The sequence below is a fragment of the Achromobacter sp. SIMBA_011 genome (assembly GCF_046535435.1).
In the GTDB taxonomy this organism is placed as follows: domain Bacteria; phylum Pseudomonadota; class Gammaproteobacteria; order Burkholderiales; family Burkholderiaceae_B; genus Achromobacter; species Achromobacter dolens.
In genome coordinates this window covers 509,194-564,465 of the sequence record NZ_JAWRWN010000003.1, presented here as the reverse complement: position 1 = coordinate 564,465, position 55,272 = coordinate 509,194, and the positions used below count along the sequence as shown (strand labels likewise).

51 protein-coding genes (1 of these 51 only partly in view) are annotated in these 55,272 nt (G+C 69.9%); 24 read left to right on the top strand and 27 right to left on the bottom strand.

Annotated features, from left to right (window positions below):
- Positions 1-7: 7 nt before the first annotated feature.
- Complete coding sequence (locus SB816_RS15665; protein WP_064527985.1) at positions 8-817, bottom strand: aminoglycoside phosphotransferase family protein; 810 nt, start codon at positions 815-817, stop codon at positions 8-10.
- 50 nt (positions 818-867) lie between these two features.
- Positions 868-1,314, bottom strand: coding sequence for an NUDIX hydrolase (locus SB816_RS15660; RefSeq protein ID WP_343719308.1), 447 nt, complete (start codon positions 1,312-1,314; stop codon positions 868-870).
- Between the two features lie 287 nt (positions 1,315-1,601).
- Here SB816_RS15660 and SB816_RS15655 point away from each other — a divergent pair, with 287 nt between their 5' ends.
- The 4 genes from SB816_RS15655 (at position 1,602) to SB816_RS15640 (ending at position 5,422) form a co-directional block, all read left to right on the top strand.
- A complete protein-coding gene (locus SB816_RS15655; protein ID WP_054504057.1) occupies positions 1,602-2,477 on the top strand; it encodes a LysR family transcriptional regulator in 876 nt (291 codons plus the stop codon).
- 186 nt (positions 2,478-2,663) lie between these two features.
- Entirely contained in the window at positions 2,664-3,443 is a 780-nt protein-coding gene (locus SB816_RS15650) for an aldolase (RefSeq protein WP_049074652.1), read from the top strand.
- 43 nt (positions 3,444-3,486) lie between these two features.
- The gene (locus SB816_RS15645) at positions 3,487-4,815 is read left to right on the top strand and encodes an MFS transporter (protein ID WP_410547257.1); all 1,329 of its coding nucleotides are present in this window, start codon (positions 3,487-3,489) and stop codon (positions 4,813-4,815) included.
- Between the two features lie 7 nt (positions 4,816-4,822).
- The gene (locus SB816_RS15640) at positions 4,823-5,422 is read left to right on the top strand and encodes a 2-hydroxychromene-2-carboxylate isomerase (protein WP_410547256.1); all 600 of its coding nucleotides are present in this window, start codon (positions 4,823-4,825) and stop codon (positions 5,420-5,422) included.
- 23 nt (positions 5,423-5,445) lie between these two features.
- Here the strand turns inward: SB816_RS15640 and SB816_RS15635 are convergent, their stop codons facing one another.
- From SB816_RS15635 to SB816_RS15620, 4 genes are all read right to left on the bottom strand, one after another.
- Positions 5,446-6,732, bottom strand: a complete 1,287-nt coding sequence (locus tag SB816_RS15635) for an ABC transporter substrate-binding protein (RefSeq protein WP_410547268.1) — start codon at positions 6,730-6,732, stop codon at positions 5,446-5,448.
- Positions 6,733-6,906: 174 nt separating this feature from the next.
- Positions 6,907-7,650 carry a GntR family transcriptional regulator gene (locus SB816_RS15630; RefSeq protein WP_064527991.1) on the bottom strand — a complete coding sequence of 248 codons (744 nt, stop codon included), beginning with the start codon at positions 7,648-7,650 and terminating at the stop codon, positions 6,907-6,909.
- An 11-nt stretch (positions 7,651-7,661) separates the two neighbouring features.
- Entirely contained in the window at positions 7,662-9,269 is a 1,608-nt protein-coding gene (locus tag SB816_RS15625) for an AMP-binding protein (protein WP_410547255.1), read from the bottom strand.
- Between the two features lie 4 nt (positions 9,270-9,273).
- On the bottom strand, positions 9,274-10,308 hold the full coding sequence (locus SB816_RS15620) for a cyclase family protein (protein ID WP_054504061.1): 1,035 nt from the start codon (positions 10,306-10,308) through the stop codon (positions 9,274-9,276).
- A 158-nt stretch (positions 10,309-10,466) separates the two neighbouring features.
- Between SB816_RS15620 and SB816_RS15615 the strand changes: the two genes are divergently transcribed.
- Both SB816_RS15615 and SB816_RS15610 read left to right on the top strand, forming a co-directional pair.
- Positions 10,467-11,471: a Bug family tripartite tricarboxylate transporter substrate binding protein gene (locus SB816_RS15615; RefSeq protein WP_144655116.1), complete on the top strand. Its 1,005-nt coding sequence runs from the start codon at positions 10,467-10,469 to the stop codon at positions 11,469-11,471.
- Positions 11,468-12,190: an SDR family NAD(P)-dependent oxidoreductase gene (locus SB816_RS15610; protein ID WP_116522412.1), complete on the top strand. Its 723-nt coding sequence runs from the start codon at positions 11,468-11,470 to the stop codon at positions 12,188-12,190. The genes SB816_RS15615 and SB816_RS15610 overlap by 4 nt, the downstream gene beginning before the upstream one ends.
- Before the next feature lie 45 nt (positions 12,191-12,235).
- On the opposite strand, the gene SB816_RS15605 is transcribed toward SB816_RS15610, so the two are convergent.
- Together SB816_RS15605 and SB816_RS15600 are read right to left on the bottom strand one after the other, a co-directional pair.
- Positions 12,236-12,616: a hypothetical protein gene (locus SB816_RS15605; RefSeq protein WP_054504064.1), complete on the bottom strand. Its 381-nt coding sequence runs from the start codon at positions 12,614-12,616 to the stop codon at positions 12,236-12,238.
- Positions 12,613-13,587 carry a GlxA family transcriptional regulator gene (locus SB816_RS15600; protein WP_144655115.1) on the bottom strand — a complete coding sequence of 325 codons (975 nt, stop codon included), beginning with the start codon at positions 13,585-13,587 and terminating at the stop codon, positions 12,613-12,615. The genes SB816_RS15605 and SB816_RS15600 overlap by 4 nt, the downstream gene beginning before the upstream one ends.
- Between SB816_RS15600 and SB816_RS15595 the strand changes: the two genes are divergently transcribed.
- Entirely contained in the window at positions 13,582-14,286 is a 705-nt protein-coding gene (locus SB816_RS15595) for a DJ-1/PfpI family protein (protein ID WP_144655114.1), read from the top strand. The two genes, SB816_RS15600 and SB816_RS15595, sit on opposite strands and share 6 nt — an antisense overlap.
- Here SB816_RS15595 and SB816_RS15590 read toward each other — a convergent pair.
- On the bottom strand, positions 14,243-14,725 hold the full coding sequence (locus tag SB816_RS15590; RefSeq protein ID WP_054504066.1) for an Lrp/AsnC family transcriptional regulator: 483 nt from the start codon (positions 14,723-14,725) through the stop codon (positions 14,243-14,245). The two genes, SB816_RS15595 and SB816_RS15590, sit on opposite strands and share 44 nt — an antisense overlap.
- A 135-nt stretch (positions 14,726-14,860) precedes the next feature.
- Between SB816_RS15590 and SB816_RS15585 the strand changes: the two genes are divergently transcribed.
- Positions 14,861-15,490: a LysE family translocator gene (locus SB816_RS15585; protein WP_054504067.1), complete on the top strand. Its 630-nt coding sequence runs from the start codon at positions 14,861-14,863 to the stop codon at positions 15,488-15,490.
- Between the two features lie 38 nt (positions 15,491-15,528).
- On the opposite strand, the gene SB816_RS15580 is transcribed toward SB816_RS15585, so the two are convergent.
- The 3 genes from SB816_RS15580 to SB816_RS15570 all read right to left on the bottom strand — a co-directional run bounded on the left by SB816_RS15580 (position 15,529) and on the right by SB816_RS15570 (position 20,746).
- The gene (locus SB816_RS15580) at positions 15,529-17,427 is read right to left on the bottom strand and encodes an ABC transporter ATP-binding protein (RefSeq protein WP_410547254.1); all 1,899 of its coding nucleotides are present in this window, start codon (positions 17,425-17,427) and stop codon (positions 15,529-15,531) included.
- Positions 17,428-17,843: 416 nt separating this feature from the next.
- The gene (locus SB816_RS15575; protein WP_116793345.1) at positions 17,844-19,736 is read right to left on the bottom strand and encodes a TRAP transporter large permease subunit; all 1,893 of its coding nucleotides are present in this window, start codon (positions 19,734-19,736) and stop codon (positions 17,844-17,846) included.
- Entirely contained in the window at positions 19,733-20,746 is a 1,014-nt protein-coding gene (locus SB816_RS15570; RefSeq protein WP_064522872.1) for a TRAP transporter substrate-binding protein, read from the bottom strand. The genes SB816_RS15575 and SB816_RS15570 overlap by 4 nt, the downstream gene beginning before the upstream one ends.
- 235 nt (positions 20,747-20,981) lie before the next feature.
- On the opposite strand from SB816_RS15570, the gene SB816_RS15565 reads away from it, so the two are divergent.
- The 6 genes from SB816_RS15565 (at position 20,982) to SB816_RS15540 (ending at position 26,517) form a co-directional block, all read left to right on the top strand.
- Positions 20,982-21,809, top strand: a complete 828-nt coding sequence (locus tag SB816_RS15565; protein ID WP_240317412.1) for an IclR family transcriptional regulator — start codon at positions 20,982-20,984, stop codon at positions 21,807-21,809.
- Between the two features lie 44 nt (positions 21,810-21,853).
- Complete coding sequence (locus SB816_RS15560) at positions 21,854-23,026, top strand: acetyl-CoA acetyltransferase (RefSeq protein ID WP_054504072.1); 1,173 nt, start codon at positions 21,854-21,856, stop codon at positions 23,024-23,026.
- The gene (locus SB816_RS15555) at positions 23,023-24,654 is read left to right on the top strand and encodes an acyl-CoA synthetase (RefSeq protein WP_410547253.1); all 1,632 of its coding nucleotides are present in this window, start codon (positions 23,023-23,025) and stop codon (positions 24,652-24,654) included. The genes SB816_RS15560 and SB816_RS15555 overlap by 4 nt, the downstream gene beginning before the upstream one ends.
- A gap of 84 nt (positions 24,655-24,738) precedes the next feature.
- The gene (locus tag SB816_RS15550) at positions 24,739-25,503 is read left to right on the top strand and encodes an SDR family NAD(P)-dependent oxidoreductase (protein ID WP_410547252.1); all 765 of its coding nucleotides are present in this window, start codon (positions 24,739-24,741) and stop codon (positions 25,501-25,503) included.
- A gap of 58 nt (positions 25,504-25,561) precedes the next feature.
- Positions 25,562-26,125, top strand: a complete 564-nt coding sequence (locus tag SB816_RS15545) for a PCC domain-containing protein (protein ID WP_049054485.1) — start codon at positions 25,562-25,564, stop codon at positions 26,123-26,125.
- Positions 26,126-26,127: 2 nt separating this feature from the next.
- Positions 26,128-26,517 (top strand): PPC domain-containing DNA-binding protein, encoded by a 390-nt coding sequence (locus SB816_RS15540; RefSeq protein ID WP_049074612.1) that lies wholly within the window; start codon positions 26,128-26,130, stop codon positions 26,515-26,517.
- 41 nt (positions 26,518-26,558) lie between these two features.
- Here SB816_RS15540 and chrA read toward each other — a convergent pair whose 3' ends face one another.
- The 3 genes from chrA to SB816_RS15525 form a co-directional block, all read right to left on the bottom strand.
- Positions 26,559-27,995 carry a chromate efflux transporter gene (chrA, locus tag SB816_RS15535; RefSeq protein ID WP_410547251.1) on the bottom strand — a complete coding sequence of 479 codons (1,437 nt, stop codon included), beginning with the start codon at positions 27,993-27,995 and terminating at the stop codon, positions 26,559-26,561.
- A 120-nt stretch (positions 27,996-28,115) separates the two neighbouring features.
- Positions 28,116-29,084 (bottom strand): chromate resistance protein ChrB domain-containing protein, encoded by a 969-nt coding sequence (locus SB816_RS15530; RefSeq protein WP_144655108.1) that lies wholly within the window; start codon positions 29,082-29,084, stop codon positions 28,116-28,118.
- A 113-nt stretch (positions 29,085-29,197) separates the two neighbouring features.
- A complete protein-coding gene (locus tag SB816_RS15525) occupies positions 29,198-30,166 on the bottom strand; it encodes a LysR family transcriptional regulator (RefSeq protein WP_410547250.1) in 969 nt (322 codons plus the stop codon).
- A 150-nt stretch (positions 30,167-30,316) separates the two neighbouring features.
- Between SB816_RS15525 and SB816_RS15520 the strand changes: the two genes are divergently transcribed.
- Positions 30,317-32,920 carry a penicillin G acylase gene (locus SB816_RS15520; RefSeq protein WP_064523634.1) on the top strand — a complete coding sequence of 868 codons (2,604 nt, stop codon included), beginning with the start codon at positions 30,317-30,319 and terminating at the stop codon, positions 32,918-32,920.
- Here the strand turns inward: SB816_RS15520 and cydC are convergent.
- The gene (gene cydC, locus SB816_RS15515; RefSeq protein ID WP_175168124.1) at positions 32,886-36,497 is read right to left on the bottom strand and encodes a thiol reductant ABC exporter subunit CydC; all 3,612 of its coding nucleotides are present in this window, start codon (positions 36,495-36,497) and stop codon (positions 32,886-32,888) included. The genes SB816_RS15520 and cydC overlap by 35 nt on opposite strands.
- A 93-nt stretch (positions 36,498-36,590) precedes the next feature.
- Between cydC and SB816_RS15510 the strand changes: the two genes are divergently transcribed.
- A complete protein-coding gene (locus SB816_RS15510) occupies positions 36,591-37,562 on the top strand; it encodes a LysR substrate-binding domain-containing protein (RefSeq protein ID WP_064523640.1) in 972 nt (323 codons plus the stop codon).
- Positions 37,563-37,648: 86 nt separating this feature from the next.
- Here SB816_RS15510 and SB816_RS15505 read toward each other — a convergent pair whose 3' ends face one another.
- A complete protein-coding gene (locus SB816_RS15505; protein WP_116793335.1) occupies positions 37,649-38,068 on the bottom strand; it encodes a tautomerase family protein in 420 nt (139 codons plus the stop codon).
- A gap of 226 nt (positions 38,069-38,294) precedes the next feature.
- Between SB816_RS15505 and SB816_RS15500 the strand changes: the two genes are divergently transcribed.
- Both SB816_RS15500 and SB816_RS15495 read left to right on the top strand, forming a co-directional pair.
- Positions 38,295-38,762, top strand: a complete 468-nt coding sequence (locus SB816_RS15500; RefSeq protein WP_410547249.1) for a winged helix-turn-helix transcriptional regulator — start codon at positions 38,295-38,297, stop codon at positions 38,760-38,762.
- Positions 38,763-38,858: 96 nt separating this feature from the next.
- The gene (locus SB816_RS15495; protein ID WP_054504082.1) at positions 38,859-40,046 is read left to right on the top strand and encodes an NAD(P)/FAD-dependent oxidoreductase; all 1,188 of its coding nucleotides are present in this window, start codon (positions 38,859-38,861) and stop codon (positions 40,044-40,046) included.
- 22 nt (positions 40,047-40,068) lie between these two features.
- On the opposite strand, the gene SB816_RS15490 is transcribed toward SB816_RS15495, so the two are convergent.
- From SB816_RS15490 to SB816_RS15480, 3 genes are all read right to left on the bottom strand, one after another.
- Positions 40,069-41,082: a LysR family transcriptional regulator gene (locus SB816_RS15490; RefSeq protein WP_054504083.1), complete on the bottom strand. Its 1,014-nt coding sequence runs from the start codon at positions 41,080-41,082 to the stop codon at positions 40,069-40,071.
- Positions 41,083-41,102: 20 nt separating this feature from the next.
- Positions 41,103-41,903 (bottom strand): N-formylglutamate deformylase, encoded by an 801-nt coding sequence (hutG, locus tag SB816_RS15485; RefSeq protein WP_410547248.1) that lies wholly within the window; start codon positions 41,901-41,903, stop codon positions 41,103-41,105.
- Between the two features lie 241 nt (positions 41,904-42,144).
- The gene (locus tag SB816_RS15480; RefSeq protein WP_410547247.1) at positions 42,145-43,074 is read right to left on the bottom strand and encodes a LysR family transcriptional regulator; all 930 of its coding nucleotides are present in this window, start codon (positions 43,072-43,074) and stop codon (positions 42,145-42,147) included.
- A gap of 189 nt (positions 43,075-43,263) precedes the next feature.
- On the opposite strand from SB816_RS15480, the gene SB816_RS15475 reads away from it, so the two are divergent.
- Complete coding sequence (locus SB816_RS15475; protein WP_175188915.1) at positions 43,264-44,451, top strand: MFS transporter; 1,188 nt, start codon at positions 43,264-43,266, stop codon at positions 44,449-44,451.
- Here the strand turns inward: SB816_RS15475 and SB816_RS15470 are convergent.
- From SB816_RS15470 to SB816_RS15455, 4 genes are all read right to left on the bottom strand, one after another.
- On the bottom strand, positions 44,439-45,647 hold the full coding sequence (locus SB816_RS15470) for an MFS transporter (RefSeq protein ID WP_410547246.1): 1,209 nt from the start codon (positions 45,645-45,647) through the stop codon (positions 44,439-44,441). The genes SB816_RS15475 and SB816_RS15470 overlap by 13 nt on opposite strands.
- Positions 45,648-45,733: 86 nt before the next feature.
- Complete coding sequence (locus tag SB816_RS15465) at positions 45,734-46,315, bottom strand: TetR/AcrR family transcriptional regulator (protein WP_054504168.1); 582 nt, start codon at positions 46,313-46,315, stop codon at positions 45,734-45,736.
- Positions 46,316-46,499: 184 nt separating this feature from the next.
- A complete protein-coding gene (locus SB816_RS15460; protein ID WP_054416029.1) occupies positions 46,500-46,880 on the bottom strand; it encodes a DUF4180 domain-containing protein in 381 nt (126 codons plus the stop codon).
- Positions 46,881-47,012: 132 nt separating this feature from the next.
- Positions 47,013-48,053, bottom strand: coding sequence for a LacI family DNA-binding transcriptional regulator (locus SB816_RS15455; RefSeq protein ID WP_144655100.1), 1,041 nt, complete (start codon positions 48,051-48,053; stop codon positions 47,013-47,015).
- Positions 48,054-48,193: 140 nt separating this feature from the next.
- On the opposite strand from SB816_RS15455, the gene SB816_RS15450 reads away from it, so the two are divergent.
- Together SB816_RS15450 and SB816_RS15445 are read left to right on the top strand one after the other, a co-directional pair.
- Entirely contained in the window at positions 48,194-49,534 is a 1,341-nt protein-coding gene (locus SB816_RS15450) for an MFS transporter (protein ID WP_410547245.1), read from the top strand.
- Positions 49,531-50,913: an amidase gene (locus SB816_RS15445; RefSeq protein WP_410547244.1), complete on the top strand. Its 1,383-nt coding sequence runs from the start codon at positions 49,531-49,533 to the stop codon at positions 50,911-50,913. The genes SB816_RS15450 and SB816_RS15445 overlap by 4 nt, the downstream gene beginning before the upstream one ends.
- Here SB816_RS15445 and SB816_RS15440 read toward each other — a convergent pair.
- Complete coding sequence (locus tag SB816_RS15440; RefSeq protein ID WP_231132878.1) at positions 50,910-52,304, bottom strand: lysozyme inhibitor LprI family protein; 1,395 nt, start codon at positions 52,302-52,304, stop codon at positions 50,910-50,912. The genes SB816_RS15445 and SB816_RS15440 overlap by 4 nt on opposite strands.
- 182 nt (positions 52,305-52,486) lie before the next feature.
- Here SB816_RS15440 and SB816_RS15435 point away from each other — a divergent pair, with 182 nt between their 5' ends.
- The 3 genes from SB816_RS15435 to SB816_RS15425 are packed head-to-tail and all read left to right on the top strand — an operon-like array spanning position 52,487 to position 54,433.
- Positions 52,487-53,185 carry a MarC family NAAT transporter gene (locus SB816_RS15435; protein WP_080977447.1) on the top strand — a complete coding sequence of 233 codons (699 nt, stop codon included), beginning with the start codon at positions 52,487-52,489 and terminating at the stop codon, positions 53,183-53,185.
- Complete coding sequence (locus SB816_RS15430) at positions 53,169-54,233, top strand: DUF4105 domain-containing protein (RefSeq protein ID WP_144655098.1); 1,065 nt, start codon at positions 53,169-53,171, stop codon at positions 54,231-54,233. The genes SB816_RS15435 and SB816_RS15430 overlap by 17 nt, the downstream gene beginning before the upstream one ends.
- Complete coding sequence (locus SB816_RS15425; protein ID WP_175143074.1) at positions 54,230-54,433, top strand: hypothetical protein; 204 nt, start codon at positions 54,230-54,232, stop codon at positions 54,431-54,433. Before SB816_RS15430 ends, SB816_RS15425 begins: the two co-directional genes overlap by 4 nt.
- Here the strand turns inward: SB816_RS15425 and SB816_RS15420 are convergent.
- Both SB816_RS15420 and SB816_RS15415 read right to left on the bottom strand, forming a co-directional pair.
- Complete coding sequence (locus tag SB816_RS15420) at positions 54,421-55,122, bottom strand: YoaK family protein (RefSeq protein ID WP_047992824.1); 702 nt, start codon at positions 55,120-55,122, stop codon at positions 54,421-54,423. The genes SB816_RS15425 and SB816_RS15420 overlap by 13 nt on opposite strands.
- Before the next feature lie 123 nt (positions 55,123-55,245).
- On the bottom strand, positions 55,246-55,272 hold the 3' end of the coding sequence (locus tag SB816_RS15415; protein WP_006386411.1) for a sulfite exporter TauE/SafE family protein. The gene runs 738 nt beyond the window's last position; only the last 27 of its 765 coding nucleotides appear in the window; its start codon lies beyond the right edge, outside the window; the stop codon is at positions 55,246-55,248.

Below are 55,272 nucleotides of genomic sequence, written 5' to 3'. Positions count from 1 at the left end.
GGCCGCGCTAGCCTTCCAGCAACGACAGCGCCTGCCGCGCGATCTCCAGGTCGATGGCGGCGTCGTCGCCGTCGCCCATGAACCACGCCGCCGACAGCCCGCACCAGGCCACCACCCATTGCAGCAGCCGGCGGCGCTCCAGTCCCGACTCTTCCAGCACGATCCCGAGCCTGCGTTCGAAACGGCCCGGCACGATGGCCACGGGCGGCTCCGGGTCGGCCAGGTCGGGGTTGCAGAAGATGTTGGCGTAGTCGAAGGCGCGCTCGCCATGGAGCCGCTTGGGGTCGATCACCAGCCAGCCGCGCGCGCCGAAGTCGAGGATGTTGTCGTGGTGCACGTCGCCGTGCAGCACCACCGGGTCGCGCGGATCGTCCAGCAGCGCGCGGGCGTGGCGCGCGCTGTGCGCCAGGATGCCGCCGCGGGCCCGCGCCATCGGCCACAGTTCGACGAACCATTCCTCCAGTGGCCGCAGCGGCGGCAGCGGCCGGGCGCGCGGCGCGTGCAGTTCGCGCAGCACGCCGCAGAGGATGCGGGTGGCCTCGTCGTCGCGGCCGTTGCGGGCGTATTCGGCGAGCGAACGCGTGCCCATGGCGCGTTCGAGCAGGATCGCGTCGCCCTCGTGCGCCAGCACTTGCGCGGCGCCGTGGCCGTCCCACCAGGTCATCAGCACGCCGCCCTGGCGCTCGTCTTCCTCGACCGCGACCTTCAGCATCGCGGGCACGCCGGCCTGGCGCACTGGCAGCAGCCGGGCGGCATGGGTCGTGATGGGAGCGCCGTCGGGCACGAGGTTCCAGCGGGACAGGTAGGGTTCGAACATGGGGCGGACGCGGAGGGCGCCGGATCGTCGGCAACGGAACGGCTACGGTATCAGAGAATGCCGGCCTCCGCGGCCAGCGCCGCCGCCTTGCGCGCCAGCGCCGCGACGCCGAAGCTGGTGGCCAGGGTGTGGCCGTCCAGTTCAGCCAGCGGCACCCAGCGTGCGTCCATCGCATCATCGCCGGCCACCGGCTCGCCGGCCTGCCAGCGGCACAGCACCGCGATCAGGATGTAGTGCCGCCGCAGCGCGCCGGCCTCGTCATGGTCGAACACGTCGACCGCGTCGAAGACTTGCAGCGGCCGCGCGCGCACCCCGCATTCCTCGAACAGTTCGCGCGCGGCGGCATCCTCGAGCCGTTCGCCGGCTTCGATCTTGCCGCCGGGAAAGGCCCAGCGGCCCTGGTCGGGCGGGTTGGCGCGCCGCACCAGCAGCACATGGCCATCGCGCACCACGGCGGCGATGGTGGCGGGGATGGGACGCGAGGCGGGGGTTGTCATGTCGGTTGTCCTTGGGCATGGGCCGTTGGCGCTGGGCGGGGAGCCCCGCCGTCCACGCCCACTTCGTCGAGGCATTCGAGCGCGTTGGCGGTGGCGGCATCGCGCTGCGATTGGGCCATGAACGTTCCGGCCCGGCTTGATGAATTATGCCTTCCTGCCCCGCTGAACAGGCGTTAGCGCAAATCCCGGTAGTGGCGGCGCGGCCCTTGATGCACACTGTCCCTGCCGCGCCGATTCGAGCGCGATGAATAAAGACAGGGCCCGCGCGGGCCCGTTGGGGAAGCCGCATGGACACGCCGGACCGGCAATTGCGCTATTTCGTGCGCATTGCCGAATTGAAATCGCTTTCGCGCGCCGCCGAGGACCTGGACCAGACCCAGTCCGGCCTGAGCCGCCAGTTGGCGGCGCTGGAGGCCCACGTGGGCAAGCCGCTGTTCGTGCGCACCGGGCGCGGGGTCGAACTGACCGAAGCGGGCGCGCGCCTGCTGGAAGGCATCCAGCCGGCCTACCGCGCCATCGACCAGGCGTTGGAGGCGGTGCGCCAGCGCGAGGGCGTGACGCAGGGATCGGTGCGGCTGGCCACCGTCCACACGCTCAGCTACTACTTCATGGCCGACGTGGTGGCGCAGTTCGTCAGCAGCCGCGAGCACGTCAATCTGTCGGTCATGGGCCGCAGTTCGCCCGAGGTGGTGACGCTGGTGGAAAGCGGCAAGGCCGATATCGGCTTCGTCTACGACGCCGCCGTGGCCTCGGACGCGCTGGCCTCGACGCCGCTGTTCGACGACGATATGTGCCTGATCGTGCGCGACGGCGTCGCGGCCGAGGACGGCGTCGACCTGGGCGCGATGGCGCTGCGGCTGGTGGGCTTTCCCTCGCACTACGCGCTGCGCAAGATGATCCACAGCGCCGGCCTGCAGCCGGAATTCGTGGCCGAGGCCGAGACCATCGACGCCATGCTCAAGCTGGTGTCCTCGGGGGTGGGCGCCTGTATCCTGCCCTCGCGCATCCCGCAAAAGCTGCTGACCGATTACGGACTGCGCCAGGTCGCCATTGGCAGCCCGGTGCTGCGCCGGCGCGTGGTCGCAGTCACGCTGGCGCAACGCGAGCCGCTGCCGCTGGTGCGCGAGCTGCTGGACTGCGCCCGCCGCATCGCGCGGGACTGAGTCCGTCCGGTTGCGTCCGCGGGATCCTCGTTTACCCTCGGGCCGGGCCGTCGTCCCCTGGCGCGGCCGCGTCGAATAGCTGCTATGAGCCCGGCTGCATGGCTCGAGGCGGGGGCGCTTTCCATACTGTGCGGCAAGGCGCGGTATCCGTCCGCGCCATCCCGAACCGCATCAGGAGGCAGCCGCATGGACAACACCCTGCGCGAAAAAGCGTACTTCGACACCCGCGCCACCCAGGAGATGGCGCAGCACCTGCGCGCCGTGCCGCGCAGCATCCAGGAGACCATGGCCTACGCCTGCCGCATCCTGGCGATGACCGAGCAGGAGGCCGGCCTGGCCGGCCAGATCAGCGTGCGTTCCGAGCGCCCCGGCGCCTACTGGACGCTGCGCTTCGGCCTGGGCTTCGACGAGGCCACGCCGGCCGACTTCATCGAGGTCGACCGCGACCTGCACACACTCACGGGCGAGGGCATGGCCAATCCGGCGACGCGTTTCCACCTGTGGGTCTACGAGGCGCGGCCCGACGTGCAGTCCATCATCCACACCCATTCGCCCTGGGCCTCGGCGCTGGCGGCGGCGCGCCAGCCGCTGGTGATCGCGCAGATGGACATGACGCCGCTGCACGACGATTGCGCCTTCCTGGGCGAATGGCCCGGGGTGCCGATCGCCGACCAGGAGGGCGTCATCATCTCGGGCGCGCTGGGCGCCAAGCGCGCCATCATCCTGGCGCACCATGGCTACCTGACGGCCGGCGCCTCGTGCGAGGAGGCGACCTACCTGTCGGTCTACCTGGAGCGCGCGGCCCGCATGCAGATCCGCGCGCAGGCCTTCGGGCCGCTGACGCCGGTGGACGACGCGCTGGCGCGCGAGGCGCACGACTACCTGCTCAAGCCTTCGATCGTGCGCGCCACCTTCGACTACTGGTGCCGCCAGACCCACGGCATCGCGCCGCTGCCGGCCCGCTGATACCCAGCCGTACCCATAACGATACTTTCAAGGGGAAGTCACGATGATGACGACCAAGACGCCGCGCGCGCGTTCGCGCCGGGACTACGTAACGGCCGGCCTGGCCAGCATGATGGGCACCACCATCGAGTGGTACGACTTTTTTCTCTACGGCACGGCCGCCGCGCTGATCTTCAACAAGATCTTCTTTCCGTCGTTCGATCCGTTGACCGGCACGCTGGCGGCGTTCGCCACCTATTCGGTGGGCTTTTTCGCGCGGCCGCTGGGCGGAGTGATCTTTGGCCACTACGGCGACAAGATCGGCCGCAAATCGATGCTGCTGATCACGCTGCTGCTGATGGGCGTGCCCACCATCCTGATCGGCCTGATTCCCTCCTATGACCAGATCGGCTACTGGGCCGCGGTGCTGCTGGTGCTGATGCGCTTCCTGCAAGGCATTGCGGTGGGCGGCGAGTGGGGCGGGGCGGTACTGATGGCCGTCGAGCACGCGCCCGAGGGCAAGAAGGGCTTTTTCGGCAGCCTGCCCCAAGCCGGCGTGGCGCCGGGCCTGATCCTGTCGTCGCTGGCGATGGGCGCGGTGGCCGGGTTGCCGGAGCAGGACATGCTGTCCTGGGGCTGGCGCCTGCCATTCCTGGCCAGCGTGGTGCTGCTGGCGGTGGGCTGGTTCATTCGCGTCAAGGTGGCCGAGTCGCCCGACTTCGAGCGGATGCGCGAGCAGGGCGCCAAGGTCGAGGTGCCGGTGGCCGAAGTCCTCAAGCATCACCGGCGCGCGCTGTGGACGGTGGTGGGCGCGCGGCTGGCCGAAGTCACGTGGTTCTATACCGTGGTCACGTTTTCGCTGGCCTACGCCACCGGCACGCTGGGCATCCCCCGTTCGGTGATGCTGGACGCCACCATCTGGGGCGCGGCGCTGGCGCTGTTCACCATGCCGCTGTTCGGCATGCTGGGCGACCGCGTCGGCCACAAGTGGGTGTTCATGGCCGGCTCGGTCGGCATCCTGGCGTGCGCGCCGCTGTTCTTCCAGTTGCTGGCCACGGGCCATACCGGCTGGATCATCGTCGCGGTATGCCTGGCGGTGGGATTGGTCTACGCTTGCCTGTACGGCCCGGAGGGCACGCTGTTCTCCAGCCAGTTCCCGGCCGAGGTGCGCTACACCGGCATTTCGCTGGCGGTGCAGGTGTCGGGGGCGATCGGCGGCGGCCTGGCGCCGATCGTCGCGACCTGGCTGCTGGCGCGCGCCGGCGGCGATCCGAAATACGTGGTGTGGTATCTAAGCGCGCTGGGCGTGATCGCGGTGTTCAGCGCCTGGCGCATGCGCGGCGACGCGCCGGCGCGGGCCGCGCTGGCCGTGCCTGCCGGCGCGCGGACCTGAGGAAGACATGAAGACCATCGACTATTACTTCTGGATGAATTCCGACTGGGCCTACCTGGGCGCCGACCGGCTGGAGGCCCTGGCGGCGCGCCACCAGGCGCGCATCCGCTACCTGCCGGTGGACCTGCCCGACGTCTATGCGCGCACCGGCGGCGTGCTGCTGGGCCAGCGCGCGTCCGAGCGCCAGGCCTACCGGGTGGTCGAGCTGGCGCGCTGGTGCCGCAAGCTGGGCATCCACGTCAATCCGACGCCGGCCTACATGTGCCCGGACGCGGGACTGGCCTCGCGCATCGTGATCGCGGCCGATGCGCGAGGCCTGCCGGTGGCGGGCTTGTACAAGGCCATCCTGGCGGCCGAATGGTGCGAGGACCGGGATATCTCGTCGCCGGACACGCTGCGCGCCGTCCTGCGGGAACAGGGGCTTGATGCCGAGGCGCTGATGGCCGCCGCCGAACAACCGGCGGCGCGTCAGGCCTACCGCGACAATACCGACGCGGCGGTGGCGGCCGGCGTGTTCGGTTCGCCGTCGTACCTCTATCGCGGCGAGCTGTTCTGGGGCCAGGACCGGCTGGAGATGCTGGAAGAGGCGGTCGCCCGGGCGGCCTGAGCCGCCCCGGGGCGACCGATCGTTCACTTCGCCGCCGCCTTCACCAGCGGGCAGGTCGACTTGGACAGCGGCATGAAGGCCTCGTCGCCCGGCAGCGTCGCCACCAGCTTGTAGTAGTCCCAGGGCCGCCTGGATTCGGCCGGGGTCTTGACCTCGAACAGGTACATGTCGTGCACCATGCGGCCGTCCTCGCGGATGCGGCCGTTGGCGGCGAAGAAGTCATTGATCGGCATGGCCTTCATCTGCTTCATCACCGCGTCCGGCGCGTCGGTGCCGGCCGCCTGCACCGCCTTCAGGTAGTGCATCACCGAGGAATAGGTGCCGGCCTGGCTCATGTTGGGCATTTTCTTGAGCTTGTCGTAGTAGCGCTGCGACCAGGCGCGGGTCTGGTCATTCATGTCCCAGTAGAAGGCCTCGGTCAGCATCAGGCCGGCGGCCGCGTCCAGGCCGATGGCGTGGATGTCGTTGATGTACAGCAGCAGGCCGGCCATCTTCTGGCCGCTTTGCGTCAGGCCGAATTCGCGCGCCGCCTTGATGGCGTTGACCGTGTCGCCGCCGGCATTGGCCAGGCCGACCACCTGGGCGCGGCTGGCCTGCGCCTGCAGCAGGTACGAGGCGAAGTCGCTGGTGCCGATGGGGTGGCGCGCGGCGCCCAGCACCGTGCCGCCGCGGGCCTTGACGACCTCTGTGGCCGAGGCCTGCAGGGTGTGGCCGAATGCATAGTCGGCGGTCAGGAAGTACCAGCTCTTGCCGCCGCGGTCGACGGTGGCGCGGGCGGTGGTGTTGGCCAGCGACCAGGTGTCGTAGGTGTAGTGCACCGAATAGGGCGAACACAGGTCGTTGGTGATGCGTTCGGTGCCGGGGCCGCTGAAGACCACGATCTTCTTCTTCTCGCGCGCCACTTCCAGCACCGCCAGCGCCGGAGCCGAGCCGGCCACGTCCATGATGGCGTCGACCCTTTGCGTGTCGTACCACTCGCGGGCGCGGGCGGCGGCGATATCGGCCTTGTTCTGGTGGTCCGCCACCAGCAGGTCGATCTTCTTGCCCAGCACGGTGCCGCCGAAGTCGTCGATGGCCATCTGCGCGGCGGTGGCGCTGCCCTTGCCGGTCACGTCGGCGTAGATGCCGCTCATGTCCAGGATCAGGCCGAGACGAACCGTGTCGTCGGAGATGGCGGCGGGCGCGGCCTGCGCCAGGGCCGCGCTGCTGAACAGCAGGCTGGCGCCGCAGGCGGCGGCCGCGGCCGCCAGGGGTTTGACCAGCGGGATGCGGGTTGTCGGGTTGCTGCGTTGCTGCGAAATCCGGGGCATGGGGGTCATGGTTGTCTCCATTTATGGTTATGCCGGATGCTTGCGGGTACTGCGGCGCTTGGCTGGAGGGCGGCGCTTTTATAGTGGGATGATCGGATGGCGGGCGGGCAAAGCCGGGGTGCCCTCCGCGGCCGCCTGGCGTGTCTGGCCTGGTTCCTCTCGATGCGATGCGGCCTAGCGCTGGCTCAACAGGTCGAACTCCATGCGCACCTTGCGGAAGGGAAACTCCAATCGCGCGAAATACACCACGCGGCCGTCGATGCAGGCGTAGCGGCGCAGCTCGGCCACGGGCGAGGACACCGGGATGCGCAGCGATTCGGCCGATTCCTGGCCGGCCTCGGTCACGTTGAGCACCTGGCGCGCCTCGCTGATGCGGGCGCCGTAGAACTGGTCCAGCACCGGCGCCACGGTGCTTTTCTGGATGCGGGCGCGGTGCTTGCGGAACAGGCTGCTTTCCAAAAATACCTCGCTGTAGCAGAACGGCCCGGCCTCGGTGGTGTGCACGCGCCGCAGGTACTGGAAACGGCCGCCACGGTCCGCCGCGCACGGCATGCCCAGGGTGTCGGGCAGCGGCGAGTCGGCGCTCGACTCTACCAGCGATACCGTGCCGAGCTGGTTGCTCAGTTCGACGGTTTCGGCCCAGGTCTTGGGAATCAGCAGCGTCGGCGTCTCGGGCAGGTCGGCGTTGACGAAGGTGCCGGAGCCGCGCGAGCGCCGGATCAGGCCGTCCTGTTCCAGTTGGCCGAGCGCCTGGCGGATGGTGGCGCGCGAGATGCCATAGGTTTCCATCAGCGCTTCCAGCGGCGGGATCTGCTGGCCCGGCCGCCAGGTGCGGTTCTGGATATGGCTGCGAAACAGCGCCGCGGCCTGCAGGTAGAGCGGTTGGGGGCTGTGCGAGAAAAGCGGGCGCGCGGGCATGGTCGGATGAGTCAGGAGGTGGCGGGGGCGGCGAGCAGGGCGTCGGCCATCTCGCGCAGCCGGTGTTTCTGGATTTTGACCGAATTGGCGCTTTCCACCGAGGGGAACGCGTCCAGCACCGTGAAACCGGCCGGCACCTTGAAGCCGGCCATGGCCTGTTTGCAGGCCGCCGTCCAACCGGGCGCATCGGCGCTGGCGCCGTCCCGCAGCAGCACGAAGGCGTAGGGCACGGTCTTGCCGTCGCGGGTCGCGCCGACCACCTGGCAGGCGCGCACGCCGGGCAGCGACTCCACCATCTGCTCGATCTCGACCGGGTTCACCAGGAAGCCGGACAGGCGCAGCGAGTCGCCCATGCGGGTCTGGAACACGAACTGGCGCGGGTTCAGGGTGTAGCCCAGGTCGCCGGTCCGGAAGTAGCCGTCGTCGGTGCAGGCGCGGGCGGTGGCCTCGGGGTTGTCGAGGTAGCCGCGCATCAGGCTGGGCGACAGGATTTCCAGTTCGCCCGATTCGCCGTGCGGCAGCACCTGGCCGCTGGCCGGGTCGCGCGCCCGCACGCGGGCCTCGGGATTGATCAGCGTGCCGCCAGGCTGGTGGCGCGCGGCCACGTCGCCCTCGGCCGGGTCGCGCGGCTGGCCGGCCACCAGGGCGATCAGTTCGCTTGACCCATACAGCCCGGTCAGCGGCACGCCGGCCTCGCGCGCCAGATCCAGCATGTGGTCCAGCGCCGGTGTGAAGCTGGCGAAGCCGAACAGCCGCGCCGAGGCGAATGCGCCTGGCGCGGCCGCGCGCATCATGGCGACCAGCGCTTCGTTGTTGGCGTAGGTGTGGGTGACCCGGTGGCGCCGGATCGCGGCGGCCGACTCGGCCGCGTCGAACACCGGCGCGCACACCACCGGCACGCCCCGCGCCAGCCCGCCCACCAGCGTGGCGAAGCCGAACGCGCCGCAGAATGGCGCGCTGGCCAGCACGCGGCTGTGCTCGTCGTAGCCGAACGCCTGCGCCACGGTGGCGCCATGGCGCAGCAGGGTGTGCTGGTCGTGCAGCACGAACTTCGGTTGCGAGGTGGTGCCGGACGTGGTGAAGCACAGCACGCCCGCGTCGGGCTGGGGCGGCGGGGGCGTGTCGGCGCAGGCGCGCAGTTCGGCATAGCGGTGCACCGGCTTGCCGCGCAGCGCTGCGGCGATGGGCTCGTCCGTCTCGGACACGGCGACGATGCCTTGCAGCCGCGCCAGCGACTCGGGCGCGACGCCGTCCAGGATGCCCTGGAAGTCGATGCCCTTGAAGCCGGGCCAGAACACCAGCCAGTCGGCGCCGCCGCGGCCCAGGATGTCGGCCAGTTCCCGCGCGCGAAAGCGGGTGTTGACCGCCAGCACCAGCGCGCCCAGGTGGGCGCAGGCCAGGAAGGTCTCGACCCACGCGGCGCAGTTGGGCAGCCATACGGCCACGCGCTGGCCGGGCCGCACGCCGAGGCGCGCCAGGCCCGCGGCCAGGGCGCGGCTGCGCGCGCGCAGGTCGGCGTGGCTGATGGGCTGGTCGCGGTCGATCAGGGCGGGGCGGTCGGGGTGGTGCGCGGCCAGCGCGTCGAGGTGCCGCGAAAACAGGGCGGGGAGCGACGTCATGGGCCTACACCGTGGCGATGGGGGTCACGGGCGAACCCACCGCGCCCGGCAGGCGCAGCGGCGGCGCGGTCAGCAGGAAGCGGGTGCGGCCCTGCGCGTGCAGCCAGTCGGCCAGCGCCTTCAGGTACCACAGCTCGGCCAGCGGCACGCCCAGCTTGAACAGGCAGTGATGATGCAGCGGCAGGATCGAATGGCCGGGGCCGGCGGTGCGGGCCGGATAGGCCTCGACCGCGTAGTTGTCGGCGCAGATCGCCGCGATGCCGCTGTCGGTGATCCATTCCAGCAGCGCCGGATCGGCGCCGTCCAGCACCGCGCCGGTCTGCTCCAGGCGGTGCGGGTCGGGCTGGCCGTCCATCTCCACCAGTGTCTCGGCGAAACCGGTGCGCAGCACCAGCATGTCGCCCGGCTCGACCACCACGCGCTGCTCGCGCATCGCCGCCTGTAGCTGGGTATGGCCCACCAGGGTGCGGCCGGGGCCGAAGGCGCGCGCCAGGTCGACCAGCACGCCGCGGCCCTGCATGCCTTTCTCGGCGTAGCGGTTGATGCCGAGCTTGCGCGCGTACGAGCCGCCCGGCGGGCAGCAGGCGTCGGGCGCGGCATCATCGCCGCCGAACACGTCCACGCCCGCGGCATAACCGTTGTAGTAGACGCGGCGGGCCTGGCCGTCGCCCTGGATGTCGAACTGCGCGCCGACGTGGCACAGGCCGTCCCACTGGGTCGAGTATTGCAGGCTGAGCGTGACCTGGTCATCCGACAGCACGTCCACGGCCTCGGGCTGCAGGCGCGCCATGGCGAAGTTCAGGTAGGGCGTGCCGTCGCGGAAGGTCGGCTTGAGCTGCGGCGGATGGCGGCGCGGGTTGAGCACGTTGCCGCCGGGCAGGTCCAGCGGCAGCGACAGGCAGAAGACCTTGCCAGCCCGCACTTCGCGCACCGCTTGCAGCACTTTCTCTTCGGTCAGCAGGTTCAGGCGGCCGATCTCGTCGTCCGGCCCGAAGTCGCCCCAGGTCGATCCCTCGGGACGGCGCGTCCAGCGTTTCATGGTCTGTCTCCAGTGTGTTTTTCGTGTTCTTGTGAATATAGTACGTATTTACGTACTATAGGAAGTGTCCGCATCCCGCGGACGCCCATCGACAGCATCCGCCTCCAGGCGGAGCCAGAAGAAATCCGCCCCGAGCGGATTCGCGAGGAGACAGATCCATGACGCATTCCCTGCACAGGCGCGCCGGGCGGCGCGCGCTGGCCGCGGCGGCGCTGGCCGTGCTGGCCGCGGCCCCGATTCCTGCGGTCCAGGCGGCCGGTTATCCGGAGCATCCCGTCACCGTGGTCGTGCCGTATCCGCCGGGCGGCGGCGCCGATATTTTTGGCCGCGCCATCGCCAATGCGCTGCAGCCGGCGCTCAAGCAGACCGTGCTGGTCGAGAACAAGCCGGGCGCGGGCGGCAACATCGGCATGGCCTACGTGGCGCGCGCCAAGGCCGACGGCTACACCCTGGGCCTGGGCACCATCGGCACCCAGACCATCAACCAGTTCCTCTACAGCAACATGACGTTCGACCCCGAGCGCGACCTGGTGCCGATCGCGCTGGTGTCGACCACGCCCAACGTCATTGCCGTCAGCGCCAAGTCGCCCTACAGGACGGTGGCCGACGTGATCCAGGCGGCGCGCCAGTCCAGGGACAGGAAGCTGACCTACGCCTCGCCGGGCGTGGGGTCGTCGGTGCACCTGACCGGCGCTTATTTCGAGGCCATGGCTGGCGTGACGATGCTGCACGTGCCGTTCAAGGGCACCTCGGCGTCGCTGCCGGCGGTGGCCGGCGGCCAGGTCGACCTGCTGTTCGACAACCTGCCCGGCGCGCTGGCGCAGATCAAGGACGGCAATCTGGTGCGCGGCGTGGCGGTCACGTCGGCCGCGCGCGATCCGTCGCTGCCGGACCTGCCGACCGTGGCCGAGTCCGGCCTGTCGGGTTTCGACGTGACGGCGTGGTTCGCGCTGTACGCGCCGCGCGGCACGCCCGAGCCGGTGGTGCGGCAACTGATCGAGGCGGCGCGCAGCGGCCTGGCCACGCCCGCCATCGCCACCAATTTCGCTACCATGGGCGCCCGGCCCGGCACGCTGTTCGGCGCGGATCTGGCCGCGTTCGAGCGCCAGGAGCGCGCCAAGTGGGGCGGCCTCATCAAGGACAAGGGAATCACCGCGCAATGACAACCCCCATCGCATTGGTCACCGGCGGCAGCCGGGGCATCGGCCGCGCCATCGTCGCGCGCCTGTTGCAGGACGGCTTCGAGGTCGTCAATTTCAGCCGCCGGCCGCCGGAATCGGCGTTGCCCGGCGAACGCTTCCAGTCGGTGGACCTGGGCGACGCCGCCGCCACGGCCGCGGCGGCCACCGCGCTGGCGGCGGCGCGGCCGGTGCTGCACCTGGTCAACAACGCGGGCATGATCCAGGTCGCCGACATCGAGGCCGTGACCCAGGATGAACTGGCGCGCATGGTGGCCGTGAACCTGACCGCGCCGCTGCTGTTGATGCAGGCGCTGCTGCCCGGCATGCGCCAGGCCGGCTACGGCCGGGTCGTCAACATCGGCAGCCGCGCCGGCCTGGGCAAGCCGGGCCGCACGGTCTACGGCGCCACCAAGTCCGGCCTGGCGGGCATGACGCGCACCTGGGCGCTGGAACTGGGCAAGGCCGGCATCACGGTCAACACCGTGGCGCCCGGCCCGATCGCCACCGAGCTGTTCGACCAGTCCAACCCGCCAGGCGACCCCAGGACCGTGGCGCTGGAGGCCGCCATTCCGGTCGGCCGCATCGGCCGGCCCGAGGACGTGGCGCACGCCGTCTCTTCGTTCCTGGACCGGCGCGCCGGTTTCATGACCGGGCAGGTGCTGTATGTCTGCGGCGGCATGTCGGTGGGGCTGGCGGGGTAGGACCGCCACGGGGAGCCGGGGGCGGCTCGGGCAGGCGGCGCCGCGTCAGTCGCGCGGGTCCAGGGGCCAGCGGAAGGCCGGCGTGATCTCCACTTGCAGCCCCGCGCCGGCCAGTACCCCGTGCAGCCGGATGACTTCCAGCGCCAGGACGTTCTCGGCCACCGGCAGGTCCTGGGCGATCAGCTCGCGCGCCCGCTTGACGCCGATGCCCAGCGCTACCGCCAGGCGGGCGATGGCGCTGGCCGTGGCCAGGGCGCCGGGCCGCGCCCGCAGCGTGTAAGGCGTGCGGTCCATGATCGGGTGGTTCGGATTTGTGGTCGCCACCATCCAGCCGCAGCCGCTACAGCGCGCGATCAGGCTCAGCCCCTGTTCGCTGATGACCTGGGGCTGGCCGCATTCGGGACAGGGGGAGGCGGGCGGGGTCATGGCGTGCGTGGGGCGGCCCGGAACACATGGCGCGGCCCGCTGTCGGAGGTCCGGCCCGCGGCGCGCAGCGCGCCGTCCCGTTCGCGCCGCAACTGGCGCAGCACCTCGCTCGGCGTCACGCCGAAATGCGCCGCGAATTTGCGCTGGAAGGTGCGCCGCGACATGTGGCAGGCATCGGCCATGTCGTCCACCGACCAGCGCGCCGACAGGCTTGCCTCGATCTTCTCGACCAGGTCGCGGAACGGCGCGGCCACGCGATCCTGCAGCCGCAGCGTCTGGCTGTATTGGCGCTGGTCGCCGTTGCGGCGCATGAACACCACCAGGCGGCGCGCCACGTCCTGCGAAACCTGCGCCCCGACGTCGCGCTCTATCAGGGCCAGCGCCAGGTCGATGCCGGCGGTGACGCCGGCCGAGGTCCAGACGACGCCGCTTTCGATGAAGATGCGGTCGTCTTCCACCCGCAGGCCCGGATACAGTTGGCGCAGCCGGTCGGCCGAGCGCCAGTGGGTGGTGACGCGGCGGCCGTGCAGCAGGCCGGCCGCGGCCAGCAGGAAGGCCCCGGTGCAGACGCTGCAGGTGCGGCGCGCCTGCGGGCCGCGGCGGCGCAGCCAGGCCAGTGTCTCGCCATGGGCGCTGGCCTGATCGATGCCGGGGCCGCCCGGCACGAACAGCATGTCGATCGGCGCGTCGTCGTCCTCGGCGAAGGTGGTGTCGACCTGCATGCGCAGGCCCTGGTCCCAGGTGGCGACCACCGGCGCCGCCGCGACGGTGCTCAACTGATAGCCCGCGCCGCCTTCCTCGTTGGCGCCGCTGAAGGCCTGCCACGGGCCGGCCAGGTCGAGTGGCTGGAAACCGTCGTAGAGCAGGAAGACGATGCGTTTTGGCGCGATCTTGGGGGTATTTGGCGCACGCGCGCCGGCGCCTGGGGCTACGCTGGCGGTTCCGTTCTGCGAAGGAGCATCGTCGTGCATGTCAATATTCTCTTGTTCGAAGGGCTGACCCAGCTCGATATGACCGGGCCATACGAGGTGCTCGCCGCCGCGCCCGGGTTCAGCGTCGATTTTGTCGCAAAAACGCCCGATCCGGTACGCAGCGACCGCGGCCTGCGTTTCGTGCCGACCCAGACCCTGGCGTCGGCGCCGCCCTGCGATCTGCTGGTGGTGCCCGGCGGGCCGGGCACGGATGATGCCATCCTCGACCCGGACTGGGTAGCCTTCACGCGCCGGCAGGCGTTGGGCGCGCGCTACGTCTTCGGCATCTGCACCGGTTCGCTGCTGCTGGGCGCGGCCGGCCTGCTGCGCGGCAAGCGCGCCTCCAGCCATTGGCGGGCGCGCGAACTGCTGGCGCATTTCGGCGCCGTGCCGACCGATGCGCGGTTGTGCGTGGACGGCAACGTTTTCACCGCCGGCGGCGTCACCTCGGGCATCGACATGGCCTTGAAAGTGGTGGCCACGCTGTGCGGCGACGAGGTCGCCAAGCTGATCCAGCTTCAGATCGAATACGACCCCGAGCCGCCATTTCCCGGCGGCACGCCCAGGACCTCGGAACCGGCCATCGTGCAGCGCTACCTGTCGCAGTCGCAGGCGCGTTTCGAACAGCGCAGCGCCAAGGTGCGGCAGGCGGCGCTCAATGTCCCAGGTGGTCCAGCGGCAGCGGACTCTGCGGCTTGACGGTCTGGATCGCGAAGTTGCTGCGGATGTCCTTGACGCCGGGCAGCTTGAGCAGCGTGCCGAGCAGGAAGCGTTCATAGGCGCGCAGGTCGGGCAGCACCACCTGGAGCAGGAAGTCGGATTCGCCTGACACCAAATGGGCCGCCACCACTTCGGGCAGGGCGCAGACTTCCTTGCGGAACTGCTCGGCGTCGCGCTCGTGGTGGCGCTCGACCTTGACGCCGACGAACACGGTCAGGCCCAGCCCGACCTCGTCCGGCGCCAGCCGGGCCTCGTAGCCCTGGATCACGCCGGCCTCTTCCATCAGCCGTACCCGCCGCAGGCAGGGGGAAGGCGACAGGCCGATCTGTTCGGCCAGCTCGACGTTGGTGAGGCGGCCGTTGTGCTGCAGGGCCTCGAGAATGCGCCGATCATAGGCGTCCAATTGGCGTTTTGGCATGAAATTTGGATTAGGCAGGATTGATTGGTTCAGTATGCCAATCATGTTATCCAGGTTGGCATGAATAGCAAGCACATGCCGATGCCTTTTCCCTAGAATGATCGCCATTTCCCGCAGCACGGAGCGTGGCGCATCATGGCCGATATGGCGTTGTTTCTTGGGGCACTGTTGATTGTCTATGTGGTGCCCGGGCCGGACATGATCCTGCTGCTCGAGACCGGCGCCCTGCGCGGGCGCGGCCAGGCGCTGGCAGTGGCCGGGGGGCTGGCGGTCGCCCGCGCCGCTCACGTGACGCTGGCGGCGCTGGGGCTGGCGGCGCTGTTCAAGGCCCATCCCTGGGCTTTCGACGCGGCGCGCACCGTGGGCGGTTGCTATCTGATCTGGCTGGGCGCGCGATTGCTGCGCGCCGGGCCGCTCTCTTATGGCGTGGCGCACGCGGCGCAGGCGGCCGCGCACGGGCCGGGCCTGGGCGCGGCGTTTTTCAGCGGCGTGCTGACCAACTTCCTCAATCCCAAGGCATTGCTGTTCTGCTCGGTCCTGCTGCCCCAATTCATCTCGCCGGCGCAAGGGCCGATCGGCCGGCAGTTCGCCCTGCTGGGCGTGATCCTGGTGAGCCTGGGCCTGGCGTTCGACGTATTGTGCGCGCTGGCTGGCGGCGCGCTGGGGCGCTGGATGGCGGCCCATCCGCGCGTGCAGAAATGGCAGGGCGCCGCGTTTGGCGGCGCCCTGATCGCTTTCGGCCTGCGGTTGACGCTGAGCCGCTGAGCGGGCCGACACATGCTTGACCCGCGCCAGGCCTTTCCCTACTTGCCGAAGGCCAGGGACGTTTCGTCCTCGTCCTGGTCCTCGTCGTCGGCGCGTGCCGGCAGGGGACGCGCGCCGTCGGCCAGCATCTCCGCCTGCGTCAGGCCCTTGGTCAGCTCCAGGGCCTGGCGCTCGAACAAGCGCCGGTACAGGCCGCCCTTCAAGCGGATCAACTGGTCATGGCTGCCTTCCTCGATGATGCGGCCGCGGTCCATCACCAGCAGGCGGTCCAGCGCGCGCACCGTCGACAGGCGGTGCGCCACCACCAGCGTGGTGCGGCCCACCATCAGGCGTTCCATGGCCTGCTGGATCAGCACCTCGCTTTCGCTGTCCAGGCTCGAGGTGGCCTCGTCCAGGATCAGGATCGGCGCGTCGGCCAGGAAGGCGCGGGCGATCGCCACGCGCTGGCGCTCGCCGCCCGACAGCTTCACGCCGCGCTCGCCCACCAGCGTCTCGTAGCCCTTGGGCAGCGCCATGATGAAGTCATGCGCGCTGGCCAGCCGCGCCGCCTGCTCGATCTCGGCCTGCGTCGCGCCGGGGCGGGCGTAGGCGATGTTCTCGGCCAGCGTGCGGTGAAACAGCACCGGCTCCTGTTGCACGATCGCGATCTGGCTGCGCAGCGAGGCCTGCCTGACCTGGGCGATGTCCTGCCCGTCGATGGTGATGCGGCCGCCGTTGACGTCATACAGGCGCTGGATCAGCTTGATGAACGTGGTCTTGCCCGATCCCGAATGGCCCACCAGTCCGACCCGTTCGCCCGGCGCGATGCGCGTCGAGAAGCCGTCGTAAAGCGGCGCCTCGTGGCGGCCGTAGCGGAAGGTCACGTCCTCGAAGCGGATCTCGCCGGCGGTGACGCGGATCCGGCCCGCGCCGGGACGGTCGTCCACGCCCAGCGGCTGCTTCTCCAGCGCCACCAGTTCCTCCATGTCGTTGACCGAGCGCTGCAGGTTGCGGATGTGCATGCCTACGTCGCGCAGGTGGCCCTGCAGCATGAAGAACATCGTCAGCGCGAAGGTCACGTCGCCGACGCTGGCCTGGTTGCGCGACCACAGCAGCAGCGCCGCGCCCAGGATGCCGGCCTGCATCGCCACCAGCATCGCGCCCTGGATGCCGCCGTTGATCGTGGCGCGGATCCAGGTGCGGCGCGTGCGGCGGCGCCACTTGTCGACCACGCGCTCCAGGCGCGCTTCCTCGCGCGTCTCGGCGCCGAAGGCCTTGACGACCGGGTTACAGCTCACCGCGTCGGCCAGCGCGCCGCCCATGCGCGTGTCCCAGGCGTTGCCCAGCCGCGCCGCCGGCGCCACGTAGCCCAGCGACAGCGCCGCCGTGACCGCGATGTACAGCACCGACCCCAGGCCGACCACCAGGCCCATCACCGGCCAGTGGATGCCCAGCAGCACGGTGGCGCCGACCAGCATGATGACCGAGGGCAGCAGCGCCACCAGCAGCGTGTCGTTCAGCAGGTCCACCGCCCACATGCCGCGCGTGATCTTGCGCACGGTAGAGCCGGCGAAGCTGTTGGCGTGCCAGTCGGTCGAAAAGCGCTGCACCCGGTAGAAGGCGTTGGACACCATGCCGTTCATCATCTTCAGGGTGAAGACGATGATGTTCTGGAACACGCCCTGACGCAGCAGCGTGCCGCCGATGCCCAGTGCGATCAGCAGCCAGAAGGCGGTGATGGCCGCGCTCCACGCCTGCCGGTCGGCCGCGGCGCCGGATGCCACGGCATCGACCAGGCGGCCCGCGTACAGCGGGGTCAGCACGTCGGCCAGGGCCGACAGCAGCGCCAGCCCGACGATCAACGCGGTGCGCCAGGGTTGGGCGCGCCAATAGCGGAAGGTAAAGCCGAGGACGTCCTTGAAGGCTTGTCCTCGCAGATCGATTTTTGTTCGATTCATTGCGATCGCCCGGCAACGCGAAGGCGCCGGTTTCCTTGTGGGAAGAAGGTGATACGACCTGCGCCTCAGGGCGCGGGCATTGCGTTCAGGGGTTTGGGGCGGGCACGGCGGACCAGTCGCCAGGTAATCTGGCGATGGGGCCGCGCGGGCGACGACTTAATGGCGTCGCGGAGATACGCGCGGGATGGCGGTATGCGGATTCATCATCTTGCGCCTCCCAGGTGTAGGTGAAGGGAAAAAAGAATGGGCACAGGCCCGAATTGAAGATTCTATAGAAGTGGTGTAGGCGGATCAACCGCGCGGACGGTGGGGGATTGCCGGCGTGTGGGTTTTTCCCCACGGCGATGGCGTCTGGCCGCCAGGCGCAATGGCTGAAGGGTCGGCCGCCGCGAAGGCGCGGCGGCCGACCAGGCGGGCTACTTCAGGAACCCGGTCGAGATCCACGGCACCGCGGCGATGACCACGATGCCGACCGCCATCGAGCCGAGGTAGCCCAGGATGGGCCGGATGCCGGCTTCGGGCGCGACCCGGCCAATGGCGCAGGCGGCGTAGTAGCCGACGCCGAATGGCGGCGCGAACAGGCCCAGGCCCATCGACAGGATCACCACCATCGCGTAGTGCACCTCGTGGATGCCCATCTGGTGCGCGATGGGGAACAGCAGCGGCCCGAACAGCACGATGGCGGGGATGCCCTCCAGCACGCTGCCCAGGATGACGAACGCCACGATCGACACCGCCATGAAGGTGGCGGCGCCGCCGGGCAGGCCCGCCATGGCCTGCGCGAGCTGGGTCGAGAAGCCCGATTGCGTCAGGGCCCAGGCCATGGCGGTGGCGGTGCCGATGATCAGCAGGATCGATCCGGACAGGCAGGCGGTGTCGACCAGCATGGGCTTGAGTCGCTTGACGTCGAAGCAGCGGTAGACCAGCAGCCCGATCAGCGCGGCGTAGACGATGCCGATGGTCGAGACCTCGGTGGCGGTGGCCACGCCCTCGACCACGGCCGCGCGGATCACGAAGGGCAGCGCCAGCGCCGGCAGCGCCACCAGCAGGGCGCGCCCGATCTGGCGGCCGCTGGCCTTGCGCACCGCGCTCAGGTCTTCGCGGCGGTTGCGCCACCAGACCACCAGGCACAGCATCACGCCCAGCACCAGCCCGGGCAGCAGGCCGCCCGTGAACAGCGCCGTGATCGACACGCCGGTGACCGAGCCGATGGTGATCAGCACCAGGCTGGGCGGCACGGTCTCGGTCTGCGCGCCGGTGGCCGACAGCAGCGCCACCAGGTCGCCCTCGTCGGCGCCGCGCTCGCGCATTTCCGGGAACAGCACCGGCGCCACCGCCGCCATGTCGGCGGCCTTGGCGCCGGAAATGCCCGAGACCACGTACATGGCGCCGATCAGCACGTACGACAGGCCGCCGCGCACATGCCCCAGCAGGCTGGCCAGGAACGCCACCATGCGCTTGGCCATGCCGGTCATCTCGATCAGCACGCCCAGGAACACGAACAGCGGCACCGCCAGCAGGATCAGGTGCGACATGCCTTCGTCCATGCGTCCGACCACCACCATCATCGGCACGTCGGTGGTCAGCGACAGATAGCCGAAGGTGGCCAGCCCGAACGAGAAGGCGATCGGCACGCCCGCGAACACCGTGGCCGCCACCACGCCGACGAAGAAGATCAGCAGGTTGAGGTTGCCCAGGCTCGCCAGCACCGGCTGCAGCGCCGTCATGGCGGCCACCACGCCGCCGACCAGCAGCAGCGCCAGGCCGGTGACGCGCCACTGCGCGCGTTCGACCAGCCGCAGCAGCGCGATCAGCAGCATCAGCGCGGTGCCCACCGGCAAGGCGGCGGCGCGCCAGACGTTGGGGATTTCCAGCGCGGCGGTGGTGACGTACTGTTCCTCCGAGGCGTACTCGTAGCCCGGCGCCTGCAGCAGCAGCAGGAACGCCAGCGCCGCCGCCACGGCCACCATGTCCAGCAGCGCGCGGGCGCCGGGCGAGGCGCGGTTGACCAGCGCGCCCATGCGCATGTGCTCGCCGCGGCGAAAGGCGATCACCGCGCCCAGCATGGCCAGCCACAGGAACAGGATCGAGGCCAGTTCGTCGGACCATACCAGCGGCGTGTGCAGCACGTAGCGCGCCACGATGCCCGAGAACAGGATGACGATCTCCGCGACCACCAGGATGGCCGCGGGAATCTCCACCAGGTGGCCCAGGGCGTTGTCCAGCGTGATGGCCCAGGGGCGGCGCGCGCCGGGCGCCGGACCCGCCTCGGCCCGCAGCGCCGCCGGATGCGTCAGCGCAGCCCTCATGACAGACTCCCGGCCGCCTGCTCCAGCAGGCCCCAGGCCTTGTCGCCGTATTTTTCCTTCCAGCCGGCATAGAAGCCAGCGCGGCGCAGCGCGTCGCGGATGGGCGCGGGGTCGGGCGTGTTGAAGGTCAGGCCTTCCTCGGCCAGCTTGGCCTGCAGTTGGTTGTTCAGCGCCAGCACGTCGGCGCGCTCGGCCATGCCGGCGGCGTTGATGTGTTTGGCTACGACCTCGCGGATGTCGGCCGGCAGCTTTTCCCAGGCGCGGCGGTTGCCCAGGAACCAGAAGCCGTCCCACATATGGTTGGTCATCGAGCAGTATTTCTGCACTTCGTACAGCTTGGCGGTCTGGATGATGGCCAGCGGGTTTTCCTGCGCGTCCACCACGCGGGTCTGCAGCGCGGAATAGGTTTCGTTGAAGTTGATGCTGGCCGGCGACGAGCCCAGCGCCTTGAACATCGAGGTCCACAGCGGGCTGACCGGCACGCGGATCTTCAGGTCGCGGAAATCACCGGGGCCGCTGATGGCGCGCGAGCTGGTGGTGACCTGGCGAAAGCCGTTGTCCCAGATGCGGTCCATGACGAACAGGCCCTTGGCGTTGATGTCGGCGCGGATGTGCGCGCCCAGGTCGCCGTCCATGGCCTTCCAGACCGCGGCGTAGTCGGGAAAGGCGAAGCCGACGCCGCTGATCGAGGCGCTGGGCACCAGGGTCGACAGGATCAGGCCCGAGAGGGTGAAGAACTCGACGGCGCCGGCGCGCAACTGGCTCAGGGTGTCGGTGTCCGAGCCGAGCTGGCTGCTGGGGAACACCGCCAGTTCGAAGCGGCCGCCGGTGTCCTTGAGGATGTTCTGCGCGGCCTCGTTGGCGCGCAGGTTCATCGGGTGCGAGGGGGGCAGGTTGTTGGCGTACTTGTAACGGAACTGGGGCGCCGCCAGCGTGCGCTGGAACGGGGCCAGGGCGAGCAGCGCGCCGCCTCCCGCGGCGCGCATGAGGTTGCGTCGAGTCGTGTTCATGCTGTCTCCTTGGTTATGAGATCCGGCCGCCGTCGAGGACGGCCGGATAAAGCGCCTTGCCAGGCCTGTTGCTTTATCTTTGCATGAGGTCCATTATGTGGATCTACGTACTACCCTTAAATTCATTTAATCACATTGATTCACTAGCGTAAATCAATAAAACTGGTGCAGAATGAAAAAACAAAATCATATTGATGGTCCACAAAATGGACCTGATGAAAACACAGGCGGAGACGTGACGGAGACCTCATCCCAGGTCGGTGGCGCCCAGGCGATATCCCGCGCCATGCTGGTGCTGCGCGCGGTGTCGCGCACCCGCGGCGAAGGCGCGGGCCTGCTGGCGTTGACGCGCGACACGGGCATGAGCAAGCCCACCGTGCACCGCATCCTGGCCGCCCTGGCCGCCGAAGGCATGGTCGAACAGGACCTGGCCAGCCGCCGCTACTTTCTGGGCCCCGAATGCCACGTGCTGGGCAACATCGCCAGCGAGCGCTTCGGCATCAACCGGCTGGCCGCGCCGGTGGTGGCGCGACTGGCGCACGAGTGCGGCGATTCCGCCTTCTTTTCACTGCGCCGCGACGTGTTCGCGGTCTGCGTGCTGCGCGAGGATGGCGACTATCCGCTCAAGACCCACGTGCTGCTGCCGGGCGACCGGCATCCGCTGGGCATCGGCGCCGGCAGCCTGGCGATCCTGGCGGCGTTGCCCGACGACGAGGTCGATGCCTGCCTGCAGGCCAATGCGGCCCTGATCGAGCGGCGCTATCCGCATTACTCCGTGGCGCTGATCCGCACGCTGGTCGATGAGGTGCGCGAGCAGGGCTATGCCGTCAACCGCGGCCTGGTGGTGCCGGGCTCGTGGGGCATCGGCATGCCGCTGCGCGATGAACAGGGACACGTGCTGGGCGCGCTCAGCATCGCCGCGGTCGAATCGCGCATGGACGAGGAAAGACAGTTCCAACTGGCCAAGCTGTTGTCACGCGAGGCCAAACGCCTGCTTGCGCAGGCCAACCCGGCAGGCCGCGAGGCGCGGGCGCGCCCGCAGGCCGCCAAGCCCAGGCCCTGATCCGCCGTGCCGGCGGGGCGGGGCTGCCAACAGAGGAGACAGCAATGAGCAAGCGTGCCGTCATCGTGGGGTGGTCGCACACCCCGTTCGGCAAACTCGACGACCCCGACACCGAAAGCCTGATGGCGCGGGTATCCGGCGCCGCGCTCGACCACGCGGGCATCAGCCCCGAGGCGGTGGACGGCATCTATGCCGGCGTCATGAACAGCGGTTTCCAGAAACAGGATTTCCAGGCGGCGCTGGTGGCGCTGGCCGAGCCGGCACTGGCGTATGTGCCGGCGACGCGGCTGGAGAATGCCTGCGCCACCGGCTCGGCCGCGCTGTACGCGGCCATGGATTTCATCGAGGCCGGACGCGGCCGCGTGGCGCTGGTGGTGGGGGCCGAGAAGATGACCGCGCGTTCCACCGAGGACACCGGCGACATTCTGCTCAATGCCAGCTACCGCAAGGAAGAGGCCAACCTGCCGGGCGGCTTTGCCGGCGTGTTCAGCCGCATCGCCACCGCCTATTTCGAGCGCCATGGCGACCACGGCGAGGCGCTGGCCCGCATCGCGGCCAAGAACCACGCCAATGCGCTGGACAACCCTTACGCGCAGATCCGCAAGGACCTGGGCTTCGAGTTTTGCAATACCGTCTCCGAGAAAAACCCTTATGTGGCGGCGCCGTTGCGCCGTACCGATTGCTCGCCTATTTCCGACGGCGCGGCGGCGCTGGTGCTGGCCGACGCGGAAACCGCGGCGGGCCTGCGCCGCGCCATCGGCTTTCGCGCCCGGCGCCACGTCAATGATTTCCTGCCGCTGAGCCGGCGCGATCCGATCGCGTTCGATGGCGCGGCGCGCGCCTGGCGCGAGGCGCTGGCCGATGCCGGCGCGACCCTGGATGACCTGAGCCTGGTGGAGACGCATGACTGCTTCACCATCGCCGAACTGATCGAGTACGAGGCCATGGGCCTGGCGCCGCGCGGCCACGGCGTGCGGGCGCTGCGGGAAGGCTGGGTGCAGAAGGGCGGACGCCTGCCGGTCAACCCGTCGGGCGGGCTCAAGGCGAAGGGCCATCCGGTGGGCGCCACCGGCGTGTCGCTGCACGTCATGGCGTGTCTGCAACTGGCCGGCGAGGCCGGCGCCATGCAGGTGCCGGACGCGACGCTGGCCGGCGTCTTCAACATGGGCGGCGCGGCCGTGGCCAATTACGTCAGCATCCTGGAGCGCGTCAAATGAGCGGCCCGCTGGAGCAGGCCCTGGCGCCGCCGGGCGGGGTGGCGCCGGTGTCGCGCCGGGCCATGAACCTGGCGCATTTCCTGGTGCAGGCGGCGCGCCGCCACCCCACGCGCGCAGCGCTGGTCTGCGGCGAGGCCCGCCTGAACTGGCGCGAGCTGGACACGCGCACGGCCGCCCTGGCGCGGGCGCTGGCCGAGCGCGGCGTGGGCAAGGGCGACCGGGTGCTGGTGCACGCGCGCAACAGCTTCGCGTTCGCCGAAACCCTGTTCGCCGTGCTGCGGCTGGGCGCGGTCTGGGTGCCGACCAATTGCCGCATCTCGCCGGACGAGGCGGTCTATCTGGCGCGGGCGGCCGGGGTCAAGGCCTTCCTGTGCGAAGGCCAGTCCCCCGGGCACGCGGCGGCCGTGGCGCAGGCCATGCCCGACCTGGCCTTGCTGGCGCGGCTGGGCCCCGGCGAGTTCGGCGAGGCCGACACCGCTTCCCTGATCGCGGCGCATCTGGATGAGGCGCCGGCGGCCTGCGCCGACGTGGACTATGACGATCCCTGCTGGTTCTTCTTTACCTCCGGCACCACCGGCCATCCGAAGGCGGCGGTGCTGACGCATGGGCAGATGGCCTTCGTGCTGACCAACCACCTGTGCGATCTGATGCCGGGCACCACCGAGCACGACGTCAGCCTGGTGGTGGCGCCGTTGTCGCATGGCGCGGGCATCCATTTCCTGACCCAGGTGGCGCGCGCCGCCGCCACCGTGCTGCCCGAGGGCGAGCGCTTCGACCCGGAAGAGGCCTGGCGCCTGGTGCAGGCGCACCGGGTGACCAACATGTTCACCGTGCCGACCATCGTCAAGCTGCTGGTCGAACACCCGGCGGTGGACGCCTTCGACCACTCCAGCCTGCGCTACGTGATCTACGCCGGCGCGCCCATGTACCGCGAAGACCAGAAACGCGCGCTGGCCAAGCTGGGCCGGGTGCTGGTGCAGTACTTCGGCCTGGGCGAGGTCACGGGCAACATCACCGTGCTGCCGCCGCAACAGCACCATGACGGCGACGGCCCCGAGGCGCGCGTGGGCACCTGCGGCTACGAGCGCATCGGCATGCAGGTCAGCATCCAGGACGAGGCCGGCAATCCGTTGCCGGCGGGCCGGACGGGCGAGATCTGCGTCTGCGGGCCGGCGGTGTTCGCCGGCTATTACGACAACCCGGGCGCCAATGCCAAGGCCTTCCGCAACGGCTGGTTCCGCACCGGCGACCTGGGCTACCTGGACGACGCGGGCTACCTCTACATCACCGGCCGCGAATCCGATATGTACATCTCGGGCGGCTCCAATATCTATCCGCGCGAGGTCGAGGAAAAGGTGCTGGCGCATCCGGCGATCGCGGAGGCGGCGGTGCTGGGGGTGCCGGACCCGGTGTGGGGCGAGGTGGGGGTGATGGTGTGCGTGCTGCGACCCGGCGAGACACTGGAAGAGGAGGCCCTGCTGGCCTGGCTCGGATCGCGCATGGCGCGCTACAAGCTGCCGCGCCAGGTGTTCTTCTGGGATGCGCTGCCGCGGTCGGGCTACGGCAAGATCACCAAGAAGCTGGTGCGCGAGGCCCTGCGCGAGCGGGGCTGCCTGGCGCCCGCCTAGGAAACGGGGCCGCCGCGCGGCGGCCGCGCAAGAGGGTGCGGACATCGCGAACACATCGCGAGCACACAACGAGGAGACCGAATCATGGATGGAGCGCAGGAAGCGGTGCTGGTCACGGGGGGCGCGTCGGGCATCGGCCTGGCCGTCGCGCGGGGCCTGCTGGGCGCGGGACGCCGGGTGCTGGTGGCGGACGTGTCGCAGGAACGGCTGGACGAGGTGCGGGGCCTGGCGCCCGCGGAACGCCTGGGTTGCGTGCGGCTGGACGTATCCGACGAGGCGCAGGTGACCGAGGTCATGACGCGACTGGAAGTCGATTTCGGTCCGATCGCCGGGCTGGTCAACTCGGCCGGCATCGGCCGCGATGTGCCGTTCCTGGAGACGGACACGGCGTTGCTGCGGCGGATCCTGGAAGTTAACCTGGTGGGCTCGTTCGTGGTGGCGCGCGAGGCGGCCCGGCGCATGCGCGAACGCGGCCGCGGCTCGATCGTCAACATCGCGTCCGTGTCGGGTATCCGCGGCAACGCGGGCCGCGCGGCGTACGGGGCTTCCAAGGGAGGCGTGGTGACGCTGACGCGGGTGATGGCGGTGGAACTGGCCGCGTACGGTATCCGCGTGAACGCGGTGGCGCCGGGGCCGATCGAGACGCCGCTGGTGGGGCAGATGCATACCGACGAGGCGCGCGCGGCCTGGCGCCAGGTGGTGCCGCAGCATCGCTACGCCGCGCCGGAGGAACTGAACGGCACCATCGGCTGGCTGCTCGACGATTCGCTGTCCAGCTACGTGACGGGGCAGGTGATTTGTGTGGACGGCGGCTTCACCGCGGCGGGCATGCTGCCGGCGGTGCATTGACGCCCGCGTTTTCAGCTTTCATTCCCATCTTGCGCCACAAGCGCACGGAGTGCACATCATGCGAACCACCACCGTGGATCGTTCGTTGCGGGGATCACCAGTATTGCCCCGCCCCAGGACGCTGATACACCCGGGAGCCTTCAACCCGGTACGGATACACAGCCGCTGCGCGCGGCGCGGCCGCCATGTCCGGCTGGCGCTGCAGCCCGGCGCCAGCCTGTTCGAGGCGCTGGTCAATGGCCTGGCGCCGCTGGGCGTGGAGAACGCCTCGATGACGCTGCTGAGCGGCGAATTCAGCCATCTCGACTACTGCACCGCGCCGCCGGACCCGGCGCATCTGCGGGTGGTGGCGTACACCGCGCCGATCGCGGCGGGCGCGGCCACGCTGATCTTCGGCAACGCCACGCTGGGCAAGGGCGACAACGGCGAGCCGCTGGTGCACTGTCACGCTGCGTTCTGCGATCAGGGCGGGGCGCTGCTGGGCGGCCACCTGATTCCGCAGACATCGATCGTGGGCGCGGGGCCGGTGACGGTGCTGGTGACGGCGCTGGAGGGCTTCGAACTGCGTGCCACTTATGACGCGGAAACCAATTTGCGGCTATTGCAGCCGCGGGAGATCTGACGATGATGCCGGCCGAGGTCGAAAGCGGAAGCATGGGGCGGGTGGCGTATGCGCGCATCGGGCCCAACGAGGATCTGGTGCAGGGGGTCGAGAAGCTGTGCCTGGCGGAGGGGTTTCGCAACGCCTTCGTGCGCGGCGCGCTTGGGAGCCTGGTGGATGCCTGCCTGTATGCGCGGGGCGGGGAGGTGCGGCAGCTTGAGGGGCCGGCGGTGGAGATCGTGAGCCTGGCGGGAGAGGTGCGCGCGCAGGCGGACGGGTCGGTGGTGGCCTCGCTGTCGGGGGTGGTGGCGGACCCGGCGGGGCGGGTGCACGGCGGGGTGTTCGTCCCTGGGGCGAACCCTGTCTGTATGACGTTCGAGGTGACGTTGGAGGAGTGGCTGCCGGACGGGTGATGTGCGCTCGCCTGTGCCTCTTCTCGACGCAGGAGAAACGGCTACGCCGACCATCCCAGCAGATGGAAGGCGATGCCCGCCGCACAACAAATGCCCAGCGTGGTCATCATTCCGACCTTGAGCCGAAAGAGCATGAACATGGCGACGGCGGCCAGCAGCAAGGACCCTGGGTCCAGGCTTGCCAGAACGGGAATCTGCAGCGTGAAGCCATGCGCGTGCCTGACCTCGACCTGCCCGAACAAGGTGTGCAGGGCGAACCAGATCGCCAGGTTCAGGATGACGCCGACCACGGCGGCGGTGATGGTCGAGAGCGCCGCGCTCAGCGCCTTGTTGTTGCGCAGCGACTCCATGTACGGGGCGCCAACGAAGACCAGCAGGAAGGAGGGGGCAAACGTCGTCCATTTGGCGAGCACCCCGCCCAGCGTGCCCGCGAGGGCCGGATCGAGGGCGCCGGGCTGGCGGTAGGCGGCCATGAAGCCCACGAACTGCACCACGCTGATCAGCGGGCCGGGCGTGGTTTCGGCCATGCCCAGGCCGGCCAGCATTTCCCCAGGCGCGAGCCAGTGATAGTGCTCGACCGCCTGTTGCGCCACGTAGGAGAGAATCGCATAGGCGCCGCCGAACGTGACCACCGCCATCTTGCTGAAGAACTCGGCGATTCGCGTATAGACGTTGTCGGTTCCCAGCATCGTCACCAGGACGGCCAACGGAGCCAGCCAGGCGACCAGGTTGATGGCGAGGATCTTGACGGCCCGGGGGAGAGAAGGTTTTACGTGTTCCGGAACTTCGATGGCGAAGGCGGCGTCGATGGCGGCCGTCTGTCCTTCGTCCTTCGCGGCGGCGCCGTGGCCAGCCCCCGCCTTGATGCCCTGCCATCCAAGCGCGTTGCCGGCCAGGCCTGTCGCCGCGGCGGCGGCAATGATGAGGGGGAAGGGCGCGGCCAGGAAGAAAATGGCAATGAACGAGAGCCCCGCGACGCCCACCATCGTCCGCGTCTTGAGGGCTCGACGCCCCACCCGCTGGACGGCTTCCAGCACCACCGCCAGCACGGCCGCCTTCAAGCCGAAGAACAGCGCCTGTACCACGCCCACATCGCCGTAGCTCGCATAGATCCAGCTCAGGACGCCCAGGGCGATCAGGCCCGGAAAGATGAACAGAATGCCGGCGACCAACCCACCGCGGGTGCGGTGCAGCAGCCAGCCGATGTATACCGCCAGCTTGTGCGCTTCGGGGCCGGGAAGCAGCGTGCAGTAGTTCAGGGCGTGCAGGAATCGCGTTTCGCTGATCCAGCGCTTTTCCTCGACGAGAATCCGGTGCATCACCGCGATCTGTCCGGCAGGGCCGCCAAAGCTCAGGGCTGCGACGCGGCACCAGACCCGGAACGCCTCGCGGAAAGACACGCCGTGACGCTCGTGCGCCGGAACCCGTGGTTTTGTGGAATCGCCTGCGTCGAGCGGCTCGGCCGTTTTGGCTTTCATCTTTTCACCTGCTTGTTCTGTTCGTTGCCCGGTTTCTTCGGTGGGTCGTTGACTATGGGATATCGGCCAGGCGGTTCATGGCGGTTTCCGGCAGATAGCCCACCGCGCCGATCGGTCGCGCTAGGTCTTGTGGCCGGTGGCGAAGTGGGTATAGAGGGAGTCCAGCACCGCGCCGATTTCGGCCAGCAGGGCATCATCGTCATCCTGAATGCGCTTGCGGGCGCCGGCCAGCATGGCTTCGAACCCGGCCGCTTCCGGCACCGGCGTGCCGCCGACGTCCAGGGCGTGCACCAGTGCGCCCAGGCGCGCCAGGCCGCGATTCCCGTCCAGCCCAAAACTGGCGAGCAGGACCTCAAAGGAGACCCGCTCGCCCACGTGGGTGAATGTCGCCCCATCGAAATCGAAGCCCAGCGCGTCGGGCGGGCAATCGGAGGGCGTTTCCAGCCAGAGGAAGCGAGCGGCCGGATCGATGAACCGCTGGATCAGCCACGCGGACGCGACACGGTCGACCCAGAGATGACGCCGGGTCGCCCATAGACGCCCTTGGTAGCGGGTCGGATCGCGGCGCGCAATGCTTGCATCGACGGCGCGAGGTTCGCTGGGCGACAGGAGGGACTCGATGGCGTGGGCGAAGTCACGCCATTGCGCTTGGGCGCGCAGGGAGGCTTCGTTGGGGAAGAAATCCATCCGCCGCAGCGCCTGGAAACTGCGCTCGTGCCGGCGCGCCAGCCGATTCAATTCGGCGGGCTGCAGGGCAGGCAAGGTGGTGCGGCCTTCCGACAGTTCGGCCAGCCAGCTTTCGTAGTCCTGGGTTCGGTCAAAACGTGAGACGAACGCCTCGGATTCCTCGGCATCTTTTGGCTGGACCTTCAGAAGCCAGGCTTGCCCGCCTTCATCTCGGGCCTCGGCTGCCAGGTCGGAAAGCTGGAAGGCCTGCTCGGCATGGGCGGGCAACAGGTAGGCCCCATCCCGCAACGCGGCGCAGCCCAGGGCTTTGACGGCTCGCCAGATCCGCATGCGCGCGGTGGCGCTGTCGGTCGGCAGGCTGACAATGAGGAGAAGCCAGGCAGGGGTGTGCGGCGCGTTCATGGCGGCAGAATATGGCCAGATCGCGATCTCTGCAATGATGTAGAGATCGCTACAAAGACTGCTTCGTTCGCCGGCATTGCCGCCCGGCTACCGGACGGGCTCGCACGCCTGCGCTAGGGCCTTGCGCCCCTGGCCGCTGTTTCCGTTTTCGCCAGTGCCGGCTGTTTGGGGCGGACGCTGGCGAAATCCGCCCAGCACTGCTGTGTGTAGCTGTAGAGCGCGTCCTGGGCCTTCAGCGGGCTGCGGCCGGCGAGGCGGGCGAGAACGTAGTGGCCCTGGCGCTGGGGGTCGGCAGGAAGAGGAACTTCGACCAGGTCGCCGGCCTGCTGCTCCTGGCGGGTGACGCAGATGACGCCCAGCAGCAGGGTGTCGGTGGCGAGGGCCAGGTGGACCAGGGGGGCCAGGCTTTCGCAGCGCACGCTGACCATCTGCTCGGGGGCGCCGGCGGGGCCGAGGGTTTCGGCCAGGCGCAGGGCGACCTCGGGGCTGAGGGTGCTGGAGGCGACGGGGTACTGGCGGATGTGATCGATGGTGGGGCGGCGGTGGGCCAGGATGGGGTGATCCTTGCGACAGACCATGCCGGCGCGCAGGGGCGCGAGCGGCCGGGTCTCGATGTCGGCGGCGCCGTACAGCATGCGGGCGTCGCAGACCATGGCGTCGATGCGTTCGGCGCGCAGCAGATCGAGCAGGGTGGCGGTGGTGCCGAGTTCGGCCGCCACGCGCACCTGCGGATGGCGAGCGGCCATGTGCGCCAGGAACGGCGTCAGCAACAGCGAGGCGGGGGTGGGACTGAGTCCGATAGACAGGGTGCCCGATTCGCCGCCGGCCAGTGTCTTGAGCTCGCGCCGCAGCTCGGCTTCTTCGTAGCGCATGCGGCGGGCGCGTTCCGCGACGCAGGCGCCGTAAGGCGTGAGGCGCACCTGGCGGGTGCCGCGGTCCAGCAGCGGCAGGCCAAGCTCGGCCTCCAGCGCCTGGATGCTGCGGCTGAGCGCGGGTTGCGACAGGTTGACCTTGTCGGCGGCGCGCGAAAAGGTGCCGTGTTCGACCACGGCGAGCAGGTGCTTGAGTTTCTGGAAGTCCATGTGCCAACCGCATGAATCATATGAATCAAATGCATTGGAATTATAGATTGGGCCTCCGTATGATGGTCCGCGGACGGCGCCCGGCAGAGGCGCCGCCATCGCCCGCGGCAGGCTCGCGGCGCGGTCCCATTCGATACGGAGACAGATTCAATGAAGCAGCATGTGTTGTCGGCCGCCCTGTTGGCGGCCAGTTCGTGCCTGCCCGCGATGGCGGCGCAGGCCGTGGCGCAACCCGTGGCGACGGCCGCCGGACAGGCCGCCGAGGCCGTCGCGGCGCCGCCGCAGGGCGCCGATGGCAAGGTCACGATCCGGCGTGACGCCTATGGCATGCCGCACGTCTATGCGGACACGGTGTACGGCATCTTCTATGGCTACGGCTACGCGGTGGCGCAGGACAGGCTGTTCCAGATGGAGATGGCGCGCCGCAGCACCCAGGGCCGGGTGGCCGAGGTGCTGGGCGCGTCGATGGTGGGGTTCGACAAGTCGATCCGCGCCAATTTCTCGCCCGAGCGCATCCAGCGCCAATTGGCGGCGCTGCCGGCCTCGGACCGCCAGGTGCTGGACGGCTACGCGGCCGGCATGAACGCCTGGCTGGCGCGGGTGCGGGCCGAGCCCGGCACGTTGATGCCCAAGGAGTTCAACGACCTGGGCTTCGCGCCGGCCGACTGGACCGCCTACGACGTGGCGATGATCTTCATCGGCACCATGGCCAACCGCTTCTCGGACGCCAACAGCGAGATCGACAACCTGGCGCTGCTGACGGCGCTCAAGGACAGGCACGGCGACGCCGAGGCCATGCGCATCTTCAACCAACTGCGCTGGCTGACCGACAGCCGCGCGCCGACCACGGTGCCGCCCGAAGCGGGCAGCTACCAGCCGGCCGTGTTCCAGCCGGACGGCGCGGACAGGCTGGCCTACGCGCTGCCGCGCTACGACGGCACGCCGCCGATGCTCGAACGCGTGGTGCGCGATCCGGCCACGCGCGGCGTGGTCGATGGCGCGCCGGCGACACTGCGGGCGCAACTGGCCGAGCAGTACGCGCAATCGGGCCAGCCGGGCATCGCCGGCTTTCCCACCACCAGCAACATGTGGATCGTGGGCCGCGACCATGCCAAGGACGCCCGTTCGATCCTGCTGAACGGTCCGCAGTTCGGCTGGTGGAACCCGGCCTACACCTACGGCATCGGCCTGCACGGCGCCGGCTTCGACGTGGTCGGCAACACGCCGTTCGCCTATCCCGGCATTCTGTTCGGCCACAACGCGCACGTGGCCTGGGGCTCGACCGCCGGTTTCGGCGATGACGTCGACATCTTCGCGGAAAAGCTCGATCCGGCCGACCGCACCCGTTATTTCCACGACGGTCAATGGAAGACGCTGGAAAAACGCACCGACCTGATCCTGGTGAAGGACGCGGCGCCGGTGACGCTGGACGTGTACCGCAGCGTGCACGGCCTGATCGTCAAGTTCGACGACGCGCAGCACGTGGCCTACGCCAAGGCGCGCGCCTGGGAAGGCTTCGAATTGCAGTCGCTGATGGCCTGGACCCGCAAGACGCAGTCGGCCAACTGGGAACAATGGAAGGCGCAGGCGGCGCGCCACGCGTTGACCATCAACTGGTACTACGCCGACGACCGCGGCAACATCGGCTACGCCCATACCGGCTTCTATCCAAGGCGCCGCCCGGGCCATGACCCGCGCCTGCCGGTGCCGGGCACGGGCGAGATGGACTGGCAGGGCCTGCTGCCGTTCTCGACCAATCCGCAGGTCTACAACCCGCGCCAGGGCTTCATCGCCAACTGGAACAACCAGCCGATGCGCGGTTACCCGTCCACCGACCTGTTCGCCATCGTCTGGGGCCAGGCCGACCGCTACGCCGAGATCGAGACGCGCCTGAAGGCCATGACCGCCAACGGCGGCAAGGTCAGCGCGCAGCAGATGTGGGACCTGATCCGCACCACCAGCTACGCCGACGTCAACCGCCGCCACTTCCTGCCGTTCCTGCAGCGCGCGGTGCAAGGGCTGCCGGCCGACGATCCGCGCGCGCGGCTGGTGGCGGGGCTGGCGGCGTGGGACGGCATGGCGACCAGCGAGCGCCAGCCGGGCTACTTCGACAACGCCGGTCCGGCGGTGATGGACGCCTGGCTGCGCGCCATGCTCAAGCGCACGCTGGCCGACGAGATGCCGGCCGACTTCTTCAAGTGGTACAGCGCCACCGGCTACCCGACGCCGCAGGCGCCGGCCACCGGTTCGCTCAACCTGACCGCCGGCGTCAAGGTGCTGTTCAACGCCCTGGCCGGCCCCGAGGCCGGGGTGCCGCAGCGCTATGACTTCTTCAACGGCGCGCGCGCCGACGACGTCATCCTGGCGGCGCTGGACGATGCGCTGGCGGCGTTGCGCCAGGCCTATGGGCAGGATCCGGCCGCGTGGAAGATCCCGGCGCCGCCGATGGTGTTCGCGCCCAAGAACTTCCTGGGCGTGCCGCAGGCCGACGCCAAGGCGGTGCTGAGCTACCCGGCCACGCAGAACCGCGGCACCGAGAACAACATGACGGTGTTCGACGGCAAATCGGTGCGGGCGGTGGACGTGGTGGCGCCGGGGCAGAGCGGCTTCGTCGCCCCGGATGGGACCCCGTCGCCGCATACCCGCGACCAGTTCGACCTGTACAACACCTTCGGCAGCAAGCGGGTGTGGTTCACGGCGGACGAGGTGCGGCGCAACGCTACGTCGGAAGAGACGTTGCGCTACCGGCGGTAAGGTCGCGCGCGCCCTGGTGGCTGGCAAGCCGGGCGTAGGCGCCTTGCTTGCGCAGCAGTTGGTCATGGGTGCCGGCCTCGGCCAGGGTGCCGTTGTCCAGCACCAGGATCAGGTCGGCGTCGCGGATGGTGGCCAGGCGGTGCGCGATCACCAGCGTGGTCCGGTGCCGCATCAGCACGTCCAGCGCGCCGCGCACCTGCATCTCCGACAGGGTGTCCAGGTGCGAGGTGGCTTCGTCCAGGATCAGCACCGGCGCGTTCTTCAGGAAGGCGCGCGCGATCGAGATGCGCTGGCGCTGGCCGCCCGACAGCTGCATGCCGCGCTCGCCGACGCGCGTGGCCAGGCCTTCGGGCAGGCTGCGCACGAAATCGCCGAGCGCGGCCTGTTCCAGTGCCCGCGTCAGTTCCTCGGGGCTGGCGTCGGGGCGCGCCAGGCGGATGTTGCCTTCGAGCGTGTCGTTGAACAGGTAGGTGTCCTGCGTCACCAGCGCGACGCGTTCGCGCAGGCCGTCCAGCCGCAGTTGGCGCACGTCCACGCCGTCGAGCTTGACCGCGCCCTGGCGCGGATCCCAGAAGCGCAGCAGCAGGCTGGCCACGGTGCTCTTGCCCGCGCCCGAGGCGCCGACCACGGCCACGGTGGCGCCGGCCGGCACGGTGAAGCTCAGGTCGCGCAGCGTGTCCTGGCTTTTGCCGGGATAGGTGAAATACACGTGGTCGAACGCCAGCGACAGGCCGTGCGGCGCCGCCGGCGGCGGCAGCGGGCCGTCGGTGACCGGCTCGGGTTCGTTGTTGACCACGTGCAGGCGGCGGGTGGCGGCGATGGTGTCGGCCAGTTGGCGGCTGACCTGCGAGATCTCCGACACCGGCAGGAAGGTCGCCAGCGCGATCAGCACCAGCAGCGGCAGCATGCTTGCCGAGAGGGCGCCGGCCGACACCTGCAGCGCGCCGACCACGGCCACCGCCAACCCGCCCAGGCCCATGGCGGTCTCGAACCAGGCGGTCTGGCGCGACAGGTCGCGCAGGATGTCCAGGCGGCGCACGCGGTACTGGTCGGCGACCCTGAGGAATTCCTCGCGGCGGCGGCCGGTGGCCTGGAAGGCGGTCAGGTCGGCCAGGCCCTGGATGGTGTCGGTGGTGTGCGCGCTCATCTCGCCCAGGGCGTGGCGGGCGCGGTCGCCCAGCGCGTCGACCTTGCGGCGGCCGCGCACCGGCGACACCAGCGCATAGGCCAGGAACGGCAGCAGCGCCAGCGCCACCGGCCAACTGTAGAACGCCAGGAAGCCCAGCACGGACAGCGGCACCAGCACCGAGACGATGGCCGGGGCGATGGTGTGGGCGTAGAAGTACTCGACCATCTCCACGTCCTGCGTCGCCAGCGCCACCAGGTCGCCCGAGCGGCGTTGCAGCAGATAGGCGGGCGCCAGCCGCTCCAGCTTGTCGTAGAGCTTGACGCGCATGTCCGCCAGCAACTGGTAGGCCATGGCGTGCGCCAGCCACGATTCGAGCCAGTGGAACAGCGCGGCCAGCGGCGCGGCGATCAGCAGGCCGATGATCAGCGCCGACGTGTCGCGGCCGTCGCGGATGGCGGCCACCACCAGCGCGCTCAGCACGCCGACGCCGATGAAGGCGGCCACGCGCGCCACGCCCAGCAGGATGGTGGCGATCAGGGTGCCGCGCCACGGTTGCACCACCGACAGCAGCGTGGCCAGCGTGGCGCGCCAGCCGACCTGTTCGGCGTCGGCGTCCAGCGGGCGCAGCGCCGGGCCCTGGCCGCCGGATTCATCGTCAGTGGCGTGCGCGGCGGGCGTGGTGTCGCGCGCCGTGGCGACGAGCGGCGCGCTCGGCGCGCTCAAGGCCAGGGCCTGTTCGTGCATCAGGCGGTAGTACAGGCCATGCTGGCGCATCAGCGCATCATGCGGGCCTTGCTCGACCACGCGGCCCTGGTCCAGCACCAGGCAGCGGTCGGCGCCGATCACGCTGGCCAGGCGGTGCGCCAGGATCAGCGTGGTGCGGCCGGCCATGAGGCGGTCCAGCGCCTGCTGGATCAGCGCTTCGTTCTCGGTGTCGACCGACGACAGCGCCTCGTCCAGGATCAGGATGGGCGCGTCGCGCAGCAGCGCGCGGGCGATCGCCACGCGCTGGCGCTGGCCACCCGACAGTTGCAGGCCGCGTTCGCCGATGCGGGTGGCATAGCCCTGCGGCAGCGCCATGATGAAGTCGTCGATATTGGCGGCGCGGGCGGCGGCGCGTACCTGTTCGTGGCTGGCGTCGGGCCGGCCCAGTCGCAGGTTCTCGTCGATGGTGCCGTGGAACAGCGTGATGTCCTGGCTGACCAGCGCCATCTGGCCCAGCAGCGTCTGCGTGTCGAGCTGGTTGACGTCGTGGCCGCCGACGCGGATGGCGCCGGCCTGCGGCACGCATTCGCGCAGCAGCAGGCGCACGATGGTGGACTTGCCGGCGCCGCTGGGGCCGACGATGCCGACGCGTTCGCCGGCGGCGACGCGGAACGACAGGCCCTGGTGCGCCGGGCGTTGCGGCGAATACGAGAACGCCACCGCGTCGAATTCGATGGTGGGATCGAGCCGCGCGGGGGCGGCGCCCGCCTGCACGGCGGGGGCGGCGGTCAGCGGCTGCGCGTCCATCAGCGCGTGGATGCTGGCGGCGGCCGACTGGCCCAGCATGCCCCGGTGCAGCACCGAGCGCAGGTCGCGCAGCGGCCGGAAGATCTCGGTGCCGGCCATCAGCACGATCAACAGCGCTTCCACGCTCATGTCGCCAGCGGCCACGCGCCAGGCGCCGACCGTCAGCGCCAGCGCGGCGCCCAGCGCCACGCCCAGGTCGCTGATGCCGCGTGTCAGCAGGCTCACCGACAGCACCCAGAAGGTGTTGTCCGACAGGGCGCGGGCGCGCGCGGCCAGGCGCTGGCCAAAGGTCTTGCCCTGGCCGTACGACTTGAGCGTCGGCAGGCCCTGGACGGCGTCCAGGAATTCCTCGCCGAACTCGTTCAGCGAGCGCGTGCGCGCCAGGCTGGCGCGGCGGTCGAGCATGTGCACGGCCATCGGCCCGAACAGCGCGAACAGCGCCGCCACCAGGAACACCAGCGCGGTCGGCACGTCCCAGAAGGCGATGACGGCGAAGATGGCGAACGGCGCGGCCGCGGCGATGGCGACCTGCGGCAGGTACTGGCCGAAGAAGGTCTGCAGTTGCTCCACGCCGTCCACCACCGTCAGCATCACGCCGCCGGTGCGCTGGTTGGCGAACCAGGCCGGCCCCAATGCCACGATGCGGTCGTAGAGCCGCGCGCGCAGCGTCTGCTGTACCTGGGCCGAGCAGCGGTTGGCCTGCACCGTGCGCAGGTGGTCGAGCAGGGCGCGCAGCAGCACCATGGCGCCGGCGCACAGGGCCGGCGCGAGCCAGTCCTGCCAGGGCGCGCCGTCGAACACCCTTGCCAGCAACTGGCCCAGGAACACATAGCGGGCGATGCCCGCCGCCAATGCCAGCAGGCCGAGGAAAATGCCGCCCGCCATGCCGGCGCGCAGCCCCGCGGTCAGTTGCCAAAGCCTCGAATCGAAATACATATCAATGCTCCCTCCAGAGCCTGCATGGTCACGCATCCGGCGCGCTGGCGATAGCGATAGTTATTCAATCATGGGTTGAGATAAACTCAACCCATGTCGACCCTGCCCACCCATATGCCGCCGCTGGCGGCGCTGCGCGCCTTCGAGGCCGTCGCCCGCCTGGGCAGCCTCAGCCGCGCCGCGGCCGAGCTCAATGTCACCAAGAGCGCCGTCAGCCACCAGTTGCGCGCGCTGGAGGCCGACCTGGGCGTGAGCCTGTTGCGCCGGGGCGGCACGGTGCGCCGCGCGGAAACCACCGAGGCCGGCGCCGCGTTGCTGGCTTCGGTACAACAGGCCTTGACCCTGCTGGAGACCGCCTGCCGCAATGCCCGGGCCAGCGCGCGCGGCAAACGGCGCTACAACCTGAACGTGTCGGCCAATCCGTCGCTGGCGGCGCTGTGGCTGGCGCCGCGTATCGGCCGCTTCATCGAATTGCACCCCGACATCGACATCCAGGTGTTCCTGCACGCCAGCCAGGACCCGGCCTGGAAGGCTCAGGACATCGACCTGGCGTTCCTGCACGTGCGCGCCCTGGGGCCGCACCTGGCCGCGCCCGGCGACATTCCGCTGATGACGGAAACCGTGGTGCCGGTGTGCAGCCCGGCGCTGGTCGCGCCTGACGAGCGCGACGATCCCGCCGTCTTCACGCGTCATCGCTGGCTCGAGGAAAAGCACATCGACAGCCCGGAGACCGACTGGCGCACCTGGCGCCCACGCCTGGGCCTGGCGGAAAGCGCCGGCCAGGATCCGCTGGTGCTGAGCGGCCTGAGCACGGTGGTGGCGGCGGCCGCGGCCGGCGTCGGGATCGCGCTGGGACGCGCGCCGCTGATCGACGAGGAACTGGCCAGCGGCCGGCTGGTGGCGCTGACGCCGGGCCTGCGCATGCCGGGCTCGTGGGGCTACGTGATGCGCATCCACGCCAATCGGCCGATGGACGCCTCGTTGCCGGCGTTGGTGGAATTCCTGGCAGAGGAAGGGCGCGGGGCCACGGTGGCGTGGCGTGACCCAGTCATCGCCGCGCGCTAGCGCGGCCGCGCCGACGCGCCGCAGCGGCGGAACCGCAAGGCATCCGAGCGCGGCAGGCTGCTGCGGTCACGCCGGGAGCGGCGCCGTCAGGCTGGCGCGGTCGGCCGGTTGTCGGCGCGCCATTGCTCGCTTTGCGGCGTGCCGGGCACGGGCGGACGCATGTCCTGGATGGTCCACAGGCCGAACGGCGTTTCATCGATATGGATTTCCCAGCGCAGCCCGCGGTCCGCGACATACGGGGCCAGCAGCCGGCCGACCGCAGCCAGGAACCGGCGCCGGGTCTCGTCCTCGTGGATCTGGCGGGCGATATGGTCGACCGAGATGCGCACGAAGTCGTCGGCGCGTTCGCCGCCGATGAAGAACGAGGACCTGGGCACGGGATGGAACACCAGCCCGACGTAGAACTTCGGCAGGTCGGTGTAGAGCGCAGTGATGCGCTCGGCGATGGCCTGCTTGTCTTCGTCGGAGAAGGCGTCCTGCGGGTGATAGATGTTCCAGAGCGGCATGGCGGGGGTTCCTTTCGGGGAAGGGGCAAAGGCCGTCCGGCAAGGGCGGCAGGGGAAAAGGGCTGTGTCGAGCAGTAGGTATAATTATTGACTTCAATTATTGAAGTTGTAAAGCAAAGGCCGCGGCAGGGACGCTTGAGCGTTGTCCGCGCGGCTGCGATACTGCGATGGCCGCGCTCCGGCGGCACGGCAAAGGGAATCCATGCGCTCCAAGAGTTTTGAAGGAATGGTCTGCTCCATCGCCACGGTGCTCGATGCCGTCGGCGACCGCTGGGCCATGCTGATCCTGCGCGATCTGGTGCTCGGCCTGCGGCGCTACGACGACCTGCGCCGTTCGACCGGCATCGCCAACGCGACGCTGGCCGACCGGCTCAGGCAGTTGGAACAGAACGGGCTGATCGAGCGCCGCCTGTACCAGAGCGGTCCCGACCGCCATGAATACCTGCCCACCGCCAAGGGCCGCGACATCGCGCTGGTGCTGCAGGCGCTGGCCCAGGTCGGCGACCAATGGCGGTCTGACGGCGGATCGCCGCTGCGCTTCATGAACGCGCAGACCGGCCGCCGCGTCGAACTGGGGCTGGTCGAGGAAGGCTCCGGCGCGCGCGTGCGCCACCAGGACCTGCGGGTGGAAGCCGGCCCCGGCGCGGACGACCTGATGCGCTGGCGGCTGTCGCAGAAGACGGAGCGCGCATGAAGCCGCGCTTTTATTCAATATTTGTCGCGCTGATGTAGAGGCCGCCGGCCGCCGCCGGCGTCACACTGCCGCCATTCTTCCCTGGGGAGCGTGGGCATGAAGCGTTATGACGTGATTGTGATCGGCGCGGGCGTGGTCGGCAGTTCGGTCGCCTTCCACCTGGCGGCCCTGGGCGCGAACAGCGTGTTGGTGCTGGACCGCGCCACCGTCGGCGCCGGCACCACGGCGCAGTCATCGGGCATCCTGCGCACCCATTATTCGGTGCGCGAAAACGTCGAGCTGGCGCGGCGCTCGTGGGGCGCCTTCACCGATTTCGCCGCCTATGTCGGCGACGAAGACGCGGCCAGCGGCCTGGTGCGCTGCGGCTACCTGATCGCGGCGGCCGACGACGACAAGCGCGCGCCGCTGGCCGAGGCGCTGGCGCAGCAGCAGGCGCAGGGCATTCCGGTGCAGCGGCTGGACGCGGCGCAGGCGCGCGATCTGCTTCCGATCGCCGATTTCCGCGACGCCGCGTTGATCGGCTTCGAGCCCGACGCCGGCTTCGCCGACGCCTATCTGGTCGCCACCAGCTTCGCCCGGGCGGCGCGCCGGCGTGGCGTCACGATCCGCGAGAACGTCGCCGTGCATGGCCTGTCGTGGCAAGGCGGGCGCGTGACCGGCGTGGCGACATCCGAGGGCGACTACGCCTGCGGCGTGGTCGTCAGCACCCAGAACATCTGGAGCGCCGAGCTGGCGGCGTGGACCGGCCTGGCGCTGCCGCTAGCGCCCGAGCGCCACGCGGTGCTGGCGCTGGAATGCGCGGCGGCGCCCTATGCCTATTCCATGCCGGTCTACAAGGACCTGGCTTCGCCCGGCATGCTGTACTGCCGCAGCTATGGCGGCAGCCAGATGCTGGTCAGCGAGGGCACGGCCGGTGAAACGCTGGCGTCCGGCCAGACCGAGCAGGGCGACATCCCGCTGGATTACGTGGCGGCGGTTGGCGAGCAGGTGGCGGCGCGCTTTCCGGCGTATGCCGAGGCCGGCCTGGCATCGTCCTGGACCGGCGTGTACGACGTGACGCCGGACTGGAACCCGGTGCTGGGCCGCATCGACGGCGTGGAGGGGCTGGTGGCGGGATTCGGGTTTTCCGGCCACGGCTTCAAGCTGTCGCCCGCGGTCGGCCGGGTGCTGGCGCAGGAAGCCCTGGGACTGGCGACGGATGTGCCGCTGGCGCCCTACGCGCTGGCGCGGTTCGCGCGCGGGGCGTTGCTGACCGGCAGGTACGGCCGGGGCGCGGTGTCGTGAGCGGCGTGGCGGTCCGGACAGGTCAGCGCCGCAGGCTGCGCCACAGCGAGGCCGGCGGCAGGCCGAGCGCCGGCGCGATGTCGTGCTGCATCAGGCGCTCGACCGCCACCAGGATCACGTTGCGGGCCTCTGCCGGCAGCTTGCCTGCCTCTTGCGGCCGCGCCGCCAGATAGAAGGCGCGCGCCAGGTCGGGGTCGTCGGCGCGGGCCTTGTCCAGCCAGGGCGCCAGCGGCAGCACCCGTAGCTGGTCGATGAAATGGCGTGATTGCCAGATGCACAGCGGCGTGCTGATGGCAAAGCCCAGGCCGGCGGTGACCAGGCTGAGCAGGGGATCGGTATTGTCGAATTCGAACGTGCGTTCAATGACGATGCCGCGCGCTTCCAGCAGGCGGTCGATGGCCGCGCCGATGTGCGAGCGCGCGCTGTAGCGGATGAACTGGCTGCGGCGTCCCAGTTGCGCCAGCGACGGCGCGCCCTCCCACGGCAGGGCGCGCGGCAGCACCAGCAGATAGGGCTCGCTGAACAGCCCGAGCTTGCGGATGGCGGTTGGCTCGGCGGCGGCGCTGGTGCTGATGACCAGGTCCAGCAGGCGTTCTTCCAGTTGCTTGTCCAGTACCGGTGTGATGCCCGACCAGAGCCGGATCTGGCGCGACGTGCCGGACAGCCCGTGGATCAGGGTGGGGCCGAGCGTGCCCGCGAACGAGTCGACGCAGCCGACGCGCACGATGTTGCGGCGCGCGCGGCTCAGGTTGCGCACGCTTTCAGTCATGTCGCCGGCCTGCGCCAGCAGTCGCGACGCGTGGTCGAACAGCAGGTCGCCCGCCGGCGTGGGGCGGGCCGGGCGCGTGCTGCGGTCGAGCAGGTCGGTGGACAGCGCGGCCTCAAGCTGCTTGATGCGCTGCGATACCGCGGCCTGCGACAAGCCCAGCAACTGCGCCGCGCCCGATACCGACGCCGCCTGCACCACCGCCACCCAGGTCAGCAGCAGGCTCCACTCCGGGTAGGGGTCGGCGTCGCGGTACGGCAGGCGCTGCATCGGCGCGGTCCGGTGGCGGGTCAGCGCTTGCGCGCCAGCGTCTGCGCCAGCGCGGCGCGCACCATGCCTTCCACGACCGGGATGACCTTGGCGGCGGCGTTGGCCCGGTAGCCATAGGGGTAGGACTCGTCCATGTAGGTCGACTGGCACATTTCCAGTTGCACCGCGTGGATGTCCTCGGCCGGCGAGCCATAGTGGCGGGTGATGTAGCCGCCCTTGAAACGGCCGTTGACGGCCGAGGTGTAGCCGCAGTCCGGCAGGCGCTCGGCGATGGCCTCGAGGATGTCGGGGGCGCAACTGGCGCCGTCCGCGGTGCCGAGGTTCAGGTCGGGCAGCTTGCCCTCGAACAGGCGCGGCAGCACGCTGGCGATGGAATGGGCTTCCCACAGCAGCACCGTGCCGTGTTCGGCGCGGATACGGTCGAGCTCTTCGCGCAGCTTGGCGTGATAGGGCTGCCAGTAGGTCTGCAGGCGGTGCTCGCGCTCGTCGTCGGTCAGGCTGGTGTCGTTCAGGTACAGCGGCTCGCCGCGGAAGGTATGGGTCGGGCACAGGCCGGTCTTGGTCTGGCCGGGGTACAGGCTTTCGTCGTCGGGCGAGCGATTCAGGTCGATCACGTACCGCGAATAGCGGGCGCCGAGCACGGACGCGCCCAGCGCGTCGGCGAACTGGTACAGCGTGTCCAGATGCCAGTCGGTGTCGCCGGACTGTTGGCCGGCGGCGGTCATGCGGGCGCGCTGGGCGTCGGGAAGCTGGCTGCCCAGGTGGGGAATGGAGATCAGCAGCGGGGCGGTGCCGCGGCTGAAGTGGTAGATGTCGCTCAAGAAAAACTCCGGGTGGCAAGGGCAAGGCACCGCGGGCTGGGCCGCGGATGGCGGGCGCCCTTGCGCCGGAGCGCTGTCCCGCGGAGACCGGACAGCACTCTAGACAGGACCACCCGCCAGAGGTTTTGCATCAGTTTAGTGGATATAGATGATCGGTATCGCTGATGCAAATGCGGGCGGCGCCGTGCGCATCCGGACGTTTGTTCCCGAAGCCCAATTGCCATGCCGGCACGCGCGGCGCTCACGCCGGCCAGGGCGCGCCGTGTTGCCAGCGCGCCACCATGCCGTCGATCAGCAACCGCACCTTGGGCGCCAGGTGGCGCCGGTGCGGATACACGGCGCAGACGGGCGCGCCCGGTGGCGCGTGGGACTCCAGCACGGCCACCAGGCGGCCTTGCCGCAGGTCGTCGCCCACCAGGAAGGCGCCAAGCTGGACGATGCCCGCGCCTGCCAATGCGGCATCGCGCAATGCCTCGGTGTTGCCCAGCCGCAGGCGGCCGGCGACTGCGACAGCGCGTTCCTGGCCAGAGCCGGCGTAGCGCCACGGGACTGGCGCGCCCATGTGGGTGAAGGCCAGGGTCTGGTGGCGCGCCAGGTCGTCGGGCGAGGCCGGCGCGCCGTGGCGCGCCAGGTAGTCCGGGGCGGCGCAGGTGATGAGCCGGTGCGGCGCCAGCACGCGACGCACCAGCCGGCTGTCGACCTCGCCGCCGATGCGGATGGCGACGTCGATGCCGTCGCGCACCAGGTCGGTGTAGTCGTCGGTGAAGCTGATGTCGGCCTCGACCTCGGGCCATTGCCGCAAGTAGTCGGCCACCAGCGGCAGGATGTGCAACCGGCCCAGGGCCACCGGCAGGTCGATGCGCAAGCGGCCGCGCGGCGTTTCCTGGCGGCTGGCCATGGCGCCGGTGGCGTTGTCGACCTCGGCCACGATGCGCTGCGCGTGTTCGTAGAACAGCCGGCCTTCGTCGCTGAGGCTGACGCTGCGGGTACTGCGATGCAGCAGTCGTGCGCCCAGGCCCTGTTCGAGCCGCGCGATGCATTTGCCGATGGCCGAGCGCGACAGCCCCAGGCGTTCCGAGGCCAGCGTGAAGCTCTGCGCGTCGGCGACGCGGATGAAGGCGATCACATCGCCGAGGTGGTCGATGCCGGTGACAGGGGCGGATGGCGTCATGGAACGGCTCCAGGGCAGGGCGGCGATGTCACGGCGTATTGGCGACGATTCGTCCCTTTTGTTTCTTTGAAAGCCTACTTTATCAGCGAAATGGAAACAGTAGACTGGCCGGGTCAGCGCCGTCGGACGGCCTGGCGCGAGCGCCCGCCCGGCGTTCTTTTCCTGTTCCTGTTTGGCGAGAGGCTTTCCATGACCCGCGGTATTTCCCTGAACCCGGCCGCCGCGCGCGGCGAATCGTCCCGCGGCGCCTGGGCAGGCGTGCTGGCGGCCGGCATCGCGACGTTCTGCGTCGTCACCACGGAGATGCTGCCGGTGGGGCTGCTGGTGCCGATCGCCGCCAGCCTGGACGTGTCGGTGGGCCGCGTGGGCTGGCTGATGGTGGCGCCCGGCCTGCTGGCCGCGCTGTGCGCGCCGCTGGTGGTGGTCGGCGCGCGCGGCATCGACCGGCGCCGGATCCTGTGCGGCCTGCTGCTGTTGCTGGCCCTTGCCAACCTGGGCAGCGCGCTGGCGCCGGGCCTGGCCGGATTCCTGGCCGCGCGCGTCCTGGTCGGCCTCTGCATTGGCGGCATCTGGGCGGTGGCCGGCGGCCTGGCGGGCCGGCTGGTTCCCGCCGGGTCCGTCGGCATGGCCACCGCGGTCATCTTCGGTGGCGTGGCGGTGGCGTCGGTGCTGGGCGTGCCGCTGGGCGCGTTGATCGGCAATCTGGCGGGCTGGCGCAGCGCCTTCGGCGCGATGGCGGCGCTGAGCGCGGCGGCGCTGCTGTTCGCCGCGCTGGCGTTGCCGCCGCTGCCGGTGGCGCAGTCGGTCACGGCGCGCCAATTGGTGGATCAACTGCGCAATCCAGGCCTGCGGCGCGGGCTGTTCATCACCCTGTTCCTGGTGGCGGGGCATTTCATGGCCTACACCTTCGTGCGTCCCGTGCTGCAGACGATGGCGGGGTTCGCGGCGGACTGGATCGGCCCGCTGCTGTTCGCCTACGGCGTGGCCGGCATCGCCGGCAACTTCGTGGCGGGCGGCGCGGCGGCGCGGCATCCGCGCGCGACGCTGCTGGCGATCACGCTAGGCCTGCTGGCGACCCTGGCGCTGCTGCCCTGGCTGGGCGACCTGCGCGGCGCCGCCGCGGCCTTGCTGCTGCTGTGGGGGCTGTCGTACGGCGGCGTCTCGGTCGCCTTGCAGACCTGGGTGATGCAGGCCGCGCGCGGCGCGGTCGAGGCGGCGACGTCGCTGTTCGTCGGCGTGTTCAACCTGGCCATCGCGCTGGGCGCGCTGGCGGGCGGGGCCAGCGTCGATCACTGGGGTTTGCCCGCCACGCTGCTCGCGGCCGCCGCCTGCATGCTGGCGGCGTTGGCGGCGGTGGCCGGACGCTACCGCCGGTGACCGGGACGGAAGCCGTGATCGCGCGCACGCCATGCGGCCAGCAGCGCGATCGCGGCCAGCGCGGCGACGGTCCAGGCGAAGGAGCCGGCGCCGGCCGTGTCCAGCAGGGCGCCGCCGAGCATGCCGCCGCAGGCGATGCCGAGGTTGAAGATCGTGACCAGCATCGACTGCGCCACGTCGGAATGCTCGCCGGCGGCATCGGCGAGGGCGGTCTGCAACAGCGTCGGCGCGCCGCCGAAACTCAAGCCCCACAACGCCACGCCGGTCAACAGCACCGCCGGGTTGCCGCCGGCCAGGCCCAGCGCGCAGGCGGTCAGCGCGAACAGCGCCAGCGAAAGCAGCGTCAGCAGGCGCAGGCGCCGGTCCACCAGCATGCCGGTCAGCCACAGGCCGGCGACCGCGCTGGCGCCGAACACCAGCAGCGCCAGGTCGACCGAGGCTGGTTTGCCCAGGTGGATCAGGTACGGTGCGATGTAGGTATAGAGCACGTTGTGCGCCAGGATCCAGGTGAACAGCACGAACAGGATCGGGCGGATGCCCGGCAGCAGGAAGGTGCGCGCGATCGGTTGACGCTGGCGCGTGGCCTGGCCGGCGAAGTCGGGCACGGCCGCGCGCACCCAGAGCAGCAGCGTCAGCGACACGGCGGCCATCAGCCAGAACACGCCGCGCCAGTCCATCAGGCCGCCGAGCCAGGCGCCGGCGGGCACGCCGATGCACAGGGCCAGCGGCTGCCCCGCGCCCACCACCGCCAGGGCGCGGCCCTGTTGGCGCGAGGCCACCACGCGGCGCGCATAGCCGGCCAACAGGCCCCACAGCAGCCCGGCCGCCATGCCGCCGGCAAAGCGCGCCGCCAACGTCAGCGCGTAATGGGTCGACAGCGCCGTGACCACGTTGAACGCGGACAGGCCGGCAATCGCCAGCAACAGCAACGGTCGGCGGTTCCAGCCGCGGGTGGCGGCGATGATGGGGATCGCCGCCAGCACCGAGCCGGCCGCGAACAGGGTGACCAATTGCCCGGCCAGCGCCTCGGAGACGCCCAGGCCCTGGCCGATCTGCGGCAGCAGGCCGGCGGGCACGGTCTCGGTCATGATGGTGATGAAACCCGCCAGCGCCAGGGCCAGCAGCTTGCCCAGCGGCAAACCGTCGGCGTCATCCTGGGGGCAGGCGCCGGCGGGCAGGGGTGGGGTGAAACTCATTCGGAAACTCCGGTTGCGGTTGAAATGGAACGATCGTTCCAGAAAAGACCAAAAAAAACCGGCGGCACGGAAATGCCGCGGTATGCCTAGAGCGCGCCCAGCGCCACCGAGACCACGTCGCCCAGCCATTGGCGGCGTTCGCGCGCATTGCTGCCCTTGGCCACCACGCGCAGGCCCTGGATGGTGGTGACGATGAAGCGGGCCAGCGCGCGCGGCGACTTGCCGCTGTCGATCTCGCCGTTGGCCTGGCCTTCGGCCAGGATCTTCTCCAGCGCCTTTTCCAGGCGCTGGAAGTTACGCCGCACCAGTTCGGCCACCACGTCATCCTGACCCGCCATTTCCAGCGAGGCGTTGGCCACCAGGCAGCCGCGCCGGCTGGCCTCGCGCAGTTCGTCGTCGGCGATGAAGTCGAGCAGCCGGCCGATGCGCTCGCGCGCATTGCCGGGGCGGGCGAGCAGGTCGAGGTTGGCGGCCGTCAGTTCGTGATAGCGCCGCAGCGCGGCTTCGTACAGGCCCTGCTTGCTGCCGAAGGCGTTGTAGAGACTGCCGCGTCCCAGCCCGGTGCCGTCCACCAGGTCCTGCACGGAGGTCGCGGCGTAGCCGCGCCGCCAGAACACCTGCATGGCGGCGTCGGCGACGTCGTCGGGTTCGAAATCCTTGGTACGCATGGCGTGGTTTTTGGAATGATCGTTCAAATAACGATACGGTCCGCAGCGGTGCTGCGTCAAGCAAGACAGTTCGCGCCGAAGGGGCTTTGCGCATTGGGCCGGGCTTGGCGCTTTCCCTGACCTTCCGTTTTTTCCATGCGGGTAATAACCATTGGCCGCGCCAGACAGCCGGCCTATGACCCGCTCAGCCCTGGCTTGCCGTCAGCCGCGCCGTCAACGCCGCCATGTCATCCAGCATCCAGAACACGCGGCCGCGGTTGGTCTCGTAGGCGAAATCGCGCAGCGACTTGCTGTCCGCCAGATAAGCCGAGATATCGCCCACCACCGCGCAATGCAGGCGGTAGTTGACGAACTTCTGGATCAGCTCGCCGGCGATGCGCGTTTCCAGGCGGAAAAAATCGGGATGCACGCGCGCGGCGGGCAGCGCCAGCCATTCGGCCTCGTGTTCCCAGGCGGCGCTGATCAGGTCGTTGGTGTCCTGGCCGGTGGCCAGGGCGGGGCCGGTCGCGTCGAATTGCAGGACGCGCTTGCCGCCGATATCGACGAGCGTGGAAGAATTGATCATGGCGTGGATGGCAGTATCGGCATGTGTTGTCTTGGGGCGAACATGATATCCCTGGCGCCCACGAAGACCGCCAGCCACGGTCGCCCGGGCCGAACCGCGGCCACGGTCGGGGCCTCGGCCCGCAGGCACGGTTCAGCCCGGTATCGGCCGATCGCTGCTGCCGCGCACCACCAGCGACGGCGCCAGCCGCACGCTGCGCGGGGCGCCGCCGTCGATCTTCTGCAGCAGCAGTTCCAGCCCCAGCCGCCCCATCTCGTGCATGGGTGAATGGATGGTGGTCAGGCCGATGGGCAGGGCGCCCGCCAGCGGCGTGTCGTTGTAGCCCACCACGGCCACGTCGCGGCCGGCCTCCAGGCCATGCTCGCGCGCCGCGCCCATCACCCCCACCGCCAGGAAATCGTTGACCGCGAAGATGGCGGTGGGGCGGTCGGGACCGGCCAGCAGGCGGGCGCCGACCAGGCGGCCGGCGTCGGTATCGAACGGGCTTTCGATGCGCCATTGGGCGGGCACCTGAACCCCGTGCCGCGCGCAGGCCGCGAAAAAGCCCGCCGAGCGGTCGCGGCCCGTGCTGGTGAAGGGTTCGCCCACCATCACCGCGATGCGCCGATGGCCCATCGCCAACAGATGCTCCGCCGCCAGCCGTCCGCCTTCGAGATCATCGCAGGTCACGGCGCAATGGTCATCGGCGTGGCGGCTGACCAGCACGAACGGCACGTCGCGTTGCGCCAGGTCGGCCAGCAGCGGATTGGGCGCCGCGCCCTCGTGGCTGTGGGCGTCGCCCAGGATCAGGCCGTCCACGCGCCGCGCCAGCGCCATGTCGATCAGCTTGCGCTGCTTGTCGGGCGCGTCCTGGGTGTTGGAAACGAAGGTCAGGTAGCCGTGTTCGGCGGCGGCTTCGTCGATGCCTTCGTAGATGGTGGCCAGCACCATGTCCGACAGTCTCGGCACCAGCACGCCGATGGTGCGGCTGCGGCGCGTCTTGAGGCTGGCCGCGTGCGGATTGGTCTGATATTGCAACTCGGCGGCGAGCGCCCGGACCCGTTTGACCGTGTCGGGCGCGGCGGCCGCGCGCGCGTCATCCTCGGAACCGTTGAGGACGCGGGAGACGGTCGACACGTTCAGACCGAGCTGCCGCGCCAGGCTTTGCAGCGTGACAGGGCGGGATTTGTTCATGGGGCTGGAGGATACACGCACGAATACCGTCTCAGGGTCTTTGGCGGCAACCTAGGGTTTACACGGTGTCGATTTTTGTTTTCCGACCCCTTAGCATTGCGCAACCCAAACGTTTGGGTAAATCGACTGGATGGATCGCAATGACGCTTGAATCCCGGAACTCGCGGTTCCGTTACCGAATCTTCACCATGGTCGTGCTGCTGGCACTGATCAACTACATCGACCGCGGCGCCATGTCCTATGCCGCCGCCCATATCACCGGCGAATATGGCCTGGATCGTGGCGACTGGGGCGCCGTGCTGGGCTACTTCGGTTACGGCTACATGGTCGGCGCGCTGTTTGGCGGCATGCTGGCCGACCGTTTCGGCCCGCGCAAGGTCTGGATCGTGGCCGGCGTGACCTGGTCGATCTTCGAGATCGCCACCGCCTGGGCCGGCGACTTCGGCCTGGCCTTCCTGGGCGGCTCGGCGCTGGCGGGTTTCGCCACCATCCGCATCCTGTTCGGCGCGGCCGAAGGCCCGGCGTACTCCATCATCAACAAGACCATCGCCAACTGGGCCACCCCGCGCGAACGCGGCTTCGTGGTCGGCTTCGGCCTGCTCAGCACGCCGCTGGGCGCGCTGCTGACGGCGCCGGTGGCGGTGGGCCTGCTGAGCCTGACCGGTAGCTGGCGCGCCATGTTCTACATCCTGGGCGCGGCCGGCCTGATCGTGCTGGTGCTGTTCATGCGCATCTTCACCGACCGCCCCGACACCAACCCGCGCGTGTCCCCGGCCGAACTGCGCGAGATCCAGGCGGCGCGCGCCGAGCAGGCGGCGGCCGGGCAGGGCGGCGACGCGCCGGCGCTGCCGTGGTGGAGCTTCTTTCGCAGCAAGACCCTGCTGCTGAACACGCTGGGCTATTTTTCGTTCAACTACGTCAACTTCCTGCTGCTGACCTGGACCCCCAAGTACCTGCAGGACACCTTCGGCTACAGCTTGTCCTCGCTCTGGTACATGGGCATGATTCCCTGGACCGGCGCCTGCGTCACCGTGCTGCTGGGCGGCCGCATTTCGGACATGCTGGCCAGGCGCACCGGCAACCTGAAGATCGCCCGTAGCTGGTTCGCCGCCGGCTGCCTGCTGGCCACCACGCTGTGCTTCCTGATGGTGTCGCAGGCGCACTCGGTGTTCGCCGTGATCGCGCTGATGACGCTGGCCAATGCCCTGAACGCCATGCCGAATTCGGTCTATTGGGCCGTGGTGATCGACACCGCCCCGGCCAGCCGCGTCGGCACCTTCAGCGGCCTGATGCACTTTTTCGCCAATATCGCTTCGATCCTGGCGCCGACGCTCACCGGCTATCTGGCGGCGCGCCATGGTTATTCCGTGATGTTCGTGGCCGCCTCCGTCGCCACCGCCGTCGGCATGATTGCCATGCTGCAGGTGCGTCCGGGCGTCGGCCCGCGCCTGCCCGCCAATTACCAGGGAGCCACCCGATGAATCCGCAATCGAACCCCATTCCGGCGCTGGCCGTCGAACCCGGCTTTTTCGCGGGCCGCACCGTCGCCGAGCTGCAGGACGCCCTGCGCCAGGGCGCGCTTGACGCCGAAGCGCTGGTGCGCCACGCGGCGGCCGCCATCGAGCGCCTGAACCCGCAACTGAACGCCTTCGTGCATGTGGACGTCGATGCCGCCCTGGCCGCCGCCCGCGCGCTGGACGCCGAGCGGGCCCGTGGCCAGGTGCGCGGGCCGCTGCATGGTATCCCGGTCGCCATCAAGGACAACGTCGACACCGGCGACATGCCCACCACCATGGGCGCGGCGCATTTCCTGGGGCACCGGCCGGCCGCCGATGCCGAGTGCGTGGCCTTGCTGCGCGCGGCCGGCGCCATCGTCATCGGCAAGACGCTCACGCACGAATTCGCCTACGGTCCCACCGGCGACCGCAGCGTCCAGGGCGCGGCGCGCAATCCGTGGCGCACCACCCAGATCACCGGCGGTTCCAGCGCGGGGAGCGGCGCCGCGGTGGCCGCCGGCATGGTGCCGCTGGCGCTGGGCACCGACACCGGCGGCTCGGTGCGGGTGCCCGCCGCGCTGTGCGGCGTGGTCGGTTTCAAGCCGACCCACGGCCGCGTGTCGGCGCGCGGCGTGTTCCCGCTGGCGCCCTGCATCGAGGATGTCGGTGTGCTGGCCAACAGCGTCGAGGACGCGCAGGCGTTCATGCAGGCGGTGTCCGGCGGCGCCATCGGCGCTTATGCCGACGCGGCCGATCCCGGCCTGGCCGCGCCGCGCATGATGTGGGTGCCGAACGCGCCGTTCGCGATCGACGAGGCGGCCGTCACGGCGCGCGTCCGCGCCGCCGCCGAAGGCTTTGGCGGCGAGCTGGTGGATGGCGCCGAGGTCACGCGCCACGCCCGCGCGCTGCAGGCGGCGCTGGGCGCCATCCAGCGTTCGGAAGCCTACGCGGTGCATGCCGAGCGGGTGGAGGACGAGCCCGGCAAGTTCGACCCCGAAGTGCTGGAGCGCCTGCGCGCCTCGCGTCCGGTGCAGGGCTGGGAATACGTCCGTGCGCGCAATACGCGCGAGCAGTTGCGGGGCGTGTTCGCGGACCTGTTCGAGCGGGTCGACGTGCTGGCGTTGCCGGCGGTGGCGATCACCGCGCCGGCGCTGCAACAGCGCAGCGTGGCCGGCCCGGGCAGCGCCGCCGTGCGCGAGACGCTGCTGGGCTTGACCAATCCTTGGAACCTGCTGGGTCTGCCGGCCATCGCCTTGCCGGCCGGCTTCGTCGACGGCCTGCCGGTGGCGCTGCAACTGGTGGCCGCCGAAGGCGCCGACGCGCGCCTGCTGGCGCTGGCGGCGCGGCACTGGCGCCGGCCCTAGACGCCGTTGTCGCCCTGCACCGGGCCGATCGACGTCTCGATATCGACCGCGCGGCGTTTGCCGCGCAGGTCGAACGCGTCCTGCTTGCCGGCGGGATCCGGATCACGAATCCAGAGCTGCGCGGACAGGCCGCCTTTGGCGCTGTAATCGCCGAACCAGTCCACCACCCGGCCAATGTAGCAGCGCGGGCCGACCTGCACCGTCAGGTCGCCGACCGTCTCGTAGCTGTAATGCCCGGGTCCGTAGCCGTTGTAGGCCTCGCGCTCGTCCCGGCGCGTGCCGGCCGGCACCGGGCACAGCGGCTGGCTGCCGGGCGCGTCGCCCTTGGCCGGCCCCGGCGGCAGGCCGGCCAGCGCCCGGGTCAATGCCGCGTGCAGCGCTTCGTCCAGCGTCCTGGCCGCGCCCGTGTCCTGCCGCGTCTGCTGCCGTGGCACCGACAGGTCGTAGCGGTAGCGGACGGTCAGCGTCGGCACATCGCCCACGAGGTGCAGCGGCCGCAATAGATACAAGCGGTCTTCTCCGTAGCTGCCGACCCGGTAGGTGGCATAGACCCGGCCGCGCAGCCGGATCCAGTCGCCCGACTGATTGGCGCCGCGGCCGTTGATCGTGTAAAGCGAGCCGCCGGCGTCCGGCGCGCCGTTGGCATCGGCGGGAACGAAGCGCGCGCCGTTGCGACGCAACGCGCCGATGGCGGAGAACAGGCCGGTGCCGCCGATGTAGGTATCGACCACGAGGTCGCGCTGGCCGTCGCCGTCCAGGTCCAGCAGGGTATAGGAGACGTTGCCGCCTTCGGCGTCGCTATCGGTGTCCAGGCCCGACGCCAGCACGGCGCGCCATTCGTCCTCTGTCACGCCCGGCGGCCGCTGGTCGGGCAGGCGGGCCTGGCCGTCGCCATCCGCGGCGCGCACATTGGCGAACGTGGTCGATTCGGCCCGCGTCGACAACGCCGCCAGCACGGATTCCAGCGGCATCTCCGGGTCCTTCCGGGCGGCAGCGGCCACCGCCTGGCGCAGGTCCTCCAACGCCAGTTTGTCGGTGGCGTCGGGTTGGTAGCCCTGGGCGCGCCGCAGTTGGCCCTGCAATTCGGCCAGCCGGGTCTCGTAGCGCTGGCGCAGGCAGTCGCCATCGGCGCCGCACAGGTCGCGCTGCTTCAGCCAGCCGCGCTGGGTCTGGCGCAAGGCATCGGCCTGTTGCGGCCGGGCCGCGCGCAGCTTGCCGTAGACCGCGCCCAGCTCGGCGTCGAGCCGGTGCAGTGCGGCGTCGGCGCACAGCGCTTTTTCGGTGGGCGTGCGCGCCTGGCCGCAATCCATGCCGGCTGCCGCGGACGCAGCGAAGGGAGTGAGCGCGAGCAGCAGGGCGACGGGCAGCGCGCGCAAACGGAGGAGGGGCACGGAAAACTCCTGTCAGTGACGGGCCGCAGGCGGCCAAGGGCGCATCGTACCGGAGCGCGGGCCCGGGTAATTACGGGAGATTTCCTTTGCTTACATTACACTGTGCGGTGTAGCGTGGTTGATGCCCCTTGCGGCACGGCGCCGCGCAGCCGTTTCGACCCGCCGTTTTTTCCTCCGCCGCGATGATTGATGATCTGGTTCAACTGGGCAAGCTGGTCAGCCTGGGCCTGGCGCTGATGCTGCCGCTGGCCAACCCCTTGACCTCCATGACCATGCTGCTGTCTCTCGGGCAGCACATTCCCTACAAAGAACGCGAACGCCAGATCCGGCAGGCCGCCTGTTATGTCGTGGGCATCATGCTGGTGACGTACTACGCCGGCGCCTGGATCATGGCCACGTTCGGCATCTCGATCCCGGGGCTGCGCATCGCCGGCGGGCTGATCGTGGTCAGCATCGGCTTCACCATGCTGTTTCCGGCGGCGGCCAGCGCCGCCAGCGACGAGCGCGAGGCTGACGTGGCCGCCGATGTCGCGATCCATCGCCAGGTGCCCAACATTGCTTTCGTGCCCTTGGCGCTGCCGGGCACGGCGGGCCCGGGCACCATCGCCATGATCATCAGCGCCGCCTCGACGGTCGGCAGCCAGGCCGCCAGCGAGTATCCCGCCTGGACCATCGCCGTCACGCCGATCATCGTCTTTTCGCTGCTGGGCCTGTTGTTCTGGATCTGCCTGCGTTCGGCCGGCCGCATTGTCGCCCTGATCGGCAACGGCGGGGTCGAGGCCATCTCGCGCATCATGGGGTTCCTGCTGGTGTGCATGGGCGTGCAGTTCGTCATCAATGGCGTGCTGGAAATCGTGAGTCAACATGGCGCCGGTGCCTGACCGCGAACGCGCCGGCTGGGCCTGGCGCTGCCTGCGCTTGCTGGGGCGCCTGGCGCTCAGCCTGCTGATGCTGTTCTCGATGGCATGGGCCTGCCTGGCGTTCTGGTATCAGGGGCCGGGGGCCGTCTGGGCCAGGGCGGTGCTGATGCTGGCCTGGGTCGCGCTGGGGCTGTATGCGCTGCTGCGCCTGTGGCATGGCGTTGGCCGTCTGCGGCGCCGGCCGGCGCTGTGGGCCTACCTGTTGGCAGTGATCGCGCTGGCGGCCTGGTGGCAGGGCATCGCGCCCTCTAATGACCGGGTCTGGGCCGACGACGTGGCCCGCACCCTGCGCGGCAGTGTCGCGGGCAGCATCGTCACGCTGGACAATGTGCGCGACTTCAAGTGGCGTTCGGACAGCGACTACACGCAGCGCTGGGAAACCCGGGTCTACGACCTGAACGACCTGCGCTCGGTGGACATGGTGCTGTCGTACTGGGACGGTCCGGCCATCGCCCACACCCTGGTCTCGTTCGGTTTCGCCGATGGCCGCCATGTGGTGTTCTCGGTCGAGATCCGCAAGGAACGCGGCGAACAGTTCTCCGAACTGGGCGGCTTCTTCAAGAAATTCGAACTGAGCGTGGTGGCCGCCGACGAGCGTGACGTGCTCTACGTGCGCGCCGGCCCGCGCGCGGAGAATGTCTACATCTACCCGGTGCAGATGCCGGTCGATGCCATGCGCGAACTGTTCCTGTCGTACGTGCGCACTGCCAACGAGCTGGCCGACACGCCGCGCTTCTACCATACGGTCACCGCCAACTGCACCACGCTGGTCTATCGCATGGTGCGGGCCATCGTGCCCGGGCTGCCGCTGGACTACCGCATCCTGTTGTCGGGCTACCTGCCCGAATATCTCTATGAGCAGGGCGGACTCGATACCCGACAGCCCCTGCAGACGCTGCGTGAACGCGGCTTTGTCGGCATTCCGCCGATCCTGGGCGAAGACTCGATCGGTTTCTCGCGGTCGATCCGGCGCCACCTGCGCGCCGAACCGGCGGGAGGCACGCCATGATCTCGCTGCGCGCCGTATTGTGGCTCCTGTCGGCGGGCGTGCTGGTGTTCCTGCTGATGCGCACGCCCGGCGTGCGGCTCTATGACGCCATTGCCCGCCGCCTGCGCGGCCGGCGGGCCGGCCAGGCGCCGCGCGATCCGCGCCCGCAGGGCAAGGGCGCCCAGGCCCGGCGCGCCAGCCAGGCGCGTCAGCCGGGGTAGGGCCGCGCCAGCGCCTGTCCCGCCAGCGACACCAGCGGCGGCAGCACGAACGCCCACAATCCGATCGACACGTGCAATAGCGCCGCCGCGCCGCAACCGATCGCGAACGCCAGCACAGCCCGTCCCATGCGCCCCATGCGGCGCTTGACCGCTTCGTCGGCCTGGCCGCGCGCGGCGTCCGCCAGGTCCAGCATGATCTGCGTGGTGGTGCCAGTCATCAGCGTCGAGGGCGGCGCCGCGCCCAGGTGGACGCGGTGCACCGCGTTCTGGATCGACATCGCCAGCACCAGCGTCATGCCGGTGGCGAACAACCCCCAGCTATCACCCATCGGAAACGGCCCCAGCGCCAGGGCCAGCGCGGCCGCCACGCACAGCAGCAGCGTCTTGGCGGTGAGCAGCCGCATGAACGCCGGCTTGCCCGCGTCGCGTCGCGCCTGGCCATACAGGCGCGCCAGGAACACGCCCAGGCAAAACATCGGCAGGGCCGCCAGCTTGGTCCAGGCGCCCGAGGCGCCGTTGCCGAGCGCGTAGCCGATGGTGACGAAGTTGCCCGTCACGTGCGCGGAAAACAGGCCGTGCAGCGCGATGAACCCCAGGGTGTCGACGTAGCCCGCGTTCAGGCTCAGCAGCAGCGGCAGGCGTTCGCCAGCGGGGGCGGCAGGGGGAGCGGCGGTGGCGGGCGCGGGCATCGGTGTTCCATCCGGGTGACGGCAGAGTGCCTACCGTTGTATCGCAGTTGCGGCGTTCACGCACGCAGGACGATGTTCCGATGACGCCGGTGATGCGCTCGGCCCGGCGATGGCGCGGGGCGTTCAGAACCAGTACTTCGCCGCATAGAT

Bases quoted from the DNA above. Each gene is read 5' to 3' on its own strand.
- SB816_RS15665 (WP_064527985.1), bottom strand. From the start codon at position 817: ATGTTCGAACCCTACCTGTCCCGCTGGAACCTCGTGCCCGACGGCGCT.
- SB816_RS15660 (WP_343719308.1), bottom strand. From the start codon at position 1,314: ATGACAACCCCCGCCTCGCGTCCCATCCCCGCCACCATCGCCGCCGTG.
- SB816_RS15655 (WP_054504057.1), top strand. From the start codon at position 1,602: ATGGACACGCCGGACCGGCAATTGCGCTATTTCGTGCGCATTGCCGAA.
- SB816_RS15650 (WP_049074652.1), top strand. From the start codon at position 2,664: ATGGACAACACCCTGCGCGAAAAAGCGTACTTCGACACCCGCGCCACC.
- SB816_RS15645 (WP_410547257.1), top strand. From the start codon at position 3,487: ATGATGACGACCAAGACGCCGCGCGCGCGTTCGCGCCGGGACTACGTA.
- SB816_RS15640 (WP_410547256.1), top strand. From the start codon at position 4,823: ATGAAGACCATCGACTATTACTTCTGGATGAATTCCGACTGGGCCTAC.
- SB816_RS15635 (WP_410547268.1), bottom strand. From the start codon at position 6,732: ATGCCCCGGATTTCGCAGCAACGCAGCAACCCGACAACCCGCATCCCG.
- SB816_RS15630 (WP_064527991.1), bottom strand. From the start codon at position 7,650: ATGCCCGCGCGCCCGCTTTTCTCGCACAGCCCCCAACCGCTCTACCTG.
- SB816_RS15625 (WP_410547255.1), bottom strand. From the start codon at position 9,269: ATGACGTCGCTCCCCGCCCTGTTTTCGCGGCACCTCGACGCGCTGGCC.
- SB816_RS15620 (WP_054504061.1), bottom strand. From the start codon at position 10,308: ATGAAACGCTGGACGCGCCGTCCCGAGGGATCGACCTGGGGCGACTTC.
- SB816_RS15615 (WP_144655116.1), top strand. From the start codon at position 10,467: ATGACGCATTCCCTGCACAGGCGCGCCGGGCGGCGCGCGCTGGCCGCG.
- SB816_RS15610 (WP_116522412.1), top strand. From the start codon at position 11,468: ATGACAACCCCCATCGCATTGGTCACCGGCGGCAGCCGGGGCATCGGC.
- SB816_RS15605 (WP_054504064.1), bottom strand. From the start codon at position 12,616: ATGACCCCGCCCGCCTCCCCCTGTCCCGAATGCGGCCAGCCCCAGGTC.
- SB816_RS15600 (WP_144655115.1), bottom strand. From the start codon at position 13,587: ATGCACGACGATGCTCCTTCGCAGAACGGAACCGCCAGCGTAGCCCCA.
- SB816_RS15590 (WP_054504066.1), bottom strand. From the start codon at position 14,725: ATGCCAAAACGCCAATTGGACGCCTATGATCGGCGCATTCTCGAGGCC.
- SB816_RS15585 (WP_054504067.1), top strand. From the start codon at position 14,861: ATGGCCGATATGGCGTTGTTTCTTGGGGCACTGTTGATTGTCTATGTG.
- SB816_RS15580 (WP_410547254.1), bottom strand. From the start codon at position 17,427: ATGAATCGAACAAAAATCGATCTGCGAGGACAAGCCTTCAAGGACGTC.
- SB816_RS15575 (WP_116793345.1), bottom strand. From the start codon at position 19,736: ATGAGGGCTGCGCTGACGCATCCGGCGGCGCTGCGGGCCGAGGCGGGT.
- SB816_RS15570 (WP_064522872.1), bottom strand. From the start codon at position 20,746: ATGAACACGACTCGACGCAACCTCATGCGCGCCGCGGGAGGCGGCGCG.
- SB816_RS15560 (WP_054504072.1), top strand. From the start codon at position 21,854: ATGAGCAAGCGTGCCGTCATCGTGGGGTGGTCGCACACCCCGTTCGGC.
- SB816_RS15555 (WP_410547253.1), top strand. From the start codon at position 23,023: ATGAGCGGCCCGCTGGAGCAGGCCCTGGCGCCGCCGGGCGGGGTGGCG.
- SB816_RS15550 (WP_410547252.1), top strand. From the start codon at position 24,739: ATGGATGGAGCGCAGGAAGCGGTGCTGGTCACGGGGGGCGCGTCGGGC.
- SB816_RS15545 (WP_049054485.1), top strand. From the start codon at position 25,562: ATGCGAACCACCACCGTGGATCGTTCGTTGCGGGGATCACCAGTATTG.
- SB816_RS15540 (WP_049074612.1), top strand. From the start codon at position 26,128: ATGATGCCGGCCGAGGTCGAAAGCGGAAGCATGGGGCGGGTGGCGTAT.
- chrA (WP_410547251.1), bottom strand. From the start codon at position 27,995: ATGAAAGCCAAAACGGCCGAGCCGCTCGACGCAGGCGATTCCACAAAA.
- SB816_RS15530 (WP_144655108.1), bottom strand. From the start codon at position 29,084: ATGAACGCGCCGCACACCCCTGCCTGGCTTCTCCTCATTGTCAGCCTG.
- SB816_RS15525 (WP_410547250.1), bottom strand. From the start codon at position 30,166: ATGGACTTCCAGAAACTCAAGCACCTGCTCGCCGTGGTCGAACACGGC.
- SB816_RS15520 (WP_064523634.1), top strand. From the start codon at position 30,317: ATGAAGCAGCATGTGTTGTCGGCCGCCCTGTTGGCGGCCAGTTCGTGC.
- cydC (WP_175168124.1), bottom strand. From the start codon at position 36,497: ATGTATTTCGATTCGAGGCTTTGGCAACTGACCGCGGGGCTGCGCGCC.
- SB816_RS15510 (WP_064523640.1), top strand. From the start codon at position 36,591: ATGTCGACCCTGCCCACCCATATGCCGCCGCTGGCGGCGCTGCGCGCC.
- SB816_RS15505 (WP_116793335.1), bottom strand. From the start codon at position 38,068: ATGCCGCTCTGGAACATCTATCACCCGCAGGACGCCTTCTCCGACGAA.
- SB816_RS15500 (WP_410547249.1), top strand. From the start codon at position 38,295: ATGGTCTGCTCCATCGCCACGGTGCTCGATGCCGTCGGCGACCGCTGG.
- SB816_RS15495 (WP_054504082.1), top strand. From the start codon at position 38,859: ATGAAGCGTTATGACGTGATTGTGATCGGCGCGGGCGTGGTCGGCAGT.
- SB816_RS15490 (WP_054504083.1), bottom strand. From the start codon at position 41,082: ATGCAGCGCCTGCCGTACCGCGACGCCGACCCCTACCCGGAGTGGAGC.
- SB816_RS15480 (WP_410547247.1), bottom strand. From the start codon at position 43,074: ATGACGCCATCCGCCCCTGTCACCGGCATCGACCACCTCGGCGATGTG.
- SB816_RS15475 (WP_175188915.1), top strand. From the start codon at position 43,264: ATGACCCGCGGTATTTCCCTGAACCCGGCCGCCGCGCGCGGCGAATCG.
- SB816_RS15470 (WP_410547246.1), bottom strand. From the start codon at position 45,647: ATGAGTTTCACCCCACCCCTGCCCGCCGGCGCCTGCCCCCAGGATGAC.
- SB816_RS15465 (WP_054504168.1), bottom strand. From the start codon at position 46,315: ATGCGTACCAAGGATTTCGAACCCGACGACGTCGCCGACGCCGCCATG.
- SB816_RS15460 (WP_054416029.1), bottom strand. From the start codon at position 46,880: ATGATCAATTCTTCCACGCTCGTCGATATCGGCGGCAAGCGCGTCCTG.
- SB816_RS15455 (WP_144655100.1), bottom strand. From the start codon at position 48,053: ATGAACAAATCCCGCCCTGTCACGCTGCAAAGCCTGGCGCGGCAGCTC.
- SB816_RS15450 (WP_410547245.1), top strand. From the start codon at position 48,194: ATGACGCTTGAATCCCGGAACTCGCGGTTCCGTTACCGAATCTTCACC.
- SB816_RS15445 (WP_410547244.1), top strand. From the start codon at position 49,531: ATGAATCCGCAATCGAACCCCATTCCGGCGCTGGCCGTCGAACCCGGC.
- SB816_RS15435 (WP_080977447.1), top strand. From the start codon at position 52,487: ATGATTGATGATCTGGTTCAACTGGGCAAGCTGGTCAGCCTGGGCCTG.
- SB816_RS15430 (WP_144655098.1), top strand. From the start codon at position 53,169: ATGGCGCCGGTGCCTGACCGCGAACGCGCCGGCTGGGCCTGGCGCTGC.
- SB816_RS15425 (WP_175143074.1), top strand. From the start codon at position 54,230: ATGATCTCGCTGCGCGCCGTATTGTGGCTCCTGTCGGCGGGCGTGCTG.
- SB816_RS15420 (WP_047992824.1), bottom strand. From the start codon at position 55,122: ATGCCCGCGCCCGCCACCGCCGCTCCCCCTGCCGCCCCCGCTGGCGAA.